61 protein-coding genes, 3 tRNA genes and 10 pseudogenes (2 of these 74 running past the window's edge) are annotated in these 57,075 nt (G+C 34.7%); 63 read left to right on the forward strand and 11 right to left on the reverse strand.

All coding sequences use genetic code 11. The features are described 5' to 3' along the window. The 4 genes in view from HF197_RS00565 to HF197_RS00580 are tightly spaced (at most 54 nt apart) and all read left to right on the forward strand, a layout consistent with a single transcriptional unit that may run on beyond the window. Positions 1 to 228: the final stretch of a F0F1 ATP synthase subunit A gene (locus HF197_RS00565; protein WP_168463860.1), read on the forward strand. 498 nt of this gene lie to the left of the window's left edge; the window shows 228 of its 726 coding nt (coding positions 499–726); its start codon lies off the left edge, out of view; the stop codon is at positions 226 to 228. Positions 229 to 282: 54 nt separating this feature from the next. Further along, the gene (locus HF197_RS00570; protein WP_168463861.1) at positions 283 to 501 is read left to right on the forward strand and encodes a F0F1 ATP synthase subunit C; all 219 of its coding nucleotides are present in this window, start codon (positions 283 to 285) and stop codon (positions 499 to 501) included. A gap of 3 nt (positions 502 to 504) precedes the next feature. Continuing rightward, a complete protein-coding gene (locus tag HF197_RS00575) occupies positions 505 to 984 on the forward strand; it encodes a F0F1 ATP synthase subunit B family protein (RefSeq protein WP_168463862.1) in 480 nt (159 codons plus the stop codon). Between the two features lie 11 nt (positions 985 to 995). After that, on the forward strand, positions 996 to 1,475 hold the full coding sequence (locus tag HF197_RS00580; protein ID WP_168463863.1) for an ATP synthase F0 subunit B: 480 nt from the start codon (positions 996 to 998) through the stop codon (positions 1,473 to 1,475). A 324-nt stretch (positions 1,476 to 1,799) separates the two neighbouring features. Here the strand turns inward: HF197_RS00580 and HF197_RS00585 are convergent. Continuing rightward, positions 1,800 to 2,569: pseudogene (locus HF197_RS00585) on the reverse strand (IS5 family transposase). Positions 2,570 to 2,649: 80 nt separating this feature from the next. Between HF197_RS00585 and HF197_RS00590 the strand changes: the two are divergent. After that, on the forward strand, positions 2,650 to 3,588 hold the full coding sequence (locus HF197_RS00590; protein WP_246168503.1) for a glycosyltransferase family 2 protein: 939 nt from the start codon (positions 2,650 to 2,652) through the stop codon (positions 3,586 to 3,588). A 19-nt stretch (positions 3,589 to 3,607) separates the two neighbouring features. Here the strand turns inward: HF197_RS00590 and HF197_RS00595 are convergent. Then, positions 3,608 to 4,438 (reverse strand): annotated as a pseudogene (locus HF197_RS00595) (IS5 family transposase); the annotation flags it as partial. Positions 4,439 to 4,963: 525 nt separating this feature from the next. Here HF197_RS00595 and ltrA point away from each other — a divergent pair. Then, positions 4,964 to 6,340, forward strand: a complete 1,377-nt coding sequence (gene ltrA / locus HF197_RS00600) for a group II intron reverse transcriptase/maturase (RefSeq protein ID WP_168463858.1) — start codon at positions 4,964 to 4,966, stop codon at positions 6,338 to 6,340. On the opposite strand, the pseudogene HF197_RS07705 reads toward ltrA, so the two are convergent. After that, a pseudogene (locus tag HF197_RS07705) lies at positions 6,292 to 6,414 on the reverse strand (IS5 family transposase); the annotation flags it as partial. The gene ltrA and the pseudogene HF197_RS07705 overlap by 49 nt on opposite strands. Positions 6,415 to 6,662: 248 nt before the next feature. Between HF197_RS07705 and HF197_RS00605 the strand changes: the two are divergent. The 3 genes and pseudogenes from HF197_RS00605 to HF197_RS00615 form a co-directional block, all read left to right on the forward strand. Then, entirely contained in the window at positions 6,663 to 7,616 is a 954-nt protein-coding gene (locus HF197_RS00605) for a COX15/CtaA family protein (RefSeq protein ID WP_369800038.1), read from the forward strand. Positions 7,617 to 7,708: 92 nt separating this feature from the next. Further along, a complete protein-coding gene (locus tag HF197_RS00610; protein WP_168463865.1) occupies positions 7,709 to 7,927 on the forward strand; it encodes a hypothetical protein in 219 nt (72 codons plus the stop codon). 209 nt (positions 7,928 to 8,136) lie between these two features. Next, positions 8,137 to 8,703, forward strand: a pseudogene (locus HF197_RS00615) (DUF6444 domain-containing protein); the annotation flags it as partial. A gap of 50 nt (positions 8,704 to 8,753) precedes the next feature. Here the strand turns inward: HF197_RS00615 and HF197_RS00620 are convergent. The 3 genes and pseudogenes from HF197_RS00620 to HF197_RS00630 form a co-directional block, all read right to left on the reverse strand. Further along, complete coding sequence (locus tag HF197_RS00620) at positions 8,754 to 9,710, reverse strand: IS5 family transposase (protein ID WP_168463866.1); 957 nt, start codon at positions 9,708 to 9,710, stop codon at positions 8,754 to 8,756. 88 nt (positions 9,711 to 9,798) lie between these two features. Further along, positions 9,799 to 10,367 (reverse strand): annotated as a pseudogene (locus HF197_RS00625) (DUF6444 domain-containing protein); the annotation flags it as partial. A gap of 271 nt (positions 10,368 to 10,638) precedes the next feature. After that, positions 10,639 to 11,133, reverse strand: a complete 495-nt coding sequence (locus HF197_RS00630; RefSeq protein ID WP_168463867.1) for a hypothetical protein — start codon at positions 11,131 to 11,133, stop codon at positions 10,639 to 10,641. Positions 11,134 to 11,332: 199 nt separating this feature from the next. On the opposite strand from HF197_RS00630, the gene carA reads away from it, so the two are divergent. The 36 genes from carA to HF197_RS00810 all read left to right on the forward strand — a co-directional run bounded on the left by carA (position 11,333) and on the right by HF197_RS00810 (position 32,124). Beyond that, positions 11,333 to 12,424 carry a glutamine-hydrolyzing carbamoyl-phosphate synthase small subunit gene (gene carA, locus HF197_RS00635; protein WP_168463868.1) on the forward strand — a complete coding sequence of 364 codons (1,092 nt, stop codon included), beginning with the start codon at positions 11,333 to 11,335 and terminating at the stop codon, positions 12,422 to 12,424. A gap of 107 nt (positions 12,425 to 12,531) precedes the next feature. Then, positions 12,532 to 12,614, forward strand: a tRNA-Tyr gene (locus HF197_RS00640). A 4-nt stretch (positions 12,615 to 12,618) separates the two neighbouring features. Continuing rightward, positions 12,619 to 12,689 (forward strand) — tRNA-Gly (locus HF197_RS00645). 78 nt (positions 12,690 to 12,767) lie between these two features. Then, entirely contained in the window at positions 12,768 to 13,940 is a 1,173-nt protein-coding gene (gene tuf, locus HF197_RS00650) for an elongation factor Tu (RefSeq protein ID WP_168463869.1), read from the forward strand. Positions 13,941 to 13,954: 14 nt separating this feature from the next. Beyond that, a complete protein-coding gene (rpsJ, locus tag HF197_RS00655; protein WP_168463870.1) occupies positions 13,955 to 14,314 on the forward strand; it encodes a 30S ribosomal protein S10 in 360 nt (119 codons plus the stop codon). Further along, positions 14,311 to 15,039 carry a 50S ribosomal protein L3 gene (rplC, locus tag HF197_RS00660; RefSeq protein WP_168463871.1) on the forward strand — a complete coding sequence of 243 codons (729 nt, stop codon included), beginning with the start codon at positions 14,311 to 14,313 and terminating at the stop codon, positions 15,037 to 15,039. Before rpsJ ends, rplC begins: the two co-directional genes overlap by 4 nt. 2 nt (positions 15,040 to 15,041) lie before the next feature. Then, the gene (rplD, locus tag HF197_RS00665) at positions 15,042 to 15,656 is read left to right on the forward strand and encodes a 50S ribosomal protein L4 (protein ID WP_168463872.1); all 615 of its coding nucleotides are present in this window, start codon (positions 15,042 to 15,044) and stop codon (positions 15,654 to 15,656) included. Next, positions 15,653 to 15,940: a 50S ribosomal protein L23 gene (locus HF197_RS00670; protein WP_168463873.1), complete on the forward strand. Its 288-nt coding sequence runs from the start codon at positions 15,653 to 15,655 to the stop codon at positions 15,938 to 15,940. Before rplD ends, HF197_RS00670 begins: the two co-directional genes overlap by 4 nt. 1 nt (position 15,941) lies before the next feature. Beyond that, positions 15,942 to 16,766: a 50S ribosomal protein L2 gene (rplB, locus tag HF197_RS00675; RefSeq protein WP_168463874.1), complete on the forward strand. Its 825-nt coding sequence runs from the start codon at positions 15,942 to 15,944 to the stop codon at positions 16,764 to 16,766. 3 nt (positions 16,767 to 16,769) lie between these two features. Beyond that, entirely contained in the window at positions 16,770 to 17,054 is a 285-nt protein-coding gene (rpsS, locus tag HF197_RS00680; RefSeq protein WP_168463875.1) for a 30S ribosomal protein S19, read from the forward strand. A 5-nt stretch (positions 17,055 to 17,059) separates the two neighbouring features. After that, complete coding sequence (gene rplV / locus HF197_RS00685; protein ID WP_168463876.1) at positions 17,060 to 17,407, forward strand: 50S ribosomal protein L22; 348 nt, start codon at positions 17,060 to 17,062, stop codon at positions 17,405 to 17,407. 38 nt (positions 17,408 to 17,445) lie between these two features. Continuing rightward, positions 17,446 to 18,066 carry a 30S ribosomal protein S3 gene (rpsC, locus tag HF197_RS00690; protein WP_168463877.1) on the forward strand — a complete coding sequence of 207 codons (621 nt, stop codon included), beginning with the start codon at positions 17,446 to 17,448 and terminating at the stop codon, positions 18,064 to 18,066. 11 nt (positions 18,067 to 18,077) lie between these two features. Then, positions 18,078 to 18,485, forward strand: a complete 408-nt coding sequence (rplP, locus tag HF197_RS00695) for a 50S ribosomal protein L16 (RefSeq protein WP_168463878.1) — start codon at positions 18,078 to 18,080, stop codon at positions 18,483 to 18,485. 11 nt (positions 18,486 to 18,496) lie between these two features. Then, positions 18,497 to 18,700: a 50S ribosomal protein L29 gene (gene rpmC, locus HF197_RS00700; protein WP_168463879.1), complete on the forward strand. Its 204-nt coding sequence runs from the start codon at positions 18,497 to 18,499 to the stop codon at positions 18,698 to 18,700. Further along, complete coding sequence (gene rpsQ, locus HF197_RS00705; RefSeq protein WP_174855526.1) at positions 18,669 to 18,929, forward strand: 30S ribosomal protein S17; 261 nt, start codon at positions 18,669 to 18,671, stop codon at positions 18,927 to 18,929. The genes rpmC and rpsQ overlap by 32 nt, the downstream gene beginning before the upstream one ends. Then, positions 18,926 to 19,285, forward strand: a complete 360-nt coding sequence (rplN, locus tag HF197_RS00710) for a 50S ribosomal protein L14 (RefSeq protein WP_168463880.1) — start codon at positions 18,926 to 18,928, stop codon at positions 19,283 to 19,285. Before rpsQ ends, rplN begins: the two co-directional genes overlap by 4 nt. Continuing rightward, a complete protein-coding gene (gene rplX / locus HF197_RS00715) occupies positions 19,282 to 19,602 on the forward strand; it encodes a 50S ribosomal protein L24 (protein WP_218938900.1) in 321 nt (106 codons plus the stop codon). Before rplN ends, rplX begins: the two co-directional genes overlap by 4 nt. Further along, entirely contained in the window at positions 19,602 to 20,135 is a 534-nt protein-coding gene (gene rplE / locus HF197_RS00720; protein ID WP_168463882.1) for a 50S ribosomal protein L5, read from the forward strand. Before rplX ends, rplE begins: the two co-directional genes overlap by 1 nt. A 12-nt stretch (positions 20,136 to 20,147) precedes the next feature. Then, positions 20,148 to 20,456: a 30S ribosomal protein S14 gene (gene rpsN / locus HF197_RS00725; protein ID WP_168463883.1), complete on the forward strand. Its 309-nt coding sequence runs from the start codon at positions 20,148 to 20,150 to the stop codon at positions 20,454 to 20,456. 21 nt (positions 20,457 to 20,477) lie between these two features. Beyond that, the gene (gene rpsH, locus HF197_RS00730) at positions 20,478 to 20,873 is read left to right on the forward strand and encodes a 30S ribosomal protein S8 (RefSeq protein ID WP_168463884.1); all 396 of its coding nucleotides are present in this window, start codon (positions 20,478 to 20,480) and stop codon (positions 20,871 to 20,873) included. Positions 20,874 to 20,889: 16 nt separating this feature from the next. After that, positions 20,890 to 21,426, forward strand: a complete 537-nt coding sequence (gene rplF / locus HF197_RS00735; RefSeq protein ID WP_168463885.1) for a 50S ribosomal protein L6 — start codon at positions 20,890 to 20,892, stop codon at positions 21,424 to 21,426. Between the two features lie 5 nt (positions 21,427 to 21,431). After that, complete coding sequence (gene rplR, locus HF197_RS00740) at positions 21,432 to 21,803, forward strand: 50S ribosomal protein L18 (RefSeq protein WP_168463886.1); 372 nt, start codon at positions 21,432 to 21,434, stop codon at positions 21,801 to 21,803. A 14-nt stretch (positions 21,804 to 21,817) separates the two neighbouring features. After that, positions 21,818 to 22,330, forward strand: a complete 513-nt coding sequence (gene rpsE, locus HF197_RS00745) for a 30S ribosomal protein S5 (RefSeq protein WP_168463887.1) — start codon at positions 21,818 to 21,820, stop codon at positions 22,328 to 22,330. A 6-nt stretch (positions 22,331 to 22,336) separates the two neighbouring features. Then, positions 22,337 to 22,798 carry a 50S ribosomal protein L15 gene (gene rplO / locus HF197_RS00750; RefSeq protein ID WP_168463888.1) on the forward strand — a complete coding sequence of 154 codons (462 nt, stop codon included), beginning with the start codon at positions 22,337 to 22,339 and terminating at the stop codon, positions 22,796 to 22,798. A 3-nt stretch (positions 22,799 to 22,801) separates the two neighbouring features. Beyond that, entirely contained in the window at positions 22,802 to 24,133 is a 1,332-nt protein-coding gene (secY, locus tag HF197_RS00755) for a preprotein translocase subunit SecY (protein ID WP_168463889.1), read from the forward strand. Then, the gene (locus tag HF197_RS00760) at positions 24,130 to 24,771 is read left to right on the forward strand and encodes an adenylate kinase family protein (protein ID WP_168463890.1); all 642 of its coding nucleotides are present in this window, start codon (positions 24,130 to 24,132) and stop codon (positions 24,769 to 24,771) included. The genes secY and HF197_RS00760 overlap by 4 nt, the downstream gene beginning before the upstream one ends. Positions 24,772 to 24,830: 59 nt before the next feature. Continuing rightward, the gene (rpsM, locus tag HF197_RS00765) at positions 24,831 to 25,199 is read left to right on the forward strand and encodes a 30S ribosomal protein S13 (RefSeq protein WP_168463891.1); all 369 of its coding nucleotides are present in this window, start codon (positions 24,831 to 24,833) and stop codon (positions 25,197 to 25,199) included. Between the two features lie 23 nt (positions 25,200 to 25,222). After that, complete coding sequence (gene rpsK, locus HF197_RS00770; RefSeq protein ID WP_168463892.1) at positions 25,223 to 25,609, forward strand: 30S ribosomal protein S11; 387 nt, start codon at positions 25,223 to 25,225, stop codon at positions 25,607 to 25,609. Positions 25,610 to 25,616: 7 nt separating this feature from the next. After that, positions 25,617 to 26,681 (forward strand): DNA-directed RNA polymerase subunit alpha, encoded by a 1,065-nt coding sequence (locus tag HF197_RS00775; RefSeq protein ID WP_168463893.1) that lies wholly within the window; start codon positions 25,617 to 25,619, stop codon positions 26,679 to 26,681. A 7-nt stretch (positions 26,682 to 26,688) separates the two neighbouring features. Then, positions 26,689 to 27,099: a 50S ribosomal protein L17 gene (gene rplQ / locus HF197_RS00780; protein WP_168463894.1), complete on the forward strand. Its 411-nt coding sequence runs from the start codon at positions 26,689 to 26,691 to the stop codon at positions 27,097 to 27,099. 14 nt (positions 27,100 to 27,113) lie between these two features. Further along, positions 27,114 to 27,464: a YraN family protein gene (locus tag HF197_RS00785; RefSeq protein ID WP_168463895.1), complete on the forward strand. Its 351-nt coding sequence runs from the start codon at positions 27,114 to 27,116 to the stop codon at positions 27,462 to 27,464. Positions 27,465 to 27,470: 6 nt separating this feature from the next. Next, a complete protein-coding gene (atpH, locus tag HF197_RS00790) occupies positions 27,471 to 28,031 on the forward strand; it encodes an ATP synthase F1 subunit delta (RefSeq protein WP_168463896.1) in 561 nt (186 codons plus the stop codon). Continuing rightward, a complete protein-coding gene (atpA, locus tag HF197_RS00795) occupies positions 28,028 to 29,569 on the forward strand; it encodes a F0F1 ATP synthase subunit alpha (protein ID WP_168463897.1) in 1,542 nt (513 codons plus the stop codon). The genes atpH and atpA overlap by 4 nt, the downstream gene beginning before the upstream one ends. Positions 29,570 to 29,578: 9 nt before the next feature. Then, a complete protein-coding gene (gene greA, locus HF197_RS00800) occupies positions 29,579 to 30,073 on the forward strand; it encodes a transcription elongation factor GreA (protein ID WP_168463898.1) in 495 nt (164 codons plus the stop codon). A gap of 13 nt (positions 30,074 to 30,086) precedes the next feature. Continuing rightward, a complete protein-coding gene (ribB, locus tag HF197_RS00805) occupies positions 30,087 to 30,728 on the forward strand; it encodes a 3,4-dihydroxy-2-butanone-4-phosphate synthase (RefSeq protein WP_168464852.1) in 642 nt (213 codons plus the stop codon). A 76-nt stretch (positions 30,729 to 30,804) separates the two neighbouring features. After that, positions 30,805 to 32,124 carry a M48 family metalloprotease gene (locus HF197_RS00810; RefSeq protein ID WP_168463899.1) on the forward strand — a complete coding sequence of 440 codons (1,320 nt, stop codon included), beginning with the start codon at positions 30,805 to 30,807 and terminating at the stop codon, positions 32,122 to 32,124. 58 nt (positions 32,125 to 32,182) lie between these two features. Here HF197_RS00810 and HF197_RS00815 read toward each other — a convergent pair whose 3' ends face one another. Next, positions 32,183 to 33,676: an actin-bundling T4SS effector WalE1 family protein gene (locus HF197_RS00815; RefSeq protein WP_168463900.1), complete on the reverse strand. Its 1,494-nt coding sequence runs from the start codon at positions 33,674 to 33,676 to the stop codon at positions 32,183 to 32,185. 424 nt (positions 33,677 to 34,100) lie between these two features. Between HF197_RS00815 and hflK the strand changes: the two genes are divergently transcribed. The 3 genes from hflK to HF197_RS00830 are packed head-to-tail and all read left to right on the forward strand — an operon-like array spanning position 34,101 to position 37,501. After that, positions 34,101 to 35,114: an FtsH protease activity modulator HflK gene (gene hflK, locus HF197_RS00820; protein ID WP_168463901.1), complete on the forward strand. Its 1,014-nt coding sequence runs from the start codon at positions 34,101 to 34,103 to the stop codon at positions 35,112 to 35,114. A 2-nt stretch (positions 35,115 to 35,116) separates the two neighbouring features. Beyond that, the gene (gene hflC, locus HF197_RS00825) at positions 35,117 to 35,989 is read left to right on the forward strand and encodes a protease modulator HflC (RefSeq protein WP_168463902.1); all 873 of its coding nucleotides are present in this window, start codon (positions 35,117 to 35,119) and stop codon (positions 35,987 to 35,989) included. Positions 35,990 to 35,992: 3 nt separating this feature from the next. Next, positions 35,993 to 37,501 (forward strand): DegQ family serine endoprotease, encoded by a 1,509-nt coding sequence (locus tag HF197_RS00830; protein WP_168463903.1) that lies wholly within the window; start codon positions 35,993 to 35,995, stop codon positions 37,499 to 37,501. A gap of 22 nt (positions 37,502 to 37,523) precedes the next feature. On the opposite strand, the gene HF197_RS00835 is transcribed toward HF197_RS00830, so the two are convergent. Beyond that, positions 37,524 to 38,501, reverse strand: a complete 978-nt coding sequence (locus HF197_RS00835) for a quinone oxidoreductase family protein (RefSeq protein ID WP_168463904.1) — start codon at positions 38,499 to 38,501, stop codon at positions 37,524 to 37,526. A gap of 136 nt (positions 38,502 to 38,637) precedes the next feature. Between HF197_RS00835 and HF197_RS00840 the strand changes: the two genes are divergently transcribed. The 7 genes and pseudogenes from HF197_RS00840 to HF197_RS00865 form a co-directional block, all read left to right on the forward strand. After that, positions 38,638 to 38,715: transfer RNA gene (locus HF197_RS00840), tRNA-Arg, on the forward strand. Between the two features lie 276 nt (positions 38,716 to 38,991). Then, positions 38,992 to 40,341, forward strand: coding sequence for an IS110 family RNA-guided transposase (locus HF197_RS00845; RefSeq protein ID WP_168464853.1), 1,350 nt, complete (start codon positions 38,992 to 38,994; stop codon positions 40,339 to 40,341). A 251-nt stretch (positions 40,342 to 40,592) separates the two neighbouring features. Beyond that, the gene (locus HF197_RS00850) at positions 40,593 to 41,693 is read left to right on the forward strand and encodes a Fic family protein (protein ID WP_168463905.1); all 1,101 of its coding nucleotides are present in this window, start codon (positions 40,593 to 40,595) and stop codon (positions 41,691 to 41,693) included. Positions 41,694 to 41,790: 97 nt separating this feature from the next. Further along, positions 41,791 to 42,072, forward strand: a complete 282-nt coding sequence (locus tag HF197_RS00855) for a U-box domain-containing protein (protein ID WP_218938897.1) — start codon at positions 41,791 to 41,793, stop codon at positions 42,070 to 42,072. Positions 42,073 to 42,136: 64 nt separating this feature from the next. Beyond that, positions 42,137 to 42,268 carry a hypothetical protein gene (locus HF197_RS07535; protein ID WP_256359339.1) on the forward strand — a complete coding sequence of 44 codons (132 nt, stop codon included), beginning with the start codon at positions 42,137 to 42,139 and terminating at the stop codon, positions 42,266 to 42,268. A 217-nt stretch (positions 42,269 to 42,485) separates the two neighbouring features. Beyond that, positions 42,486 to 43,846, forward strand: a pseudogene (tnpC, locus tag HF197_RS00860) (IS66 family transposase). Positions 43,847 to 43,890: 44 nt separating this feature from the next. Next, positions 43,891 to 44,691 (forward strand): annotated as a pseudogene (locus tag HF197_RS00865) (IS5 family transposase); the annotation flags it as partial. An 18-nt stretch (positions 44,692 to 44,709) separates the two neighbouring features. Here the strand turns inward: HF197_RS00865 and HF197_RS00870 are convergent. Continuing rightward, positions 44,710 to 45,479, reverse strand: a pseudogene (locus HF197_RS00870) (IS5 family transposase). A gap of 67 nt (positions 45,480 to 45,546) precedes the next feature. Between HF197_RS00870 and HF197_RS00875 the strand changes: the two are divergent. From HF197_RS00875 to tnpC (HF197_RS00885), 3 genes and pseudogenes are all read left to right on the forward strand, one after another. After that, positions 45,547 to 45,705: pseudogene (locus tag HF197_RS00875) on the forward strand (IS5 family transposase); the annotation flags it as partial. 256 nt (positions 45,706 to 45,961) lie between these two features. Continuing rightward, complete coding sequence (locus HF197_RS00880; RefSeq protein ID WP_168463908.1) at positions 45,962 to 46,558, forward strand: hypothetical protein; 597 nt, start codon at positions 45,962 to 45,964, stop codon at positions 46,556 to 46,558. Positions 46,559 to 46,754: 196 nt separating this feature from the next. After that, positions 46,755 to 48,115: pseudogene (gene tnpC / locus HF197_RS00885) on the forward strand (IS66 family transposase). Between the two features lie 30 nt (positions 48,116 to 48,145). On the opposite strand, the gene secA reads toward tnpC (HF197_RS00885), so the two are convergent. Continuing rightward, positions 48,146 to 50,782 carry a preprotein translocase subunit SecA gene (gene secA, locus HF197_RS00890; RefSeq protein ID WP_168463909.1) on the reverse strand — a complete coding sequence of 879 codons (2,637 nt, stop codon included), beginning with the start codon at positions 50,780 to 50,782 and terminating at the stop codon, positions 48,146 to 48,148. 13 nt (positions 50,783 to 50,795) lie between these two features. On the opposite strand from secA, the gene murJ reads away from it, so the two are divergent. Together murJ and HF197_RS00900 are read left to right on the forward strand one after the other, a co-directional pair. Further along, entirely contained in the window at positions 50,796 to 52,403 is a 1,608-nt protein-coding gene (gene murJ, locus HF197_RS00895) for a murein biosynthesis integral membrane protein MurJ (protein WP_246168506.1), read from the forward strand. Positions 52,404 to 52,406: 3 nt separating this feature from the next. Next, positions 52,407 to 54,926, forward strand: a complete 2,520-nt coding sequence (locus HF197_RS00900; protein WP_168463910.1) for an AsmA-like C-terminal region-containing protein — start codon at positions 52,407 to 52,409, stop codon at positions 54,924 to 54,926. Here HF197_RS00900 and virB9 read toward each other — a convergent pair. Then, positions 54,923 to 55,705 (reverse strand): P-type conjugative transfer protein VirB9, encoded by a 783-nt coding sequence (gene virB9 / locus HF197_RS00905; RefSeq protein WP_168463911.1) that lies wholly within the window; start codon positions 55,703 to 55,705, stop codon positions 54,923 to 54,925. The genes HF197_RS00900 and virB9 overlap by 4 nt on opposite strands. A 212-nt stretch (positions 55,706 to 55,917) precedes the next feature. Between virB9 and HF197_RS07325 the strand changes: the two genes are divergently transcribed. From HF197_RS07325 to lepB, 3 genes are all read left to right on the forward strand, one after another. Beyond that, positions 55,918 to 56,367, forward strand: coding sequence for a hypothetical protein (locus HF197_RS07325; RefSeq protein ID WP_174855527.1), 450 nt, complete (start codon positions 55,918 to 55,920; stop codon positions 56,365 to 56,367). A 44-nt stretch (positions 56,368 to 56,411) separates the two neighbouring features. Beyond that, on the forward strand, positions 56,412 to 56,879 hold the full coding sequence (locus HF197_RS07330; RefSeq protein ID WP_174855528.1) for a hypothetical protein: 468 nt from the start codon (positions 56,412 to 56,414) through the stop codon (positions 56,877 to 56,879). Between the two features lie 86 nt (positions 56,880 to 56,965). Then, on the forward strand, positions 56,966 to 57,075 hold the beginning of the coding sequence (lepB, locus tag HF197_RS00915) for a signal peptidase I (RefSeq protein ID WP_369800012.1). 643 nt of this gene lie beyond the right edge of the window; the window shows 110 of its 753 coding nt (coding positions 1–110); its start codon is at positions 56,966 to 56,968; its stop codon lies off the right edge, out of view.

Raw genomic sequence — 57,075 nt, forward strand, 5'->3', positions numbered from 1 at the left:
TTAGTTAGGCCAATTAGCTTGTCGATAAGGCTGGCTGCGAACATGATGGCAGGTCATATAATAATCAAGGTAATTGCTGGATTTATCGTCAATATGAACATAATTCTCACTCCTGCACCGTTTGTGTTCATTATTGCAATGATAGGGTTTGAAGTGTTTGTTGCAGCTTTGCAAGCTTATATATTTACCATATTGACATGCGTATATTTGTCAGATGCAGTAAAGTAATTGACTTACGTGCGAAATATCTTAAAATTATATTATAATAGTTAAAGGTGATATATGGATTTTAAGTTTATAGCAATTGGTTTAAGTGTATTTGGCATGCTTGGTGCTAGTTTTGGTTTGTCTAATATATTCTCTACTATGCTAAGTGGGATTGCAAGAAACCCTGAGTCAGAAGGTAAAATGAAGATTTACGTTTATATTGGTGCTGCCATGATTGAAATGATGGGGTTACTTGCATTTGTACTTGCAATGATATTAATATTGGCTAACTAGCACATGCCGCAACTTGACGTTTCAACTTTCTTCTCACAAGTTTTTTGGTTTTTAATTTTTTTCTCTGCACTTTTTTTTGCAGTACGTTGTTTATTTTTGCCAAAGTTGGAAAGAATAATAAATTATAGAAACAAAGAGGTGCTAGATTCTTTCAATATCTCTTATCGTATTTTAAAGGTTGCAGAAAGGCAGATTGCTGAGTATAACGCAGCTTTAAGTAGTATTAAAATGAAAGCAAAAAAAGTAATAGATAACGCATTGATTGAAGTAGAAGAAATGGAAGCTAGTGTTAAAAAAGTATTAGAAGAGGAAGACAAAAAAATGGTTAAACTCATTGAAGAGAGGGTAGAGCAGTTTAAATCTGAGTATAATGACGAGCTGAAACAAGCAGCTATTAGTATTGCTTTAATTTATTACACTAAGCTAACTAACTCCGAAATTGATAAGGAGCTTGTTGCTAACTTAGTATCGGAAAAGTTTTAGAGAGGTGTTTTATGTCTACAGCGTTGATTGTAAGTCTTGCATTCTTAGTAGGCTTTATTTTTGCATATAAACCACTGAAGAGAGTAATAAGAAAGGCTCTTAATAGTAAGCGTAACAAGAGCAAGTTTACGAGCGAGGAGACTAAGAAATTTAGGCAAGAGATGTTAGAATATTATAGAAAATCTTCTGAAAGGTACGCAAAACTTGATGAAGAGGCAAATGCAATTATGAAAGAAATGCTTGCTAAGGCTAATAATATTATTGAGTACAATCGACAACGGTTGGATAAAACGCTAGATGATAATGCTCAAGCTAACTTGAAGAAAGTTACTGATCAATTCGAAAAAACTATTGAAAATATAAAAGCTGGCACAGCCAGTATAGCTGCTGATGCTGTAGAAAAAATATTGCGTGAACATCATAAAGATAGTGAGCAAAATAGTGAGATTATATCTTCGCTTTCACGAGACTTAAATAAAAAGCTGCATTAGATTAATGCAAAAATTTGATCTTTACTGTAATAATCCTTGCTTTTCAGCTAAAGAAATAAAGCTTAGTTCGATTTTTTATGCTACTTTTTTTATCGTAGTTTCAATTTTTGCGCTGACAGAAAAATATTCATACTTAGCTCTGATATTAATATTTATCATTGGGTGTTCTAGTTCTTTGTTCAAGTTCGTAGCTAGAATTTTTGGTTTATGCAGTAGCTCTAGTCAAAAAGTAGATTATAGCAAGATAAACAAGAAAGATTTGCCCATATATACTATTTTGTTGCCTGCTTTTAAAGAAAGTGCAGTAAGAAGGTGTCTGCAAACTCAAGAATTAGCTAATTTAGTAAGCATAATAGTAGTCATATTAAAGAAAATATTGGTTTCCGAAGTTTGAGGAGAATGCTCATAATCCTTACTCATACGCCTAAAATTGGAAAGCCAAGCAAAAGTTCTTTCAACAATCCAACGCTTCGGTATAACCTCAAATCCCGCAATATTAGGAGCTTTTTTTGCTATTGTAAATAAACATCCTGTTTTTATTAAGCATCTGTTTTTAAGGTTACCTGTGTATCCTTGATCAGCAAAAAACCTCTGTAATGTTGGTATTTTTTGTTTTGCTTTTACCAGAAGATCTAAAGCTCCCTCGCGGTCTTGGATGCTTGCACTGTGTACATCTGCCGTAATCACGAGTCCTAGCGTGTCTACAATAATATGCCGTTTTCGACCTTTTATTTTCTTGCCAGCATCGTAACCTCTGGCCCCCCTTTTTGAGTCGTTTTTACTGATTGGCTGTCAATTATTCCAACTGATGGTGTGGCTCTTTTACCAACTACCTCCCTTACTTTTTTTACTAAAATATCGTGTATTTCTTGCCATTTTCCAGTGTTTTTTAGTCGTGTGTTCCAACTGTAAATTGTCTTCCATGGTGGGAAATCCTTAGGTAATTGTCTCCATTGGCAGCCTGTTCTCATTACGTACCTTATTGCATTAATAATTGTTCTAATATCGTGTTTTCTTGGTCTACCTGTCTTTTTTGGCTCAAAATATGGCTTTAAAATTTCCCATTCACTGTCTTTTATGTCACTTGGATACATGTTAAAGTTATCCTTGTATCACATAATTGTCCTTTTTTCTACTTTTCTACATACTTTGCAGACACCTTCTAATAGGACAATTGATTGAAAATATCGAGAATTTGGATTATCCGAAATCAAAATTGGATGTAAAGCTTATTATAGAAAGTGATGACCAAGAAATGCTTGCAGTTATAGAAGAGTATGTTTTGCCACAATATTTTGAAGTGATAAAAGTACCTCATTCTTTGCCTAAAACGAAAGCTAAGTCGTGCAATTACGCTATGAATTTTGCCAGAGGAGAATATGTAGTAATATATGATGCTGACGACAAACCTGATCCATTACAGTTAAAGAAAGCGCTGGTTGAATTTAGTAAGAATGATGATAGTCTGGCTTGCGTGCAAGCAAGACTAAATTATTACAATTATAATTATAATTTTCTGACAAAATTCTTTTCCCTTGAGTATATGAGTTGGTTTCAATATTTACTACCTGGATTTCAGAAAATGAATATGCCAATACCATTGGGCGGCAGCAGTAATCATTTTTCAGTTGAGATTTTAAAGAAGGTATTTCTCTGGGATGCTTATAACGTCACTGAAGATGCAGACCTTGGTTTAAGGTTAGCACATATGGGCTATAAAACTAGAATGATTGACTCAGAAACTTTGGAGGAGTCACCAATTACTGTATTTACTTGGATCAAACAAAGGGCATGTTGGATTAAGGGCTATATGCAGACTTATATTGTCCATTTGAAAAATATAAAATCACTCTACAAGCACACAGGGCTCAGAGGAGTTTTACTGCTTAACCTTTTTGTTGGTGCTACGGCTTTTATATTTTTCGTTACCCCGTTTTTGCTGCTAGCATTAATCTTAACCAAAGTCTTAAGCGAATTATTTTTATATTACTTTATTGCAATATATTTCGTTAATTTGATCTTTTTGATGATTGCAGTCAAGCAGCAGAAGATGCCCTTTTATTTTTATATAATCTCGATATTTTTTGGCTTTGTTGCATCGCTCTTTGGATAGGAGGCAATGCATAATAAATTCATGAAGCTATCTCAAATTTAGCCATGCCTATTTCAGTAAATTTGTTCAGCAAATAACACTTGAGTAGCATTTCTTTCTCACGATTAATCTCAGATTTGTTCCTAAAACTAAACCCAAATGTTTGCTTCAGTCGCGAGAAAAAACTTTCTATATAAGATCTCTTCCCATAATTTATCTCTTTTTTCCACTTCTTCATACCATCTTCACCATATGACTTTATGAGCTTGATTGTAGAATTTCTCTCAGCCATATAATCCAGCTTTGGATGCTCCACTGCATTGTTTTGCAGAGGAATTTTTGTCTTTATGCCAAGCTCATTGCACAATTTGTATAACTTCTTTCGATTATATGCTCTGTCTGCATATAGTGTGCTTATATTGTATTTAGCATTAGCCCTTGCAATAAGATCACAGGCTCCATAGTGGTCAGAATAAACTCCACTACTGTATTTTGCAGCTATGACTTTTTTGCTACCTATCTCCAGCATTACATGCAATTTTCTTGTTTGCTTATAGCCACGGTACTTTCTATCTGTACCGTTTGCCTTACTATGGCCTGGAATATTATTGTAGATGCTTATTCCAGTGCTATCTATGGCGATCTCAATATTTTCCATACTGTTTTTATCATGTCTTCGATCATTAATTTTTAAGTTAAGCTTTTTGAATCTTCTGGAAGCCTGGGAATAGCTGATAACTTGCAAATTTTTTCCTATTTGCTCAAGGTATCCCGCTATAAACCCCACCGTTTGTCTTAGGCCTATTCTAAACAAATAAGTTATTATGTGAATTAGAATTACGACTTTATCACTATAAATATTGTTGCTACCGGGTGCGCCGTAGAGACACGGAAAGTGTTGAAGCTGCATGACAGATGAGGGTGGGCCCCTCAAAGCCGGTTTGCAAGAGCAGGCTTTAAACAACCATAAGCTGCTTTGGTAAAGAGCCAAGGTAGTGAGCATTATGGAAAAGGCGCAATTATGCGTCATGTGTGGAGTAGAGAGATGAACGAAAGTGAACCACTGACGAAGTGTCGAAAACGATTTAGGTGGCGTCAAAACCAGGGGGTCTGTAGTAACCTGGGATAAGTCTATCAGGAGCTTGTTTACTGGGTAGATGGCGTCCGGCATAGAGGTGGCATGAATCTATTTCAGGCTGTTGTACGGAACTACGGGAACCTGTCGTTTCGATGATAAGGGAGAAATCCAAGGAGCTAAACTCTAAGGATGAGAGTACCGATGCGAAGAACAGGGGCGGATCAGCTCGTAGTAGTGAAGAAGTTTCTGTAATAGAAATGGAGCGAAGGGGCTGAGTTATTTAGTTTTAATTATTTATCAACCGCAAGGGAGGAGTTAATGAATAAAACAAAGTCTTTTGATATACCGAAGCAACTTATTTGGAGAGCTTATAAACAAGTATCGAAAAATAAGGGTGCTGCTGGTGTAGATGAGGTCTCGATAACAAAGTTTGAGGAAAATCTAAAAGATAATCTATACAAACTATGGAATCGGATGTCATCTGGAAGTTATTTTCCGGAAGCTGTAAAGGCTGTTGCAATACCGAAAGGTACAGGAGGAGGACAAAGAATTTTAGGTGTTCCTTCAGTATTCGATAGGATAGGGCAAACAGCCGCTGCTATGTATCTGGAACCGCTAGTAGAGCCAAAATTTCACGAAGACTCATATGGTTATAGACCAAATAAATCTGCACTGGACGCGGTAGACACAGCGCGTAAAAGATGCTGGAGGTACGATTGGACGATAGATCTTGACATATCGGGATTTTTCGACAATTTGGACCACGAGCTAGCATTGCAAGCTATCAAAAGACACACAGACTGCAAATGGGTCATACTGTATGCTGAAAGATGGATGAAAGCTCCAATTCAACTAGCAGATGGCAGTAAGGTAGTTAGGGAAAAAGGAGTTCCGCAAGGAGGTTCAATAAGCCCTATGATCTCAAACATATTTATGCATCATGTATTTGATGAATGGATGAGACAAAAGTACCCAACAATACCATTTGAAAGATATGTGGATGATGCGGTAGTACATTGTAAGACTCGTAAGCAGGCAGAATTTATGAAAGTAATGATCGAAGAAAGATTGGCTGAATATAAGCTAAAGTTACATCCTGAAAAGACACAAATTGTGTACTGTAAAGATGATAATAGGAAAAGTGAATTTCCTAAGCAAAGTTTTGACTTTCTGGGTTACACATTTAGACCCAGATTAGCAAGAAATAAAATAGGAAAGAATTTTGTTTCATTTCTCCCTGCAATTAGCAACAAGGCCAAGAAAGATATTACTACAACCATAAGATCATGGAAAATACTACAAAGTACACATAAAACGTTAGAGGAAATATCAAAGATAGTAAATCCAATAGTCAGAGGCTGGTATCAGTACTATGGCAGATTCTGCAAAACCGAGATATACAAACCTCTAAAGAACGTAGAGCGGCATCTAGAAAAGTGGGTCAGAAGAAAATACAAGAAACTTCGAAATCATGGAAGACTAGCAAGGCAACTTCTAGGAAAAATGAGGAAAAAGGGACCTGATATTTTCTATCACTGGACATTAGGCTTAGGTCAAAAGGTGAATAATGGAAGCTGTGTGAGTCGAGAGGTTCATGCACAGTTTTGCGAGGGGCTGGTGGGGAAGTTCCACCGGTCTACTCTCCCCATTTTGGGACTTTTTTCGTACCAATTTTCTATGGCATCGTTGACGTAATAAAAAATATTTCCTCTTTCTTGGAGAAATTTGTTATATTCGTAGCAGTTACTGACTTTCATTTTGACTGGCATATTTTTCCTTTGTCGGTTAAATGCCTGTTTATAATGAATTTCGTCAGTAACTGCCAGTTCTTTTTACTTTAGCTATGCAACAAAGCCATATTTTTTCCGGTCTATAGTTTATTGCATAGTATTGCAGCTTTTCTTGCATTATGGGAATTTACTATTTACCCTCAACAATGGAATAAAACTAAACACGGTTTATGGAAGAAAAGTGCGTAGCTGCTTGGCTTTTGCTCTGCTCAGTGATGGTGATTCTCATGGTAGGAATTGGTGGATTTACCAGGCTAACAAAAGCAGGGCTATCAATCACAGAATGGAAACCAATCACTGGAACATTGCCTCCGCTAAATGAGCAAGATTGGCTAAAAGAAAAGTCAAAATATGAATCCACCCCAGAATATAAGGCATTTAATTATGGCATGAGCATGGGGGAGTTTCGGGTTATATACCTAACAGAGTACATACATAGATTAGTTGCAAGGCTCACTGGGTTGGTTTTTATTCTGCCATTTATATATTTTACACTAAAGAAAAAAATAACGAAGAAAGTAATAATAAGATTATCAGTAGTGTTGCTGCTTGGAGCTCTGCAAGCTGTTGTTGGTTGGTATATGGTTAAAAGCGGGTTAGTAGCCGAACCTCATGTGAGTCATTATCGGCTAGCACTCCACTTATTGCTAGCATTGGTAATTTTTGGGCTGCTGCTATATCAATTTTTTGAATATCAGCTAGCGTTGAACACACAGCTACATGATATAAGAAGAAAAGATGTTATTCCAATGCGTGGTGCTGGAATGACAATTGCCATTCTAATTCTAGTTGCAATACAAATCATCTTTGGTGCATTTGTTGCCGGATTAAATGCTGGTTTAATTTACAACACTTTTCCACTGATGGACGGACACATTATCCCAGAGGGTTTGTTTTTTTTGCAACCGAAGTGGTTAAATATTTTTGAAAACAGAACAACATTGCAATTTATACACCGTGCGTTAGCATTACTAATATTGGTGCTGACAGTAATACTGACAATAAAGAATTCTAATGTAAAACCGGTATATATCATGCTGCTTTCTGTCGTTATTCAGATAATTTTAGGTGTGACAACTCTGTTACTGCATCTACCAGTAGCTGTTGCCATAGCACATCAAGTTTTTTCGTTTATATTGCTTGGGGCTGGCGTGTACGTGTTATGTTATTTAAGAAGCTAATTGCACATTGCTTCGGAATGGCGTGTATGTGTTGTGTTTCTTAAGGGGAGATAGATTCTTTCATACTCATTTGAGAGTTTGGCGGTTCCCCCATGTTTGCTTTATATAATGAATATAATCCGAATATAGCAAAAGCAACAGCAACTACTGCGAGCGGAGCGCATATTGCTGGATTTTGTGCAAAAGCATACGCTAAAACTGCAGATACACCTGATAATACAAAGCAAGTAGAGGCAATATTACTTTGTTTCCTAGAGTATGCTAGCCTTTTGTCTGGTTGTTGCGCATCTAACTTACGTTCTAAGCCTTGAATAGATTGTTGTTTATTCCAAAGTTCAGTTTTTTTTGCTTCCAGTTCTCGTAAATTGTGGGCATTTTTTTGCTTTTGTGTATCTAAATCTTGTTTTAAAGTTGATAGCTTTTCCTTTGTGTCTTGATACTGTATCCATTCAGCCGGGCGGTAAAATAAAGAGTAGACAAGGAATGCTAAAAAGGTAAACTAGAGTGGCTGTGAGGTAATATGGTTGATCTTTTAGAATTTTGCGAAAGTTTAAAGCAGACTATAGAAAAGTTAGAAACAAAAATAGAAGAGCTTAAAGCAGAAAATAAAGCGCTAAGGATCGAAAACGCTGAGTTAAAAGAAAGGCTTGGCTTAAATTCAAAAAATTCATCTATACCAAGCTCCAAAGAATTATATAAGATGAGGGAAAATAAGCCAAAAAGTGACAGGAAAGTAGGAGCACAGGTTGGACATAAAGGCAGTTACCGCCCTAAAATGGAGGCAGATGAGATGGTAAAAATAGAACTGCCCAATACGTGTGAGTGCGGAGGAGAAATTGCGGTATCAAAAGATCCGTATACTCATCAAAAGGTCGATTTGCCGGAAATCAAGCCGTATGTAGTTGAATATCAACTAGAGCATGGACGTTGCAAAAGATGTGGAAAAAGAAAAAGTAGCAAGCTACAAGAAGGAGTAACTGCGGACACATTTGGTCCAAGAGTTAAGTCAGTAATTGCAGCATTAAGTGGATTTTACAAGAATTCGAAAAAAGAAGTGGCAAATATTATAAAGGACATTTTCAACCTGGAATGGCTTTGTTGCATCGCTCTTTGGATAGGAGGCAATGCATAATAAATTCATGAAGCTATCTCAAATTTAGCCATGCCTATTTCAGTAAATTTGTTCAGCAAATAACACTTGAGTAGCATTTCTTTCTCACGGTTAATCTCAGATTTGTTCCTAAAACTAAACCCAAATGTTTGCTTCAGTCGCGAGAAAAAACTTTCTATATAAGATCTCTTCCCATAATTTATCTCTTTTTTCCACTTCTTCATACCATCTTCACCATATGACTTTATGAGCTTGATTGTAGAATTTCTCTCAGCCATATAATCCAGCTTTGGATGCTCCACTGCATTGTTTTGCAGAGGAATTTTTGTCTTTATGCCAAGCTCATTGCACAATTTGTATAACTTCTTTCGATTATATGCTCTGTCTGCATATAGTGTGCTTATATTGTATTTAGCATTAGCCCTTGCAATAAGATCACAGGCTCCATAGTGGTCAGAATAAACTCCACTACTGTATTTTGCAGCTATGACTTTTTTGCTACCTATCTCCAGCATTACATGCAATTTTCTTGTTTGCTTATAGCCACGGTACTTTCTATCTGTACCGTTTGCCTTACTATGGCCTGGAATATTATTGTAGATGCTTATTCCAGTGCTATCTATGGCGATCTCAATATTTTCCATACTGTTTTTATCATGTCTTCGATCATTAATTTTTAAGTTAAGCTTTTTGAATCTTCTGGAAGCCTGGGAATAGCTGATAACTTGCAAATTTTTTCCTATTTGCTCAAGGTATCCCGCTATAAACCCCACCGTTTGTCTTAGGCCTATTCTAAACAAATAAGTTATTATGTGAATTAGAATTACGACTTTATCACTATAAATATTGTTGCTACCGGCCATTTTGGGACTTTTTTCGTACCAATTTTCTATGGCATCGTTGACGTAATAAAAAATATTTCCTCTTTCTTGGAGAAATTTGTTATATTCGTAGCAGTTACTGACTTTCATTTTGACTGGCATATTTTTCCTTTGTCGGTTAAATGCCTGTTTATAATGAATTTCGTCAGTAACTGCCAGTTCTTTTTACTTTAGCTATGCAACAAAGCCTATCCAGGTTGAAAATGTCCTTTATAATATTTGCCACTTCTTTTTTCGAATTCTTGTAAAATCCACTTAATGCTGTAATTACTGACTTAACTCTTGGACCAAATGTGTCCGCAGTTACTCCTTCTTGTAGCTTGCTACTTTTTCTTTTTCCACATCTTTTGCAACGTCCATGCTCTAGTTAATATTCAACTACATACGGCTTGATTTCCGGCAAATCGACCTTTTGATGAGTATACGGATCTTTTGATACCGCAATTTCTCCTCCGCACTCACACGTATTGGGCAGTTCTATTTTTACCATCTCATCTGCCTCCATTTTAGGGCGGTAACTGCCTTTATGTCCAACCTGTGCTCCTACTTTCCTGTCACTTTTTGGCTTATTTTCCCTCATCTTATATAATTCTTTGGAGCTTGGTATAGATGAATTTTTTGAATTTAAGCCAAGCCTTTCTTTTAACTCAGCGTTTTCGATCCTTAGCGCTTTATTTTCTGCTTTAAGCTCTTCTATTTTTGTTTCTAACTTTTCTATAGTCTGCTTAAACTTTCGCAAAATTCTAAAAGATCAACCATATTACCTCACAGCCACTCTAGTTTACCTTTTTAGCATTCCTTGTCTACTCTTTATTTTACCGCCCGGCTGAATGGATACTTCTTGAGAGGATAATTTTATTGTACTTGACTTGGAGGCAAAAGAAGTTAAATCCTTTTCAAAACCTACTGGCTATTGCTTCTTAAGCCATACCCCTGAATGGATACGAATGGATACTTAATTATTCACTAAACAGAGAAAACATTAACTATAACTTTGCAATTTGAAGTAAAAATCCTTAAATAAAACTTACTATGTCTCGCGACTTTGCACTTGCGGTGAAAGGAATTTTTCAATGCTGCTAACAATAAGCTGAGTTGAATTTTCAGCTATTTTATCAAACTTTGTACTTATATTTTTTCCTATTTCTTCATCTTTTAAATATTCATGTAAAGCTAAAGCAGTGACGGCTGCGCATGCTGCAATCAATCCTGTTTTTGCTATGATCAATAATGATATTCCGCCTACAAATATAGATGCTAATCCAACAGCAAGGTTTATAAATTTGTTTTGTGTTGTTTGTTGTTCTGCGTTATTGTTCTCAAGAGAGCTTGATATGGTTTTTGAAGAAATCTTTATTGCTATTGTAGCGATTGAAATCATCGTTGATCCGATGGCTATTTTTGCCAGAAGAAAAATTGATGGCAGCATCATTGCAAATAGTAGCATGCCAGTTCCTATAACCAGCCACTTTTCGTTTATTTTTTTAGATTGAGCCTCATTTTGTTGAACTCCATTTGCATGCATAATAAACCCTCCACATATTAAAAAACTAGTATATACTTAGTATAGTATGCAGGTTTAGTCAAGCTGTATTTTATTTGGATGAGTATATTATGGATAGATGCGTTAAGAATTTTTTCATAATATTTTTATCACTTAAGAAATGGGTTACCTATTTTTTGAAATTTTTGTACAATATTTAAAATGACTTAGAGAAAATAAAGTGCTAAATGCAGTTTTAGTTTTACAAGATGGTAGACGCTTTTTAGGAAAATCAGTTGGAAAGAAGGGTAAATGTATGGGTGAAGTATGTTTTACTACTGGCATGACAGGCTATCAGCATACCATAACTGATCCTTCTTTTGCTGATCAAATTATAACGTTCACTTTTCCTCATATTGGTAATATTGGAGTAAATCATGAGGATAATGAAGGAAAGAAAATTTTTGCAAGCGGTGTAGTTGTACGTGGGATTTCCTCTGCATCTCATTGTTCTTCATATGTCAGTTTAAATGACTGGTTGGAAGAAAATAATGTAATTGGGATATCGGGAATTGATACCAGGGCTTTAACAAGGTACTTAAGAAAGCATGGATCTCAAAACGGAATGATATGCTCGTTAAATGAAGTGCACACATTGGAAGAGCTGCAAAGCTATCAATCTATTAATGGAATGGGTATAACAAATAAAGTCAGTTTAAGTAATAGTTTGAAGAATGATGCAAGTGCGAAATATAAAGTTGTAATTGTTGATTTTGGTGTAAAGATCAGCATAATTTCGCGTTTAATAGAATTAGGTTGTACAATTGAGTTGATTAAACCAGATGAAGGCTTTGCTAAAAAAATATTAAATATTAATCCAGATGGAATAGTACTTTCAAATGGTCCTGGTGATCCGCAAGAAATAGGGGATAATATAATTTCGGAGTTAGATATGATTGTAAGATCTAAAATACCGATTTTTGGTATATGCATGGGACATCAATTACTTGCGATTACTCTAGGAGCAAAGACTATTAAGATGGATGTTGGTCATAGAGGTAGTAATCATCCGGTTTATAATATAAATAGTGGTAGGGTTGAGATCACAAGTCAAAACCATGGTTTTGTCGTTGATTCAGCTTCTTTGCCAAATAGTATTGAGGTTACGCATGTATCTCTATTTGATAATAGTATAGAAGGGATAATGATGAAGAATCATCCGATCTTTTCTGTGCAATATCATCCAGAGGAAGCTCCAGGTACGCATGATTCGCATTATTTGTTTGAAAATTTTGTTGATAATGTTAAACTATATAAAATGAAATCTGCATAATCTTGAGTTGGATAGAATAATTGCTTGATTTTTTAATTTTAGACATTTAGTATTAAAAAGTTCAAGTTAAGATGATAAAGCAGTGCTCTCTTAACAATTTTTTTTGTGGAAGAGTGACCGAGTGGTTAAAGGTAACAGACTGTAAATCTGTCCGTGAAAGCGTACGTAGGTTCGAATCCTACCTCTTCCATTGTGCGGGTATAGCTCAATGGTAGAGCTTTAGCCTTCCAAGCTAGTGACGTGGGTTCGATTCCCACTATCCGCTCTTTTTTTTGTTGCATTTTTATAAAATCAACATATTATTTATTGATGTATTTGTATTTTGAGTAGAAAAGTTTAGATTATGGCAACAGTAGTAGAAGCATTTGGGAAGCCGCATTTAAATGTGGGTACGATAGGGCATGTAGATCATGGGAAGACGACGTTGACAGCGGCGATAACGAAGCATTATGGAAATTTTGTAGCATATGATCAGATAGATAAAGCGCCAGAAGAAAGAAAGAGGGGGATAACGATAGCAACTGCACATGTTGAGTATCAAACAGAGAGCAGGCATTATGCGCATGTTGACTGTCCAGGTCATGCTGATTATGTAAAAAATATGATTGTGGGTGCGGCGCAGATGGATGCTGCAATATTGGTAGTATCTGGGGTTGATGGACCGATGCCGCAAACGAGAGAGCATATACTGCTAGCAAAGCAAGTTGGGGTTGGATATATCGTAGTATATATAAATAAAGCTGATGTTGCTGATCCTGATATGCTAGATCTAGTGGAGATGGAAGTGAGAGAATTGCTGAGTAAGTATGGATTTCCAGGCGATGATGTACCGGTGGTGGTTGGATCTGCATTAAAAGCGCTGGAAGATGAAGATAGTGAGCATGGTAAAAAATCTATAGATAAATTGATGGAGAAATTGGATGAATATGTACAAGTTCCACCAAGACCTATTGATTTACCGTTTTTAATGCCAATTGAGGATGTATTTTCGATATCTGGTCGTGGTACGGTAGTGACTGGAAGGATTGAGAGGGGAGAAGTAAAGACTGGTGATGAGATAGAGATAATAGGGTTAAAGGCGACGCAGAAGACGACATGTACTGGTGTTGAGATGTTTAAGAAGTTGCTTGATAAAGGAAGTGCTGGGCTCAATGTGGGGATATTGCTGAGAGGTACAAAAAGAGAGGAAGTGGAGCGAGGTCAGGTATTAGGGAAGCCAGGAAGTATTACGCCGCATAAGAAGTTCAAGGCGGAGGTATATATATTAAAGAAAGAAGAGGGAGGCAGACATACGCCATTTTTTGCGAATTATCAGCCGCAATTTTACTTAAGGACGACGGATGTAACAGGAAGTATAAAGTTATTGGATGGAAAAGAGATGGTAATGCCTGGTGATAATGTTAGTATAGAAGTGGAGTTGCAAGTTCCAATTGCAATGGATAAGGGATTACGTTTTGCGATCAGAGAGGGTGGTAGGACTGTTGGTTCTGGCGTGGTTTCAGAGATTTTGGGGTAGATATAGTAGCGAAGATGAATCAAGATATACATGTTAAAATTAGATCTTTTGACTGTTCTGTATTAGAGAAGTGTGTTAGAAAGTTTGTTGATGAATTGAAGCAATTTGGTGCAAAGCTGGTTGGTCCATCTCCACTTCCAAGGAAAGGTTCTAAGTTTATCGTTAATAGATCTCCTCATGTTGATAAAAAGTCCCGAGAGCAGTTTGAAAAAAGAGTTTCTATGCGCTTAATTGTTGTACGTGATGCAACTCCTACTATCATGCAGATGCTTACAGGCTTCTTTTTTCCTTTTGGCGTTGGAGTTGATTTAAAAGTTAAGGAAGGTAAGAAGGGTAAAAAAGGTAAAGAAGGTAAGGGTGGGAAAGTAGGATGAAAAGGATAAATGCATTAAGAAGAATTGGCTTGTTGATGACTAATGTTGGTCATACAACTATGTATTCTGAAAGTGGTCTCGTAGCTGTAACTTTGCTGCATCTTAATGAAACTTATATTGTTGACATAAAGGAGCAAGATAAGTGTGGTTATAATGCGGTTATTCTGGGTACGGGAGATTTCAAAAATGTTGCAAAACCTCAATTAGAGTATTTAAAGAAAAAGAATATAGGTAGTAGATGCAAACTATATGAAAGCAGGTTGAATGATCTATCGGGAATAGAATGTGGTAAAAAAATAGGTATTAATCATTTTGTCGTTGGTCAATATCTTGATATTACTGGTGATTCTGTAGGTAAGGGGTTTGCTGGTGTTATGAAGAGGCATAATTTTAGCGGGCTTAGAGCATCTCATGGTGTTTCTATTGCTCATAGGTCGCAAGGTTCTACAGGTCAATGTCAAGATCCTGGTAGGGTGTTTAAGGGAAAGAAGATGGCTGGTCATTTGGGTAGTAGTAGAGTGACTGTACAAAATATGAAGATATTATCTATTGATCATGAGAATGGTATAATTGCTGTTAAGGGTAATAATGTTCCTGGATTTAAAAATTCTTATGTTTTTGTAAGGGATTCGGTTAAGAAATCTTTACATAAAGATGCTCCCTTTCCAGTAGGTCTGATGCCTGATAATATAAGTGACGATAATACTGGTGGTTTAGTGAGTTAGTTATGGAGTGTAAGTTAGTTAATCTATCTAATAGTGATGTAGGTACTGTTCAACTTAATCCATTAATATTTTCTGTTAAGCAAAAGTTGAGTATTTTACACGATGTGGTAAGGTGGCAGTTAGCAAAAAAGAGAGCTGGTACTCATAAAACGAAAGGTATTAGTGATGTTTCTGGTACAACAGCTAAACCTTATGGTCAAAAACGTACTGGTAGAGCAAGGCAGGGAAGTTTGCGCTCTCCTCAATTTAGAGGTGGTGGAATTATTTATGGCCCTGTTGTTAGGAGTCATGCTTACTCTCTTAACAAGAAAGTGCGCAAGCTTGGCTTAAAAGTTGCTTTGTCTTTTAAATGTGCTAATAATCAATTAATTATTCTTGATAATTTAAATATTGATGTAAAAAAGACATCTGAGATATATAAGTATATTAAAAATTTTGGATTCTCTTCTTTTTTAATAGTTGGTGATTATGGAGATGATTTGCTACGTACTACCAAAAATTTGCATTATGTGGATTTAATCAAGCCTATAGGGTTAAATGTTTTTGATATACTAAATCATGAATGTGTAATGTTAACAAGTGATACTTTGAAGTATCTGGAAGGTAGATTACTATGATTAAATATAATAATATAATAAAATCTCCTATAATTACAGAAAAAGCCTCTTTTTTAAGAGAAAAGTTTAATAAATATTCTTTGTATGTTTTTGTGAATGTAAGTAAGCGTCAAATAAAACTAGCAATAGAATCTCTCTTTAATGTAAAAGTTTCTTCTATAAATGTTGTTAGGGTTAAGTCTAAGGCTAGGCGTTTTAAAGATGTGATTGGTTATGAAAAACAAAAAAAGAAAGTTTATTTTTCTTTAATAGCTGGTCAAAAATTAGATATAATGAGTGTTTAATATGGGTATAAAGTTTCTTAATCCTGTTACTCCATCTTCTCGTGGGACTGTTTTAGTAAGCAGAGTGGGTTTGTCAAAAGATAAGCCAGAAAAGTCCCTCACATGCGGTAAAAAGTCTCGTGGTGGAAGAAATAATTATGGTAGAATTACAACTCGTCATCAGGGCGGTGGTCACAAGAAGACATATAGAATTATAGATTTTAAGCGTAATAGGGGAGGTCAAGCTATTGTAGAAAAGATAGAGTATGATCCAAATAGAAGTGGATTTTTAGCATTAATATCGTATAAAGAAGATAATACCAAGTCTTATATATTAGCTCCTCAGGGTATGAAGCTTGGTGATGTAATTATGTCGGGTGAGGATGCTGATATTCTACCGGGGAATTGTTTATTGTTAAAGAATATACCTGTGGGCTCTTTTGTTCATAATATTGAATTGAAGCCAGGTAATGGTGCTGCAATTGCGAGATCTGCCGGTTGTTATGCGCAAATTGTTGGTCGTGATGGTCAATATGTTTTGTTGCGTCTTAGATCTGGTCAAGTTAGATTGATTTTATCTTCTTGTAAAGCTACTATTGGTGTAGTATCTAATCCTGATCATAAAAATAGAAAATTAGGTAAGGCTGGAAGAAGTAGATGGCTTGGAATTAGACCTACTGTCCGTGGAGTTGCAATGAATCCAGTTGATCATCCTCATGGAGGAGGGGAGGGAAAAACTTCTGGTGGTCGTCATCCTGTTACTCCTTGGGGTGTTTCAACTAAAGGAAAGAAAACTAGAAAGAGAAATAAATCAAGTAATAAATATATAAAGCAATTAAAAGGTTAATTTATGAGTAGATCTGCGTGGAAGCCTCCTTTTTGTCATCCTTCTGTATTAAAGAAAGTAAAAAGTGCTTTAAGTAAGGGGCTTATTCATATGGCTATCAAGACTCATTCTAGGGCATCTGTTATTCTTCCTAATTTTTTAGGTTTGAAATTTGCTGTTTATAATGGAAAGGATTATATTCCAGTTAATGTTAATGATCAAAATATGATAGGTCATAGGTTTGGTGAATTTTCACCAACTCGTAAATTTACTGGACATAGTGGTGATAAAAAGGTGACGAGAAGGTAATTGATATGAGAAATGATTTAATGGTTGAAGCTAGTTCTAGAGTTTTAAAATCTACTCCCCGTAAATTAAATTTAGTTGCTGGGTTGGTACGTGGTAAGAATGTTTCTTTTGCTACAACACAGTTGAAATTTTGTGAAAAGAAAGCTGCTAATCTTATAAATAAAGTATTGAATTCTGCGATTGCTAATGCTCAATATAATTATGGCTTAGATATTGATAATTTATATGTAAAAGAAATCTTAATAGGTAAGTCTTTTACCTTGCGTAGGGTATATCCAAAAGCTATGGGTAGGGCGAATAGGGTTAGTAAGCGTTATAGTAATATAACTATAAAATTAGGAGAAGTGATATGATTTATGAAAGTAAAAATTTGACAAGGAAAGTATAAAATATGGGACAAAAAGTTAATCCTATAGGATTTAGATTAAAGATAGGCGCTAATACCTGGGATTCTATTTGGTATGCTGATAAAGATTACAAGCAGAAATTGCATCAAGATTTATCTATTCGTAGTTATATCAATAAATCTTTCAAGCATGCTGGTATTTCTAAAGTAATTATTGAACGTAAAGTTGATTTGGTATCTATAACGATACATTCATCTAGACCTGGGGTTGTGATAGGTAAAAAAGGTTCTGATATTGAGAAAATAAAGCAGAGAATAGCTGAAGAAGTGAAAAGTAATGTAGAGGTGAATGTGATAGAGGTTAAAAGAGCTGAAATAAATGCAGCTTTAATCTCAAGTAGTATTGCGCAGCAGTTGGAAAAAAGAGTTTCTTTCAGAAGAGCTATGAAGAAGGCTATTCAGAGTTGTTTGAGGATGGGTGGTAGAGGTATTAAGGTTAGTTGTTCTGGGCGTCTTGGTGGGGCTGAAATAGCTCGTACTGAGTGGTATAAAGAAGGTCGTTTACCCTTACACACTTTACGTGCTAATATAGATTATGCTTTGTGTGAAGCGAAGACTATATATGGCATTATAGGGGTTAAGGTTTGGGTTTATATTGGTAGTTAAGGTATATTGAAGTGTTTGTTCCTAAGAAGAGTAGATATAGAAAGGCATTTAAAGGGCGAATAAAGGGTAATACAAAAGGTGGTAGCACATTATCTTTTGGCGATTATGGTTTAAAAGCTATGGAAGCGGGTAGGATTCAGTCTAAGCATATTGAAACTGCTAGACGTGTGATATCTAGAACTTTAAAACGTTCTGGTAAAGTATGGATAAGAATCTTTCCTGATACTCCTGTTAGCAAAAAACCAGCAGATGTGCGTATGGGTAAAGGAAAGGGTAGTGTTGAGTTTTGGGTATTTAAAGCCAAACCAGGTAGGATTTTGTTTGAAATTAGTAATGATGTTCCTATGCATTTGGCAAAGTTGGCACTTGAGAAGGCAATTGCTAAACTTCCTATAAAGTGTAAATTTGTATGTAATTAAATGGAGCAATAATGGATATAGCTGATATTAGATCTAAATCTTTACAAGAATTAGATGAGACTCTTGTAAAATTAAGGAAAGAGTTTGTTAATTTAGCTTTTCAAAGAAAATTGGGACAATGTAGTAATGTTTCGCGTTTTGGTCTGATAAGGAAGAACATAGCTCGTATTTTAACTGTATTAAATGAAAGAAGAAGGAAAAAAAAGGATGTCTAAAAGAGTTTTTTGTGGTATTGTAACTAAAGCTGGATGTAATAAAACTGTAAAAGTTTCAGTATTGAAGGTATATAAAGATAAACTATATAAGAAAATCATCAAAAAGCATAAGCAATATACAGCGCATGATGAGAGTAATAGTTATAAAGAAGGAGATAAGGTTTTAATACAAGAAAATAAGCCTATTTCTGTTACGAAAAGGTGGATTGTTGTTAATAAAGTAATATGATTCAGAAAAATACATTGTTGGAAGTAGCTGATAATTCTGGTGCTCGTGAAGTGCTTTGTATTGGTTTATTGGGTGGTAGAAAATCTGCATCTATAGGTGATACAATTATTGTGTCAACTAAATCTATTAATCCAAAAGGGAAGGTTGAAAAAGGAAAAGTATATAGGGCAGTTGTAGTGAGAGTAAAAAATCGTATTAAGAAGTCTGATGGCTCTTCAATTCGCTTTTCTAGTAATGCTGTAGTTTTGATTAATAATCAAGGTGAACCACTTGGTACAAGGGTATTTGGTCCTATTAAGAAGTTACCATCTGGTTCTTTTATGAAGATAATGTCATTAGCTGTTGAGGTTTTATAATGAGTGCTAAAGTAAGAAGTGGTGATGACGTTATAGTTATAACTGGACAAGATAAAGGAAAGATTGGTAAGGTAATTAAAGTAATTACGCGTGATAATAAACGGAAAGTGATTGTTTCTGGAGTTAATATGTGTAAAAAACATACCAAGCCAAGAGCTGGTAGTAATGGTAGTATATTGAGCAAGGAGTTAGCTATTGATGTATCGAATATTGCTACATTAGATCCTAAGTATAAAACTCCAACTAAAGTGGGGTTGAAAGTTATAGATGGTAAAAAAGTGCGTTTTGCGAAAGTTTCTGGAGAAGTGATAGATTAATGTTTAAAGAATTATATAAAAATAGTATAATAAAATCTTTGAAAGATGAATTCAATTATGGCAATATAATGCAGGTGCCTAAGCTTGTCAAAGTATGCGTCAATATGGGAGTTGGAGATGCTGCTGCAGATAGTAAGGCAATCAATGAGTCATTTGATAGTCTGTATTTAATTTCTGGGCAAAAGCCTGTGTCAACTTCTGCAAAGAAGTCTATTTCTGGCTTTAAAATTAGAAAAGGCGCTACGGTGGGTTGTAAGGTTACTTTGCGTAGAGATAAAATGTATGAATTTTTAGAGAGGTTGGTATACATTGCTTTACCAAGGGAAAAAGATTTTAGAGGATTTAGCATAAAGCAGTTTGATGGTAATGGTAATTTTTCTTTTGGTATAAAAGAACATATTTCATTTTTAGAGATAGATTATGATAAAATAAGCAAAATTAGAGGTATGGATATTAATATTATAACAAGTGCAGCTAGCGATCGGGAAGCAAAGGCGTTATTGTTGGCTTTCAAGTTTCCTTTTTTTGATTGAGAGAAGAAATATATGGCAAAAAAATCTATGATACAAAGAAATCTTCGTAGAATCGAGTTGTGTGGTCGATATAAGGAGAAAAGGAAGGAGTTAAAAGCTATAATAAATAATAAAAATTTATCTATTAGTGAAAGGTTTGCAGCTCAAAATAAATTAATTAAGGAATTGCCTAGAGATTCTTCTAAGGTTAGAATTAGAAATAGGTGTGCTTTGACTGGAAGGCCAAGAGGAGTGTATAGAGAATTTGGTTTAAGCAGGATTGTTTTGCGTGATTTATGTGCTTTTGGGCAAATTCCAGGAGTAATGAAGTCGAGTTGGTAAATGTAGTATGAGGAATATATAGTGGCGTTATCTGATAGTATTGGTGATTTTTTGACAAGAATACGTAATGCTCAATTAGCAATGCATAGGACAACAAAAGTTCTATTTTCTAAGGTGAATTCTTCTATGTTGGAAATTTTGAAAGAAGAGGGGTATATTGCTGATTATCAAAAGGAGATTATAGACAATATATCTTATTTTATTGTAAAATTAAAGTATTTTGAGAAAGCTCCTGTGATTAAGTATATAGTTAGGGTGTCAAAGCCAGGTTGTCGTCGTTATTCTAGATGTAAAGATATTGCAAAGGCCTATAATGGGCTTGGCATTTATATTATATCAACGTCTCAAGGAGTTATGACTGACTCTAATGCTCGTAAATTAAAAGTTGGTGGAGAAATTTTGTGTCGTATATTTTAAATTATAGGAGCAATTCATGTCTCGTGTAGGTGCTGCGCCTATCAATATTCCTACTGGTGTTTCAGTTGAGTATAGTGATGGTAAAATGTTAATAAAAAGTGCTAAAGCAGAAAAAGAGCTTAGTATTTGTAGTGGTGTTATATGCAAAGTTATTGATAATCAATTGTTGCTTTCTATTGATGAAGATCAAGATGAAGTAAAGCCTATGTGGGGCACTGATAGAAGTAATATTAATAATATCATCAATGGTATGGTTAATGGCTTTTCTGTTGATCTTGAAATTAATGGTGTTGGGTATAAAGCAGAGTGTGATGGCAAATATTTGACTTTGTATCTTGGTTATAGTCATAATGTTAAGTATAAAGTGCCTAAGGATGTTGAGATTAAGTGTTTAAAGCCAACTCATATAGTAGTGAGTGGTATGGATAAGCAAAAAGTCTATATGGTGGCATCTGATATATGTAAAATTAGAAAATATGATCCTTATAAGGGTAAAGGTATTGTAATAAAAGGCAAATTTATGTTGCGCAAAGTTGTAAGTAAAAAGAAGTAATTGAGATGAGAAGATTATATAATTTTTTAAGTAATGCTGAAAAAAGAAGGTTACGTAATAGGGGGAGAATTAACAGAGATGGTGAGCGATTGCGTATATCTGTATTTAAATCTAACAAGCATTTTTATGCTCAGTTGATTAATGATGAAAAAGGGGTAACTCTTACCTCAGCTTCAACTTTAGATGGGAAGATTAGAGGTGCATGCAAAGGAAAAGTAAACGCTGAAGCTGTAAAGCAAGTTGCTTCTTTAATGATTGAACGTCTTGCTGATATTAAATTAGAGCAAGAATTGGTGTTTGATCGTGGATCATATAAGTATACAGGGCTGGTTTCTCAGTTTGCTGAAGCTTTGAGAGCTTCTGGGTTTAAGTTTTAGAAGGTTTTGGAGATATGGCTGTAAAAAATTTACAAAATAATAACGATTTATCGGAGCTTTTAGTTTCAGTGCGAAGGGTAACTACAGTTACCAAAGGTGGTAGAAGGTTCTCATTTTCAATATTGGTTGTTGTTGGAGATGAAAAGGGAAGAGTAGGCTGTGGAATAGGTAAACATGCAGAAGTTGCTGAAGCGAGAATAAAAGCTGTAAATGCTGCAAAAAAATCGATGATAAGGGTTTATTTACGTGAAGGTAGGACTTTGCATCATGATATTAAAGCTAAGTTTTGTTCTGGTGAAATCACTTTAAGGGCAGCAAGAGCTGGAACAGGTATTATTGCTGGTGGAGCGATGAGGTCTGTTTTTGAAGTTCTTGGCATAAAAGATGTAGTTGCTAAGTCTACTAGATCAAATAATCCTCATAATGTGATATGTGCGGTATTTGAAGCTTTTAATAGTATGCTATCTCCTCGTCAGGTAGCAGGTAAGAGAGGCAAAAAGATTAGCGAGATAGTTGGAAATAGGTAGTAGGATATGACTAAATTAAATTCTATATTTACTGATTTGCCTAAGAAAAAAAAACCTAAGTTGCTAGGCAGGGGCATTGGTTGTGGTAAAGGAAAAACATCTGGTAGAGGTCATAAGGGACAAAAAGCTAGAAGTGGAGTTTCCATAAATGGATTTGAGGGTGGGCAGCAATCTATATATACTCGCTTACCTAAAAGAGGTTTTAGATCTATACGTAAAAATGTATATTCTATCATCAATCTTGTTGATGTGCAGCGTTTAATAGAAGCTAAGAAAATAGCTGAAGGTTCTGTTATAGATAAAGAAACGTTGCATAAGTTAGGTTTTATAAAATCTGTTAAAAATAAGATTAAGCTTCTTGGCAAGGGGAGTTTAAGTGAAAAATTTGTATTTCATGTTGACTTTGTGTCAGAAGCCGCGAAAGAAGCTGTCGTTTCAGTTGGTGGTAGTGTAGAAATACTATCATAAATCATGAGTAATAAATCAGCATTTAATAGCCTAGATCCTGCGTTATTATATAAAAGTGATTTGTTAAAGCATATATTTTTTACATTAATAGCTTTAATTTGTTATCGTTTGGGTACTTATGTTCCTATTCCTGGAATTAATCTTGATGTAATTAACGATATATTTCCTAAAGAAGGTTCTGGTGTTTTTGGAGTATTCAATTTATTTTCTGGTGGTGCATTAGCTAGAATGACGATTTTAGCGTTAAATGTTATGCCATATATAGTTGCATCTATAGTTATGCAATTGCTGTCTTCTGCTGTTAAAGGAATCAATGAAGTAAAGAATGATGGAGAGTTAGGTCGTCGCAAGATGAATTCTTATATACGCTACATGACCATAGTGTTTTGTATATTTCAATCAATTCCAATTCTAGTTGGATTAGAGGGAATGAATAGGGAAGGGGTATTAGTTGTAATCGAGCCTGGTATTATGTTTCGTACGGTTGGTGTTTTTAGCCTTTTGGGTGGAACTATGTTCCTTATATGGCTTGGTGAGAGAATTAGTGCTAGTGGTGTGGGTAATGGTATCTCATTAATTATTTTTACGGGCATAATTTCAGAACTGCATGGAGCTTTATCATCTCTCTTGGCTTTGAATAAAAACGGCAGCATATCATTGTTTGTTGTTTTATCTATTTTAGCGTTATTTTTTTTTCTATTACTTTTAGTCATTTTTGTAGAATCGTCTTACAGAAAAGTAGTTGTGCAATACCCTAAAAAGCAATTTAAACAACAACATAATGATGATTTTACTTATATTCCACTGAAGATTAATCTCTCTGGTGTAATACCGACTATTTTTGCTAATGCACTTTTATTAACCCCTATTTCAATTGCAAATTTCTATAAAGGGCATGTTGTTGCTGATTTTATTTTAAATTACTTTATGGCGAATAAAGTGGTATATATAATAGCTTACTTGACGCTCATAGTATTTTTTAACTTTTTTTATACTAATTTTATATTTAATCCAGAAGAAAATGCAGGTTTTCTTAAAAAGAACAACGGTTTTATTCCTGGTATAAGGCCTGGAAAACATACTGCTGATTATCTCCAGAATATAGTTTTTAAATTGACGTTTATTGGGTCTGCATATTTAGTAGTAATATGTACTGTGCCTGAAGTGATGAGGTATCATTATGACATACCATTTATTTTTGGTGGAACTAGTTTGTTAATTATAGTGAGTGTAATTACTGATACTATTATTCAAATACAATCTTATATTTTTTCAAGTAGATATGATAATTGGATAAAAAAATATGAATCTAAAAAGGGAAAATTGGTAAAATGATCATTACAATTTTTGGCCCTCCCGGTTCTGGTAAAGGTACTCAGTCAAATTTACTAATAGCGAAATATGATTTAAAGCTAATTTCAGTAGGAGATTTGTTGAGGAACATTATATCCAGCGGCAGTGAATTGGGCAACAAAATTAAGGGTATTGTCGAATCTGGTAATTTAATTCAAGATGAAATTATATGTAAGTTGCTAAAGGATCAGCTTGAATTAATAGGTGATAGGCTTTTATTGGATGGCTTTCCAAGAAATCTTAATCAGGCACGTTTTTTAACGCAAGTTTTGCAAGAAAAATATAATAGGGATGTTGATGTTGTAATCGAGTTGCAGCTTGATGATGATATTGCGATCAATAGATTAAAAAATCGTATTGTTTGTTTGGATTGTAAGAGTATATATAGTATATCTTCTTTTAATGGTGATATTTGTGTTAAATGTAAAAGTACAAGATTGGAGAAGAGGGTTGATGATGCTGATATGTCAGCGATCAATAAGAGAATAAGTGAATATCATCTTCAAATGAAGGGTTTGCGTGATTATTATAAAGAAAAATTGTTAAAAATTAATGCTAATTTGGGTGTTGATGAAGTAACACAAGAGATTGAAAGTAAAATTTCTTATAATTTAGTTTGACTCTAAGTTATTTTATGGTATAAATTAAGAGTTATTATTAATAAAGTATCGGGGTACAAGTGGCACGTGTTGCAGGTGTAAATGTTCCAGTGAAGAAATGCGTTCCTTTCGCATTAACTTATATATATGGCATAGGTATTGCTACCGCAAATACAATTTGCTATGCTTGCGGGATTGATAAGAATAAACGTATTTCAGAGTTGCATTCTGAGGATATAGAGAAGATTAGTGGCTTTATTAGGCAAAATTATACTATAGAAGGTGAGTTAAGAAAAGAAGTTGCCATGAATATAAAGTCTCTGGTTGAAATAGGGTGTTATAGAGGAGTGAGGCATAGGAAAGGTTTGCCTGTAAGGGGTCAAAGAACTCATACTAATGCTAAAACTCGTAAGGGTAGATCTCGTTTGCCTGTTGCTGGAAAAAAATAAATTTGTTGTTGTTGTAAATTTTAATGAAAAGAGTCAAGACGATTGGTAGAAGTGCAAAAAAGTTTATTACTGGAGTTGTTTATATTCGTGCAACTTTTAATAATACTTTTATAAATGTGACTGATGTTCAAGGTAATACATTATATCAAACTTCTGTAGGTGCATATGGTTTTTCAGGTGCAAGAAAATCTACGCCTTATGCTGCAGGTAAGGCTGCAGAATCTGCTGGAAAGAATGCAGTAGACAGGTTTGATATGAAGGTTGTTTCTGTAGTAATTCGTGGTCCTGGTTTTGGTGCTGAAGCTGCGGTTAAGGCGCTTCAAAGCTGTGGATTAACGGTTACCTCAATTGCAGATAAAACTGCTATTCCTCATAATGGATGCAGATTAAGAAAAAAAAGAAGAGTATAGGTTGTTTATGTCTTATAGTGATAATGTTTCTTTCTATGCAGATAAGCTGATTAAGCCTAATGCAGTTAAGGTGATATTGGGAGATTCAAGTGAAAAAGGTGATATAGTTTTAGAGCCATTAGAGAGTGGTTTTGCTTTAACATTGGGTAATGCATTGAGGCGTATCATGCTATCTTCTCTGAGGGGTAGTGCTGTTTATGGAATAAAGATTCAGGGAATAACGCATGAATTCACTTCCATTCAAGGAATTAGAGAAGATGTCACTGATATAGTATTAAATATGAGTATGTTAAGGTGCAAATTATTAGATGGAGTTTCTAATAAATGCTTGAATTTGAGTGTTAAGGGTCCTTGTGAAGTGTTGGCTGGCATGATAGAAGCTGATGATGAGTGTTCTATAATTAATAAAGATTTATTGATATGTACGCTAGGTCAGGGTGCAGAGCTTAATATGACCATATATGTTGGTGCTGGAACGGGTTATCTTCCTGTAACTAAATACAAGGAAAATGAGTTTTTAAAACTGATTAATGAAGAAGATTTAACAGGATTTATACCAGTTAATGCGTTATATAGTCCTGTAAGTAGGGTTTCGTATAAAGTAGAGAATAGTCGTGTTGGTCAGGTTACTGATAAAGATAAGTTAATATTGTCAGTTGAGACTGATGGTACAATCTCTTCTGGTGAAGCTGTTGATTCTGCTGCAAGGATATTACAGGAGCAACTTCAGCCTTTAATTAGTTCTGATGTCAGTTATAAAAAGCCAATTGCTTCTTCATCTAACGTATCTAAGGAACTGGGCTATAGTCCTAATTTATTACTTAAGGTAGAGGTGATGGATTTATCTGTTAGGTCACACAACTGTTTAAAGAATGAAAATATTGTTTATGTAGGTGATCTTGCGCGTAGGACAGAAAGTGATATGTTAAGAACTGCTAATTTTGGAAGGAAATCTTTAACTGAGATTAGAAAAGCTTTAGCGGATCTTGGCTTATCTTTAGGTATGGATGTGCCAAATTGGCCACCTAAAGATATAGATGAACTGGCTAAGCAGTATGTAGATCAAGATTAGGTGATATATGAAGCATGGAATAAAGAAACGTAAGCTATCTCGTTATACTGAGCATAGGTTGTCAATGTTGAAAAATTTATCTATCTCATTAATTAATCACGAGCAGATTGTAACTACTTTACCAAAGGCTAAGGAATTACGTCCATATGTGGAAAAATTTATTACGATTGCTAAAAATAGGAATACTTTGCATGGTAGAAGGCTTTTACTTGCACGTCTTCATAACGATAAGATGGCAGTGGATAAACTATTAAACGTTTTAGCTGGTCGCTATCAGAATCGTAATGGTGGGTATTCTAGAATAATGAAGTTTGGTACTCGAAAAGGTGATTGTGCTCCAATAGCAGTAATAGAATTAGTAGATAGGGACACTGCAGCAAAAGGTGCAGTCTATAATAAAAGTAAAACACAAAATTAATTTATCAGTTGTTAATGATGAATAATTTGCGCTACTTTATAGGCTACTTTGGTGAATTATTAGTTTTGACATATTTGAAGCTAAAGTGGTATAATATTGTAAAGCATCGCTATCGTTGTAAATTTGGTGAAGTAGATTTAATTGCATCTAAAAAAAAGGAGCTTATTTTTATAGAAGTTAAAACGAGTTTATTTTGGCAAGTAATACCAATATCTGACTATCAATGCCGATCTATTGTAAACTCCTCTAAGTATTTTTTAAGTAGGAATCTTAATTTTTTAGATTGTGCAATTAGATATGATTTGTGCTTTCTTTCTTTAAGGAAATGGCCTATTTATATAAAAAATGCTTGGGTTGAAGAGTAAAGATTTATGAGAAGGACTCATTACAATAATTTGGTTTCGTCTTATGCTAGGGTGTTATTTCATGTTGCAGAAGGTAAGCTGAGAGACATAAGAAAAGAAGTAGAATTTTTGTTGGCTTTTTTTGAAGATCATCAAGGTGTTTTAATGCATTTGTATAGTCCTATAACTTCTCTTGCATCCAAAAAGGAAATAATATTTTCTATGGAAGAGCACTTAAGCGGTAGTGTAATGAAGTTTATAATGGTTATGTTTGTAAATAAACGTTCTCGTTTGTTAATCCCTGTGTTAGAAAAATTCTTAGGTTTTGTAAGAGAAAGTGAAAATGAGCTTGAGATTACTATAAAATCAGCAGAGATTTTAACAGAATCAGATATAAAAATAATTACTGAATCTTTGAGTTTTCTCGGTAAAATAGTAAAGGTAAGCTCTGTCATAGACCCTTCTATTCTTGGTGGTTTTGAGATTAGGTATGGCTTTAATTTGATTGATGCTTCGCTAAAAAGCTACTTAGATAGGTTAGTCAATTTGAGTAAAACAGAAATATTGAAAGTAAGGAATTTTGTATGAAAAACGATGTGAATGCTTCTGAAATAGTAAATAAACTTAAGGAGAAGGTTGAGGCATTTGATAACCCTATAAAGCGAGAAAATATAGGTGAAGTTATTTCGGTAGCCGATGGTATTGCTTTAGTTTATGAGTTGAAAGAAGCGAAGTTCGGTGAAAAGGTATTTTTTGCAAGTGGTAGAGAAGGAATAGTTCTGGATTTAGATCATGATACAGCCGGAATAGTAATTCTTGGTAATGAGCGTGATGTAAAAGAAGGAGATATTGTAAAATGTAGTGGCGACGTTGTGCAAGTGCCTGTAGGACATGAATTTCTAGGAAGAGTTGTTAATGCATTGGGTGAGCCTATAGATGGTGGTGAGGAAATTAGCGCTAAAAGCAGAATGGATATAGAATCAAAAGCACCTGGAATTATTGATCGTAAATCTGTACATGAACCGTTGCAAACGGGAATTAAAATTATAGATTTACTTATTCCAATAGGAAGAGGGCAGCGTGAGTTAATTATTGGTGATAGGCAAATTGGAAAAACAACTATCGCGCTTGACACTATTATCAATCAAAAAAAGATTAATGATGAAGTGGATGAAAAGCAGAAGGTTTACTGTGTTTATGTTGCTATTGGACAAAAAATTTCAACAGTAGCAAAAGTGGTGAATAAGCTAAAAGAAAGTGGAGCATTGGAATATACTACTGTAGTTGTGGCTAGTGCCTCTGACTGCGCGTCTATGCAATTTTTAGCACCATATACTGGTTGTACTATCGGGGAATTTTTCCGTGATAATGGAATGCATTGTTTAGTGGTATATGATGATTTATCGAAGCATGCTGTAGCATATAGACAGATGTCTTTATTGTTAAGACGTCCTCCTGGTCGTGAAGCTTATCCTGGAGATATATTCTATGTGCATTCCCGCTTGCTTGAAAGAGCTGCTAAAATGTCTGATGAGAAAGGGCAAGGGTCTTTAACCGCTTTACCGATTATTGAAACTCAAGCTGGTGATGTGTCTGCATATGTACCGACTAACGTTATCTCAATTACTGATGGACAAATTTTCCTTGAGTCTGAATTATTTCATAAAGGGTTCCGCCCTGCGGTGAATATAGGTTTGTCAGTTTCGCGTGTTGGCTCTGCTGCGCAGTTAAAAGCTGTGAAGAAGGTTGCTGGTTCTATAAAGCTAAGTTTAGCTCAATATAGGGAGTTAGAAGATTTTGCAAAATTTGGTTCTGATCTTGATGCAAGTGTTCAATTAGCTCTGAATAAAGGAAAGTACCTTGTGGAATTATTAAAACAGAAGCAGCATTCTCCTATACCAGTAGAGGAGCAAGTGTTACTGATGTATATTTTCTCTAGTTTATATGAGCAATTAAGTAAGGTGCAGTTAAATGATATCAATAAGTTTGAACATGATCTGATAGGTTACTTTCATGCTGCATGTCCTGACGTTTTAAAAAAGTTGTCAAATGACATGAGTGATGATATAAAAAATGAGATTTTTAATATTGTGAGTAATTTTGTTACTCAGTTTAATGATGTTTAGGTGGTGATTATGGCTTCGTCCATTATTAGTAAATTTCCTATAACAAAGGAAGGTTTTGAGCAAATGCAGGCAAAGCTTGAAAAATTAAAGGAAGAAAAGCCTTCAGTGATTCAGGCAATTTCCGATGCGCGTGATCAAGGTGATTTATCTGAGAATGCAGAATATCATGCTGCACGTGAGAGGTTAGGCTTTATTGAGGGTCGTATAATGGAAGTGGAGAATAAGATTTCACATGCAGAAGTAATAGAAGCAAAAGATTTATCTGGTGATTCAGTGATGTTTGGTGCAACTGTTACGCTAAGTATGCTGAATGATGATGATACTGAAGTAGAATATGTTTATAAAATTGTTGGTGAATATGAAGCTGATGTTTCAAAACAATTAATATCTACTAGTTCACCACTGGGCAGTGCTTTAATTGGCAAAAAAGTTGGAGAATATGTGGAGGTTATTGTGCCAAGTGGAGAGAAGTTATATAAAATAGTTAAAATTGAGTTTAAATAAATATATGGCACAAATGGATAGTGATATACTGATCGATGTGCAAGGAATTTCTTCTGTAGAGGAAGTGTTGGAAGATGCAAGAGCTGGTAAGTTATTTATACTAGTTGATGATGAAAATAGAGAAAATGAAGGGGATCTAATTGTTTTAGCTGAAAAAGTAAAGCCAGAGCATATTGCTTTTATGGTAAGATATGGTACTGGTATTGTATTTCTAGCCATGACAGAGCTTCATATGAAAAGATTAGACCTTGATTTTATGAAGAGAAGTAATGTTGATGAAAAGCTTATACCCCATACTGCATTTACTACGTCAATCGATGCACGTTATGGTATTACAACAGGTGTGTCTGCTAGTGAAAGAGCACATACAATACTTACTGCTGTTGATGAAAAAAGCACCAAAGACGATATTATTACTCCTGGTCATGTTTTTCCTATTATTGCAAATGATGGTGGAGTATTAGTACGCAATGGTCATACTGAAGCTAGCGTTGAAGTAGCAAAATTAGTTGGCTTAAGTCATGCAGCTGTTGGATGCGAGTTGGTAAATGATGATGGTTCTATGATGCGCTTACCTGAGCTGCTTAAATTTGCTGAACAACATAAAATTAAGTTAACTACAATTGACAAACTTGTTAGCTACGTTAAAAATTAAACTAGTATTTATAAATTTGTATAGTTTTAGTGCTAGAATGTAGAGTCTTCACAGATTATACAAATACAAAATTTTCATGCTTAAAATTGCTAAATTTTTAATGTTATTGTTCTTTTTTGTTTATTGTAGCAATGCTTATTCTGCTGGTATTATTAGAGATAGTGAAGTAGAAGCAATGGTGAAAGAGCTAGCGCAACCTTTATTTACTGCTGCAGATATTGATGGCGATCGAATAAAAGTTTTCATAATTAATGATAATTCAATTAATGCTTTTGTAGTGAATAATAATAGCATTTTTATTCACTTAGGGCTCTTACGATATTCGACTAAACCTAACGTTCTGCTGGGTATATTAGCACATGAAATTGCCCATATATCTGCTGGTCATGTATTGCAGATGAGAGGAGCTATGGGTTATTTTCAATCAATAGCAATGATTAGTTATATGGTGGGGTTAGTGTCGACCGTTATGATTAATCCCCAAATTGCTAGTGCAATTTTGCTAAGTGGCATATCACTGAGCTCTAGACTATTTTTTAATTATTCCCAGGAACAAGAAAATGTGGCAGATAGCTATGCTTTAAGATACCTCGATGAATCTGGCTATGATAATTCGGGTATGAAGGAAGTTTTTGATTATTTTAAAAGTCTTGAGCATGAGAATACCGATGCATACTTTCGTACTCATCCGCTTAGTGATAAACGCGTATTTGCCGTACAGCATTATAAAGTTAAAAATAATATAAAACCAATTTCTGTGGATAAGTTACTTAAATTTGAGCGCATGCTTGCAAAGCTTGATTCCTTTTTTTCTCCTATTCATGTTCTATCTAGTAAGTATGAGGATAATGAAAGAGTTTCTGAATACGTAAACGCTATAGTTTGTTATAGAAAGGGTAGAATAGAAGAGGCTATTAGCAGAGTAAATTCATTGATTCAGAAGTCAAGCAATGATCCTTATCTATATGAGTTAAAAGCGGAAATGCTATACAAAGTAGGAAGGTTAAATGAGGCGGTAGAAGCATATGAAGAATCACTTAAATATTTATCTGATGGTAATAGTTATTTAGTCAAACTTGCGTTGTCTCACACTTTGCTGTTAAGTGGTAATGCGAAAAAGGCTATTTTTTACCTCGAGAAGATTTTAAGTGCAGAGCCAAATAATGCTTTTATTTGGAAGTATTTAAGTATTGCATATAAGCGTGATGCTAATACGGCAATGCATTATTTTGCTTTGACAAAAAAGGCTTGTATTGAAGGTAACTTAAAGCAATTTGCAAAATATGCTGAATTAGCTGTTCAGACTTTACCAAAGGATAGCCCGTATTTATTGCAAATTGAAGATATGAGGCAATTTTATAATGTACATTCAGCTTTATGGCAAAAAAATAAATAGATAAGAGAGAAGAGAGTGTTACTCGTTGAGTAACACTCTTTTAGAGAAAGTTGGTAGTTTATTTAGATACAACTTGTGGTTGATGAACTTCGGCTGCAACGCTAATGTGCGTGGAAGGCGACACATCATCTGCACGAAGACCTGTTTTATTCAAACTATTTAGACGATCTCGTATAACATGTTCAGAAGGAGAGTTTATGTATACGAAAGAGTTTGATTTTTCCTCTGGAGAAGAACCACGTCCACTATCTAACTCAAATTCAACACGAGATGCGTTATCCCGACTTGATTGCCTACTATGTCCAGCGCTTCTATATCCAGCGCTATTTATTGTTGCAGATGATTTGCTACCTGAACTAGTTAATGATATACTATCCGAATCAGATACACGTTGATATTCTATGCTAGTATCTTTTGCTGCTTTCTTTGGTGTTTTTGTGCCTACAAGCAATGATTTTAGTTTGTTTTTGAAGGAAGAAGATGTTGTTACTTCCGTAGGCTTCTCAGGACTCACTAACCCAGCTTCACTGTTAACAGTACTATCAGCGCTTATAGAACTTACACCTGATAAACTGCTTCCAGACGAGGTGCTAGCAGATCTTTTTTTCAGTGAAGAGAATGATGACGATATAGATCCAGATATCTTCCTAGAAAATGTTGGTTCTTTTGGATATTTGTCTGGATTCTTGCTATAGTCATCCAACACATTTCTTATTTCATCCTTATATTGAGAGAAAATTTCAGTAACTAACGAAAGTTGTTTTGTATCAAGAATGCTACTTGTAAGTGTTTCTTCTAAGCGATCTACCATCCTACTTTGCTTTTTTTGATCACCTTTCACTTCTAAGCTACGATCTTTTCCTGTATCGTCAGGAACATATTTACCTTGTAACTCTTCTGTTTTTGTCTTTATTGCAGACTGTATTGCAGATTTTATTTTGGAAGGTACAGAAGAATTATTCGCTTTAATAATTTTGATTGTATCATTAACTACTTCTTTTATCCCGTGCTTTTCAAGCGAATCTTGTACAAATGCAGACTCCATAGAGTATTCATTACTGTGAGCAATTTCTTTCAGGAAACTGCCAGAGCGATCTAGTGCTCTGCTTGTACCTTCTTTTACCTTATTTACACCATGTCCAACGGCCTCTTTTGCTTTTTGCCCAATTTTCTTTGCACCTTGATATGTTTTTTCTGCTGACCATATTACCATCTTGAATGCATATTCAATTGCTTTTGCAGTAAAAAACAAAGTAAGTGCAGCTACTGCAATAGGTGTAGCAATCGTTAAAGCGGCAACTGAAAGTAAAAGTGCTGCATCAAATATTATAACTGCTGCACTCACTGCGAATACTTTCTTTTGAAGTGGCCATTGAGAAAAACCTTTGATTGATTCTCCGAATAACTTAGTGAATGCATTATTCCTGTCACTTGGATTGTTTGAGCTTTTTGTATCGTTTGAACCTTTAGATGACTCAGTCAATGTATTTTCCTGAGCCTGTTCAGCTTGTTGAATTGTATCAGAATCTATTTGTTTACTACCGTTTATCATTTTAACCTCACTATTAATAAACATATTATAATTGTATATTTTCAATTCTTAACTTAGTATTAAATTGACTGCTAATGCTGTTTATCTATGGAAATTTTTGCTTGACGTGTTAGCTTAGGTAAAGAAGACTTTAAAGTGCATGAGGTACAAAATATTGATTCTAATAATTACTGTAGCATTAGTGGTTTTATCGTTAAAAAATTACGGTAATTTTCATGAAGATGTAGTGCACTTAAAGAATAGCAATGGAGAATTTAAAAAAAAGCCAGAGCACTCAATAGAATCAACCGTGTTACATAGAGAAAAGGAAGTGTATGATCATGTCTTCCATTTTGGCAGTTGATTTGAAAATGGAGAACAATTTGTGTTTGCCTTTTCTTATTAAATAAGTAATATTAAAGTATTAATTATAGAGCGAACAATTATGTTTGATCCTTGGAATCTTGATAAAAAGTCAGCAGCAAACAGTGAAGATGTGCTGAATAAGACTGTATCTGATGTAAAATGGTTCTTTAGTGGATTAACTAAGAATATGGGTAAAAAGCCTTATTTGATCGTGCTTGTTGTTTTACTGCTCTATGCTTGCATGGGTTTTTATATTGTTCATCCTAGTGAAGAGGGTATAGAGCTTACTTTCGGAAAATATTCTAACACGGAAACATCTGGTTTGCGCTATCACTTTCCTGCTCCAATAGGCAAGGTCTATAAAGTAAATGTGAAGGAAGTGAACCGTGAAGAGATTGGAATAAGCGGCTCTTACGGTCGAGATGTAGATCGTGGCGAGGGTGTGATGTTGACTGGAGATGAGAACATAGTCAATGTTAATTTTGAGGTCCAATGGCGCGTTAGTAATGCTAAAGATTATTTGTTCAAAGTCCGTGATTACAGACCTGGTTTCAGTGTTAAAAATGCTGCTGAAAGTGCTATGAGGGAGATAATAGGTAAAAATACAATCTCTTTTGCCCTTGGCCAGGGTAGGCCGGAAATTTCCAGAGATACAAGAGTTTTATTGCAGCAGATTCTTGATGGATACCAGATGGGTATAGAAGTTTTATCTGTGCAAATGAAAAAAATTGATCCGCCAGAAAAAGTAATTAGCTCATTCAGGGATGTTCAAAGTGCTCGTGCAGACAAAGAACGCACTATAAACGAAGCATATGCTTATAGCAATGACATCGTACCTCGAGCAAGAGGTGAAGCGATAAGAATAAAATTAGATGCTGAGGCGTATGAAAGTGAAATAGTCAATGAAGCAAAAGGTAACGCAAATCGCTTTTTATCTCTTTATGAAGAATATAAAGAAAATCCTTCTCTTGTGAAGAATCGCATTTACCTTGAAACTATGGAAAACATTTTTAATAAAGTCGATAAAGTTGTCATCACTGATGACTTGAAGGGCATGTTTTCTTATTTACCTCTCACAAATTTAGGGAAATAATCATGAGTCGTAGTGTAAAAATTATTTTTGCTTCCGTATTTGTTGCATTGTTGGTTGTTTTGTCTGGTTCAATGTTTGTTGTACAAGAGTCAAAACAAGCAATAGTAATTCAGCTTGGTAAAGTTGTAAGAGATGTAAGGGAAAGCGGTTTATATTTTAAATTGCCGTTTATCAATAGTGTGGAGTTTCTCGATAAAAGGGTTTTAGATTTAAGTCCTGATAAAATTCCAAGAGAAGTAATCACTGCAGATCAGAAGCGTATTATAGTGGACGCATATGCGAAATATAGAATTACAAATCCAGTCGTCTTTTATCAGTCTGTACGGAATGAATCAGGTTTAATTAGAAGATTATATCCAATTATGGAAGCTCATATAAGAGAAAATATAGGTAAATTCTCTCTTATTAGTTTACTCAATGAAAAAAGATCTGAAGTTATGCAGTTAATCCAACGTGGAGTTTACTCTGAGGCTGAAAAGTTTGGTATAGAAATAATAGACGTAAGAATTAAGAGAGCAGATTTGCCAGATGAGAATAGCTCTGCAATATTCCGCCGTATGCAAACTGAAAGGGAAAAAGAAGCGAAAGAAATTAGGGCAGAAGGTGAGCAAGCTGGACAAGAAATTAAATCAAAAGCTGATAAATTAAAAAGAGAAATTATTGCAAGTGCAGAAAAAGAAGCTCTTGAAATAAGAGGGCGTGGTTATGCTGAAGCAACTAGAATTTATAATGAAGCATTTAGGGTTGATAAAGAGTTTTATAACTTCTATCGCTCTATGAATGCCTATAGCAAATCATTTTCTGAAAAAAATACTAAGTTTGTGCTTTCACCAAATAATAGTTTTTTGGATATTTTAAATAAGGGATGGAAATAGTTTATGAAAAGTAAGAAGTTTATTTTATCTATTTTTGCATGTTTGTTAATTTCGTTTTCTTCGTATGCTGATATGTTCAATTGGGGTGCGAAAAAGATTGAAGCTCCCTTGGGGGAAGACAAAGTTACAGCGTCATGTAATTGCAATCATGGATTTGCTGATTTAGTGGAAAATCTTATTCCTGCGGTTGTAAACATTTCAAGTGAACAAATTGTTAAACAAGAAAATAATAGCAGAACTAGAATTCCGTCTACACCAAGAAACAATTTTTTCGATGATTTTAGAGAATTTTTTGAACACTTTGATCAGTTTTTTATGGATAAGGGTCCAAGTGTTAATAGAGAAGTAGTATTGCTTGGATCAGGGTTCATTATAGATAAAAGTGGAACTATCGTAACCAATTATCATGTAATTAAAAATGCCAAAGACATCACTGTAACTATGAGTGATAACTCTTATTTCAAAGCAGAAGTTTTGGGTTATGATGCAAGAACTGACCTTGCTGTGCTTAAGATAAAGTCTGACAAAGATCTTTCCTTTGTTGCATTTGGTGATTCTGATAAAGCAAGAGTAGGTGATACTGTTGTAGCAATAGGTAATCCATTTGGTTTGGGTGGTTCTGTTAGCACAGGAATTGTATCTGCAAGATCAAGAGATATTAGCATTGGTGATATGAGTGAGTTTATCCAAACCGATGCTGCAATCAACAGAGGCAACTCAGGTGGGCCATTGTTTGATTTAAATGGAGAAGTTATAGGGATTAACACTGCTATTTACTCACCATCTGAATCCGGTGGTAATGTTGGTATAGGTTTTGCAATACCATCTAATTCAGCTATGACAATTATCGATACACTGAAAAATGGCAAGAAGATAAAACATGGTTGGCTTGGTGTGCAAGTTCAGCCTATAACAAAGGAGTTTGCTGAATCCCTTGGTCTCAAAGAGACAAGAGGTGCATTGGTTGCAAGTATAGTAAAGGATAGCCCTGCGGAAAAAGGTGGGATTAAGGTTGGTGATATACTGTTGGAGTTTGATAACAAAAGAATTGATAGAATGACGCAATTACCTCAAATGGTTTCAAGAGCTGGACCTGAGAAAAATGTGCAAGTTAGACTACTTAGAAAAGGAAAAGAAGTTAGCATCAAAGTCACGGTTGGAGAGTTTACGGGCGGCAGCCAAGAGGTTAATCAGGAAGAGAGCAAATCAACATCTGATTGTATAACCGGCTTAACTGTTTCAAATCTGCCGAATGACCTAAAAGAGAGTAAAGGTGATGTACCTGCAAAAGGTGTGATAGTTACTAACGTGGATAATAACAGTAATGCAACATTACGTGGTGTTAAAAAAGGAGATATAATAATTCAATTAGACGGTGCTGATATAGAAAATACTGGTGATTTTCAAAATCAAGTGGATTTAGCGGCAAAGAAAAATGGTAAAGACTCAATAATGTTGCTTATTTATCGCAGTGGAAATCAGTTTTTTACATCAATTAAACTAAAGAAGTAACTTTATTTGTGCAAATTGGACTTTAAGCAATTTTTATAATATTTAATCCACTTACTTTTCTATTTTCCATATCGTGGTGAGCCTGAATTATCTCATTAAATTTATACTTTTTGTTTATTCGTACAGTTAAAAGTTTTTTTCTCAGCATCTCAAAGATTTCCATTGCAGTAAGCAATAATATGAATCTGTCGTGCTTGTAATGATATATTGAAGTGCCGGCTGCGAATAATGACCGTGAACTAAGTAATGAAAAATTAATCGGGGCAGCTCCAGATATTTGGCCATAGGAAACATAAATACCAAACTTACCTAAGGATTCAAAGGAAATTTTGCTTGTAGCGTAGCCTATGGGGTCATACACGGCACCTAATCCTTGATTTTTTGTAATCTCCATGATTTTAGAAGTGAAGTTTTTATCGTTGTAGTTTATTGCATGCGTACAACCATTCTGTAAAGCTACCTTAATTTTTTCATCATGGCCTACAGAGCCTATCACTACGCCTTTTTTCTCTTTTGCCCACTGGCATATCATTTGTCCTAATCCACCGTTTGCGCCATGAACTAACACAAAAGCGCCAGGTTTGATTTTGTAAGAATGATTGACCAGATAGTGAGCTGTCATTCCTTTTAGCAACACTGCGGCTGCGACTTCGTCTGATATATCATCTGGGATTTTTATTAGGTATTTCAGGTGTATAATTCTTTTCTCGCAATATGCTCCAGGTGGTGCTGTGCAATATCCAACTCTATCTCCAACTTTTAAATCACCTGTTATGTTTTTGCCAAGCTTTTCAACAACTCCCACTGCTTCCATTCCAAGTACTGATGGTAGGTCTTTAATTGTACGTGTACCTTTTCTATGCTCTGAATCATAACGATTTAAACCAATAACCGTATGACGTATTAAAACCTCTTCACCTTTTGGTTCGCTTATATCCTTACTTACAAATTCCAATACTTCCGGTCCTCCGGTTTTTTTGATTTGTACAGCTTTAGTCATAAAGAATATAAAATGAAAACATTGATCATATTATCTAAATAATTGATATCTTGCAAAGTTATTGTCTTTACCATCAATATATTAACCAAACCAATTGAATCAATCTTTAGAATCTGCTAGAGTTAACTGCATGTAAGCACCCTTAGCTCAGTTGGATTAGAGCATCTGACTACGGATCAGAAGGTCGGGCGTTCAAGTCGCTCAGGGTGCACCATATAGCACCGAACAGAAAAATCTGTCAAATCAGGAAAAAACTCCCAATTTAAGTTTTTAGTAGTTTTTAAGTATAATTATAGGAAGCGCTTCTGCAGTTATAACCGTAATCTTCACTGGTGCCATAAGTGCCCGTCGTTTAGCGTGGTTTTGGAGGAACGGTCAGATCATTGATGGAGTCTTTTAGACTACCTCGGTTAGGAGATTGTATTATCAACCGCCCCAAGCTGAAGCGCTTTACTTATTATAAATTATAGGAGCTATCATGAAAAAAGCCATGAAAAAAGCAAAAAAAAGTAAATTAGAAGTAATGAACCCTAACGCAGCAGGAATAGACATTGGTTCAGCTGTACATTATGTATGTGTGCCAGAGGGAAGAGATGAGCAACGTATACAAAAATTTAGCTGCTTTACAGAAGACCTTCATAATATAGCAAAGTGGTTAAAGAAGTGCAAAGTTACTACAATAGCTATGGAATCAACAGGAGTGTACTGGATTCCTTTGTTCCAAGTACTTGAAACATATGGACTTGAGGTAAAGCTGGCAAATGCAAGACATGTAAAAAATGTGCCAGGAAGAAAGTCAGATGTCCAGGATTGCCAATGGCTTCAACAGCTACATAGTTATGGATTGATTCAAGGATCATTTAGGCCAGATGATCAAATGTGTGTATTACGTGGTTATGTTCGGCAACGTAAAAACCTAATTGAAAATGCATCTACACATATCAATCGTATGCAAAAGGCATTAATACAAATGAATATCCAATTACATAAAGTTATAAGCGATATTACTGGTGTTACAGGAATGCAAATTATTAAAGCAATAGTAGAAGGTGAAAGGAATCCTGAAAAATTAGCTGAATTTAGAAGTGTGAATATGAAGAATGATAAGGCTACTATAGCAAAAGCATTAACAGGCGATTATAGAGAAGAACATTTGTTTGTATTAAAGCAAGAATATGAAACATATAATTTTTTTCAAGAGAAAATAATTGAATGTGATAAAAGTATAGAAAATTATTATAAAACATTGGAAACGAAGTCTGATGAAAGTAAAGAGTTAGGTAGGGAAAAAAATAAGTCTAGAAGAGGCAGACCAAACTTCACTTTGCGTGAAGAATTGTATCGGGTAACTGGTACAGATTTTACCAAAATTCCTGGATTTGATGTGTTAACTGTGCAAACTATTATTTCAGAGGTTGGTATTGATCATAGTAAATGGCGATCAGAAAAGCATTTTACCTCATGGTTGGGACTCAGCCCTGGTAATAAGATTACAGGGGAAAAAGTATTAGGAACAAAAACTCGTAAAGTTATTAACCGCGCTACAAATGCTTTTAGAATGGCTGCTTATTCTGTGGGAGGTAGTAAGAGTGCATTAGGTGCGTATTGTAGGAAATTAAAAAAACGACTAGGACCAATAAAAGCAATTACTGCGACGGCAAGAAAATTAGCATGTATCTTTTATCAAATGTTGAAATACGGGCAGGAGTATGTGGAAAAAGGGATGGAATATTATGAAACATGTTATAAAGAGAGAGTTGTAAAAAACTTGGTCAAGAAGGCACGGGAACTTGGTTATATCTTGATTCAACAAGAAGAACTAATTGAGGGAGTTTCTTAGGAGAAGTTAGAACTTCATCTCTCTCCTATTTCTTAAAAAAATATTTAACTCAAAAAAATGCTACTTTAAGTTAAATTTTTTCGCTCTATGCTTATGTGATTATGCATTCATATTTCATTAATGCTATTTATCTTGAAATATAAAATAAAATTTTGTATAATTATTTCAATTGAGATCTATGTATTGAAATAGTGCGCGAATCTGTATATTACCAATATATAGGTAAACTAGCACACTTTGTTCCATATCCATTGCCACCAAAAGATCCTCCCCTTAGTTTTAGTAATAACATTGCTATTCTTCATGGAGAAGCTATGATAAAACTTGGCCAGTTAAATGAGATGGCTGAGCGTTTACCAAATGTAGAAAGGTTTGTCAAAGCTTACATAATAAAAGAAGCACTACTTTCTTCAGCTATTGAAGGTATACACACAACACTACTTGATGTTTTTACTCAAGAAATATCGTTGACAAGACCGAGCAAGCAAACACAATTAGTGATAAGTTATACCAAAGCTCTTAATATAGCGTTAAATTCGATAAAAAATTCAACTATATCACAAACCATTTTAGCTGCTAACAAAGAACTAATGCGTCTTGATGAAAGTAGTGGTGAATACCGTGTAGATTCTGTGCGTGTTGGCGATCTAATTGCTGCCCCTGCATCAGAAGTGATCAATCTAATGAGTAACTTAGAAGACTACATTAAAACTCACAACGAATTGCCTTCACTTATAAAGGCAGGACTAGTGCACGTACAATTTGAAATTATTCACCCGTTTATAGATGGTAATGGAAGGATAGGAAGGCTTCTGATTGTTATACTGTTAATTCATTACGGTTTATTGTCAACTCCAATACTTTATCCATCTTATTATTTTAAAAAGAATCACTTTGATTACTACAGATATTTAGATAGGGTAAGAACTCATGGTGATTTTGAAGGATGGATCGAATATTACTTAAATGCAATAAAAGATAGCTGCTTTGACGCCTACTGTAGAGCTAAAAATATTGAAAAATTAGAAAGGGATTTAATTAATACGATACAAGTAAGCCAACATTTCTCCAACATCCGTGAAACAGCTCTGCAGGCATTAAACATACTTTTTCAACTTCCAATCATAAATATTAAGGAGTTAAGCAAAAAACTAAATAAAGCATATAATACAGTAAATAATCTTATTCTACAATTTATTGAAGCTAGAATATTGGTGGAAGATGACGATAATAAAAAACGTAATAAGCTTTATAGATTTGAGCCTTATTTGGAACTTCTTGAACAAGATATAAAACCAAATAGCTGTCCTTTGCATACTGTCCATTTTCTACTTAAATATTATATATTGTAATTAATATAACATGCAAAATACTTGCAAATTCAACGATTAGTACGTATACTTGTTAATATATTTACTAATTTATAGAGATAAAATTATGCCAGGAAATTTGCGAGGTGATGTTTTACACGGCATTCTTAAAGACTACCATGATGATGAAAATCGATTGACGGATGATGAACGTCTAATATGTGAACATGTCGAAAAGATATGTGACGAAAACTATGAATTTTTCTTACAAAATAATTTTATCTGTCCGATAACAAGGTCTCTTTTGCTAGACCCTGTCAATTTGGAGGATGTGGATGGATCAAAATCATCACAACAGGCATTTGAGAAGTCTGACATTGAAGAACACTTGAAAAGAGACCAGATAAAATCCACTTACTAAAAAGCCTGTAAAAAGAGACGTTGTACCAAACGAGCGTTTAAAACAAGAAATAGGAGAGGTATTATTGGGGCTTTTTAATAAGCGTTTTGGGACATTAGAGGAAGAGGAAAAAGGAAGAATTAACAAAGCAATAAACAATATCTTGCTAGAAAAAGCAAACAGAAGGTTATTTGCTACAATAGGTGGGGGAATTTAGATGATGTAAAGCAGGCACTAGATGATGGTGCTGATATTAATGCTACAAATAAGGATGGCTGGACAGGCTTTGTTGCATAGCTAAAGTAAAAAGAACTGGCAGTTACTGACAAAATTCATTATAAACAGGCATTTAACCGTATCCATTCAGCCGGGCGGTAAAATAAAGAGTAGACAAGGAATGCTAAAAAGGTAAACTAGAGTGGCTGTGAGGTAATATGGTTGATCTTTTAGAATTTTGCGAAAGTTTAAGCAGACTATAGAAAAGTTAGAAACAAAAATAGAAGAGCTTAAAGCAGAAAATAAAGCGCTAAGGATCGAAAACGCTGAGTTAAAAGAAAGGCTTGGCTTAAGTTCAAAAAATTCATCTATACCAAGCTCCAAAGAATTATATAAGATGAGGGAAAATAAGCCAAAAAGTGACAGGAAAGTAGGAGCACAGGTTGGACATAAAGGCAGTTACCGCCCTAAAATGGAGGCAGATGAGATGGTAAAAATAGAACTGCCCAATACGTGTGAGTGCGGAGGAGAAATTGCGGTATCAAAAGATCCGTATACTCATCAAAAGGTCGATTTGCCGGAAATCAAGCCGTATGTAGTTGAATATCAACTAGAGCATGGACGTTGCAAAAGATGTGGAAAAAGAAAAAGTAGCAAGCTACAAGAAGGAGTAACTGCGGACACATTTGGTCCAAGAGTTAAGTCAGTAATTGCAGCATTAAGTGGATTTTACAAGAATTCGAAAAAAGAAGTGGCAAATATTATAAAGGACATTTTCAACCTGGATATCAGCGTCGGTAGTGTATCAAATAGCGAGGCTAGAGTGGCAGAAAAATGCCAAGAAGCATATGAGCAAATTGAGGAAGAGGTAAGCAAGAGCAAAATTTTACATATCGATGAAACTAGCCATTACAACAAAGGTAAACAGGGCTGGTGCTGGATGTTTGCGAGCAAAATAGGAAGTGTGATCAAATTGACAGAGTCAAGAGGGATGAAAGTCCTGGAAAATAGTAAATTTGGAAAGAATAACAACCTAGTAGTGACCGACAGATATGCAGCTTACAACTACTTTTCCAGCAAGAAAAGGCAGGTCTGTTGGGCACATTTAGCAAGAGATTTTGAAAGGTTGTCTCATAGTTGGAATAGCGAAGTGAAAGTTTTGGGGTATTATTTAAGGAATGTTGCTACTGAATTATTTGCATTGAAAAAAGCTCTGTTAAAGGATGAAATAGACACATTAAGGTTCATAAGAAGAGCAAGAAAATTACGCAAGCGAACGAGATATTACTTAAAGAATATATCAAATTTACCCGAGGCAATTGGAGCGTCTCGAGTAGCAAAAAATATCATGAAATCGGATCTGATGATGTGGAAATTTTTGGACGATCCAGAAAATATTCCACTGACAAACAACTATGCTGAGCAACAGATTCGGCATTACGTTGTTTACCGAAAAGTTTCATATTTTACACAATCGAAACGGGGAAATATGTTTCTTGAGAGGATAATTTCATTGTACTTGACTTGGAGGCAAAAGAAGTTAAATCCTTTTCAAAACCTACTGGCTATTGCTTCTTAAGCCATACACCTGAATGGATACCATTTAACCGACAAAGGAAAAATATGCCAGTCAAAATGAAAGTCAGTAACTGCTACGAATATAACAAATTTCTCCAAGAAAGAGGAAATATTTTTTATTACGTCAACGATGCCATAGAAAATTGGTACGAAAAAAGTCCCAAAATGGCCGGTAGCAACAATATTTATAGTGATAAAGTCGTAATTCTAATTCACATAATAACTTATTTGTTTAGAATAGGCCTAAGACAAACGGTGGGGTTTATAGCGGGATACCTTGAGCAAATAGGAAAAAATTTGCAAGTTATCAGCTATTCCCAGGCTTCCAGAAGATTCAAAAAGCTTAACTTAAAAATTAATGATCGAAGACATGATAAAAACAGTATGGAAAATATTGAGATCGCCATAGATAGCACTGGAATAAGCATCTACAATAATATTCCAGGCCATAGTAAGGCAAACGGTACAGATAGAAAGTACCGTGGCTATAAGCAAACAAGAAAATTGCATGTAATGCTGGAGATAGGTAGCAAAAAAGTCATAGCTGCAAAATACAGTAGTGGAGTTTATTCTGACCACTATGGAGCCTGTGATCTTATTGCAAGGGCTAATGCTAAATACAATATAAGCACACTATATGCAGACAGAGCATATAATCGAAAGAAGTTATACAAATTGTGCAATGAGCTTGGCATAAAGACAAAAATTCCTCTGCAAAACAATGCAGTGGAGCATCCAAAGCTGGATTATATGGCTGAGAGAAATTCTACAATCAAGCTCATAAAGTCATATGGTGAAGATGGTATGAAGAAGTGGAAAAAAGAGATAAATTATGGGAAGAGATCTTAGAAGGTGTCTGCAAACTCAAGAATTAGCTAATTTAGTAAGCATAATAGTAGTCATATTAAAGAAAATATTGGTTTCCGAAGTTTGAGGAGAATGCTCATAATCCTTACTCATACGCCTAAAATTGGAAAGCCAAGCAAAAGTTCTTTCAACAATCCAACGCTTCGGTATAACCTCAAATCCCGCAATATTAGGAGCTTTTTTTGCTATTGTAAATAAACATCCTGTTTTTATTAAGCATCTGTTTTTAAGGTTACCTGTGTATCCTTGATCAGCAAAAAACCTCTGTAATGTTGGTATTTTTTGTTTTGCTTTTACCAGAAGATCTAAAGCTCCCTCGCGGTCTTGGATGCTTGCACTGTGTACATCTGCCGTAATCACGAGTCCTAGCGTGTCTACAATAATATGCCGTTTTCGACCTTTTATTTTCTTGCCAGCATCGTAACCTCTGGCCCCCCTTTTTGAGTCGTTTTTACTGATTGGCTGTCAATTATTCCAACTGATGGTGTGGCTCTTTTACCAACTACCTCCCTTACTTTTTTTACTAAAATATCGTGTATTTCTTGCCATTTTCCAGTGTTTTTTAGTCGTGTGTTCCAACTGTAAATTGTCTTCCATGGTGGGAAATCCTTAGGTAATTGTCTCCATTGGCAGCCTGTTCTCATTACGTACCTTATTGCATTAATAATTGTTCTAATATCGTGTTTTCTTGGTCTACCTGTCTTTTTTGGCTCAAAATATGGCTTTAAAATTTCCCATTCACTGTCTTTTATGTCACTTGGATACATGTTAAAGTTATCCTTGTATCACATAATTGTCCTTTTTTCTACTTTTCTACATACTTTGCAGACACCTTCTTATATAGAAAGTTTTTTCTCGCGACTGAAGCAAACATTTGGGTTTAGTTTTAGGAACAAATCTGAGATTAACCGTGAGAAAGAAATGCTACTCAAGTGTTATTTGCTGAACAAATTTACTGAAATAGGCATGGCTAAATTTGAGATAGCTTCATGAATTTATTATGCATTGCCTCCTATCCAAAGAGCGATGCAACAAAGCCATTCTAGCATCACGCGCTGAAATGACACCTACGTAGTCCTTTTATCATACTATGACTTGATTATATGATCAAGTTAAAAGGAAAAGATTTATCTATTTTTATATTCCATAATATATTAATTATAAAAATAATTTTCTATATAATATTTCAGATGTTTTAAAGCTTAAGTTTTATGTTATTATAAATGTAAATTTTAATAGTGAAAATAATATGTTACATATTAATACAAATAAAAAGCTAACAGGATTTTTCATATACATAATAGGTTTTTCAGGAAGTGGTAAACTTTCCACAGCAATTGAGTTATCAAACGCAATAGATGGATTAATTGTAAGTAGCGACCTATCCAGTAATGTTAGAACTTGTTCTATATACGATGAGGCTTTTGAGCATTCTAAGGAAACTCAAGATAGGTTATATAATATTGTGCAGGTTATGCTTCAAGTAATAGAAGCCTACCCAATTGATTCAAAAAATTACATCTTTACTAATGAGTTAATAAAAAATAATGACTATAGTACAGGTATATACAACTCAATAGTAAGGCTTGGTGAAAAAATGAACGCCAAGCTTCTTCCTGTGATACTTAAGTGCAATTTACCTACACTACAAAAGCGTATTGAATTGAAAATGCAAAAGGAAAATAGAAAGATAAAAAACGTTGTAGAAAAATTTAGAAATAAGGACTTATTTATACCACCTGGTGCTATTGAAATAGAAAATTCAAATATGGGTGTGAAAGATGTAGCTGAAAAGATAGTAAGTCATATGCATAAACTTAGGTATCCATTCAGGGGTATGGCTTAAGAAGCAATAGCCAGTAGGTTTTGAAAAGGATTTAACTTCTTTTACCTCCAAGTCAAGTACAATGAAATTATCCTCTCAAGAAACATATTTCCCCGTTTCGATTGTGTAAAATATGAAGTATCCATTCAGCCGGGCGGTAAAATAAAGAGTAGACAAGGAATGCTAAAAAGGTAAACTAGAGTGGCTGTGAGGTAATATGGTTGATCTTTTAGAATTTTGCAAAAGTTTAAGCAGACTATAGAAAAGTTAGAAACAAAAATAGAAGAGCTTAAAGCAGAAAATAAAGCGCTAAGGATCGAAAACGCTGAGTTAAAAGAAAGGCTTGGCTTAAGTTCAAAAAATTCATCTATACCAAGCTCCAAAGAATTATATAAGATGAGGGAAAATAAGCCAAAAAGTGACAGGAAAGTAGGAGCACAGGTTGGACATAAAGGCAGTTACCGCCCTAAAATGGAGGCAGATGAGATGGTAAAAATAGAACTGCCCAATACGTGTGAGTGCAGAGGAGAAATTGCGGTATCAAAAGATCCGTATACTCATCAAAAGGTCGATTTGCCGGAAATCAAGCCGTATGTAGTTGAATATCAACTAGAGCATGGACGTTGCAAAAGATGTGGAAAAAGAAAAAGTAGCAAGCTACAAGAAGGAGTAACTGCGGACACATTTGGTCCAAGAGTTAAGTCAGTAATTACAGCATTAAGTGGATTTTACAAGAATTCGAAAAAAGAAGTGGCAAATATTATAAAGGACATTTTCAACCTGGATATCAGCGTCGGTAGTGTATCAAATAGCGAGGCTAGAGTGGCAGAAAAATGCCAAGAAGCATATGAGCAAATTGAGGAAGAGGTAAGCAAGAGCAAAATTTTACATATCGATGAAACTAGCCATTACAACAAAGGTAAACAGGGCTGGTGCTGGATGTTTGCGAGCAAAATAGGAAGTGTGATCAAATTGACAGAGTCAAGAGGGATGAAAGTCCTGGAAAATAGTAAATTTGGAAAGAATAACAACCTAGTAGTGACCGACAGATATGCAGCTTACAACTACTTTTCCAGCAAGAAAAGGCAGGTCTGTTGGGCACATTTAGCAAGAGATTTTGAAAGGTTGTCTCATAGTTGGAATAGCGAAGTGAAAGTTTTGGGGTATTATTTAAGGAATGTTGCTACTGAATTATTTGCATTGAAAAAAGCTCTGTTAAAGGATGAAATAGACACATTAAGGTTCATAAGAAGAGCAAGAAAATTACGCAAGCGAACGAGATATTACTTAAAGAATATATCAAATTTACCCGAGGCAATTGGAGCGTCTCGAGTAGCAAAAAATATCATGAAATCGGATCTGATGATGTGGAAATTTTTGGACGATCCAGAAAATATTCCACTGACAAACAACTATGCTGAGCGACAGATTCGGCATTACGTTGTTTACCGAAAAGTTTCATATTTTACACAATCGAAACGGGGAAATATGTTTCTTGAGAGGATAATTTCATTGTACTTGACTTGGAGGCAAAAGAAGTTAAATCCTTTTCAAAACCTACTGGCTATTGCTTCTTAAGCCATATACCTGAATGGATACTAAACTTAGCTAATTTACTGCAGTTACTGCACCGTGGCAATGTTTGTATTTTTTTCCTGAGTTACAAGGGCATTTATCGTTTCTTGATACCTTGGGAGAGCTGTTATGGTGTATTTGATCATCTGCTAATTTAAAATGCACCAGACGATGAATAGTAAGCTCCTTCCATTTTTCAAGCATTGACTCAAACATCAAGAAAGCTTCACGCTTAAATTCATTCAGTGGATCTTTCTGTCCCATAGCACGTAAGCTTATGCTCTGTCTTAGACTCTCTAAAACTGAAAGATGCTCTCGCCATAAATGATCAAGTGTCATAATCATCACTTGTCTTACTATCGTACTCCACAGGTCCGTAGTCTGCCCACTATTAAAATATTTTTCTTTTTCAACAAAAAATTCCTGTACCTTGTTGTTTATATACTCAAAAGCTTCTTGCTTATTTAAAAATTTCGTTAGTGTATCTTTATCAAGTGTTATTCCATACCTTGTATGAAATTCTTTTATTATATCCTCAATATAATCTTCATAATAATTACTTTGAACTATGTCCTCTAAAATTATTTCATTTATTTCGCTATATATTTCAGATAAGTCATTAATTTCATCACCTATAATATGATTTCTTTGTTCAAAAATTACCTGACGCTGATTATTAATTACATCATCAAATTTCAGCAAAGACTTACGCACATCATAGTTTCTCGCCTCAACTTTCTTTTGCGCTTTTTCAAGCGCCTTATTTATCCACGGATGGTGAATAGCCTCATTATTCTTCAGCCCGATTCTTTGCATAAAGCTTCTCATTCTGTCTGAACCAAATATTCTCATTAAATCATCTTCAAGCGATAAAAAGAACTTAGAAAGCCCAGGATCACCTTGACGCCCAGAACGCCCGCGCAGTTGATCATCTATTCGCCTACTTTCATGCCTTTCTGTCCCAACTACACATAAACCACCAGCTTCAATGGCTATTTCCTTGTCTTTTTTCACTCTTTCAACTATTTCTTGGTATTTTTTCTCTCTCTCGTCATCATTTCTTATCTTTTTCAGCTCTACCTTTGCAATCATCTCAGCATTTCCTCCAAGCTGAATATCAGTTCCACGACCTGCCATATTTGTTGCTATGGTAATGCCGCCTGGTACCCCAGCTTGCGCTATTATGTATGCTTCTTGCTCATGATAACGAGCGTTTAACACCGAGTGTTTTAGAGAGTGACTATGCAAAAGCGCAGAAAGCTTTTCTGAATTTTCAATGCTAACTGTGCCAACAAGCACTGGTTGCTGACGTTTATGACACTCTTCTATAAACTTTAATACAGCATGATATTTTTCTTTCTCCGTGCCATAAATTTCATCATCAATATCTATCCTTTTTACAGGCACATTGGTTGGAACTTTCACCACATTAAGTCTATATATATCACGAAACTCTTCTGCCTCTGTTGCTGCTGTTCCAGTCATTCCAGAAAGCTTGCTGTACATACGGAAATAATTTTGAAATGTCACAGAAGCTAAAGTTTGGTTTTCATGCTGAATTTCAAGATTCTCTTTAGCCTCAAGTGCTTGGTGAAGACCATCAGAATATCTTCTACCCTCCATCATACGGCCAGTAAACTCATCGATAATTATTACCTTACCACCTTTAACTATATAATCCTTATCGGCAGTAAACAGCTTATGCGCACGCAATGCCTGGTCTATATAGTGAGTCATTATCATGTTATTGGTATCATAAAGCGAAGAATTTTCCGTAATGAAATTATGTGCTTTCAATAACTCTTCCACATGTGAAATACCATCTTCAGTCAAAGAAACCGTTCTACCTTTTTCATCCACTTCATAGTCCAAGTCAGTTAACTTAACGACTATTCTATTTATACGCTTATATATCTGATTATTGTCTTCAACCTGACCGGAAATGATTAGTGGGGTACGCGCCTCATCAATTAATATGGAATCTACTTCATCTACTATGGCATAATTAAAACCTCGTTGTACCATGTCGCCTTTGGAGAATTTCATATTGTCTCGCAAATAATCGAAAGCCAGCTCATTGTTTGTAGAATAGACAATATCGGCACTATAGGCTTCTTTCCTCTGTTCATCTGTCAAGCTATTCGTAATAAATGCAACAGAAACTCCAAGAGAGTTGTACAATTTACTCATCCATTCCGTATCACGCTTTGCGAGATAATCATTTACAGTTACAACGTGAACTCCCTTGCCTTCCAGGGAGTTTAGGTATGCAGCTAAAGTTGCAACAAGCGTTTTTCCCTCCCCTGTTTTCATTTCTGGTATCATGCCATTATGAAGCACCATTCCACCGATTAGTTGAACATCAAAGTGCCTCATGTTTAAGAAACGCCTTGATGCTTCACGTACAACCGCAAATGCAGGCACAAGAAGATTATTTAATGTCTTTCCATTTTTTAATTCTTGTTTAAATTCTTCAGTTTTACTGGATAGCTCTTGATCAGATAAAGCCTGCATATCTGGCTCTAATACATTTATTTGTTCAACAATTTTCCTAAAAGACTTTATTATCTTCTTATTTGCTGAGCCAAACGCTTTTCTTATAAGAAGGAATGACAACGTCAAAATGGAAAATACTGAAATAGCTGCAAAAATTAGCGTAGAATCTAGCATAAGTTAGGTAGTATTGACTTATTATAATATTATATTAATAAATGTAAGCTACGGCAATGATATATTAGAAAAAGCCGCATATTTTATCTGTCTGTATTGCTTATTTTTTAGTAATATTAACAACAGTCCACATAATAGTAAAGTGTTTAAAAGTATCTTCACGTTTAGTTTTTTTACAGGCATTTCAAGAATTTTAGGGCTAATAAGGGATATGTTGATAGCTACGACAATTGGCGCAACTTCCCTTGCAGATGTATTTTTTTCCTCATTTCGTTTTGCCAATCTGTTTCGTGCATTTTTTGCTGAAGGGGCATTTACCACCTCCTTTATACCATTATATTCAGCAGAGTCGCATGATGAAAAAAGAGCATTTGATTTTGCAAGTAGTGTAATATCGTTTACATTTATTTTCCTCGTGATTTTCTGTTTTATTACACAATTTCTTTTTCCTTACGTAGTCAAAATCTTTGCTCCTGGCTTTGATCAGAGTAAGATCGTTCTGACAATTGTACTATCAAGGATTATGCTGCCTTATGTAATCTTAGTGTCAATTGCATCACTTATTGGGGGAATGCTTCAAGTAAAGGAGCATTTTGCTTCAACAGCTATTGCACCAATTGCTCTAAATTTATGTATAATCACCAGTCTATTTCTGCCTTACATAGAAACTCCAGCACACAATCTTTCTATAGGTGTTGTTATTGGAGGAGCTTTGCAGTTGTTGGTAATGCTCTTTGGTGCATATAAGCTCAAGGCAGCTTTTTCTTTTAGCCTGAAGCTAACTAATGAGGCAAAATTGTTTTTTAAACGTGTAATACCTGCAATTCTCAACAATTGTGTAACACAAATAAGCGTATGGATTGACACAATCATGGCAAGTTTCATACCAAGTGCAGTGTCTTATATATATTACGCCGATAGACTTAATCAACTACCACAGGGAGTTGTTGGTGTAGCAATTGGTACAGTGCTTCTTCCTTTAATTTCAAAGCAAGCAGACGATACTGAAAGCATAACGAAAATACAGAACAGAGCTCTTAATATAGGATTGATGCTAATTCTGCCAATAACTGCTGCATTTCTTATCATTCCAGATCTTATTTTGCGTACACTTTTTGCATATGGTGCATTTGATCAGCATGCAATACAGCAAACCACCCCTGCGTTGATGGCGTTTTCTCTTTCTTTACCTGCGTTTATCGTCAATAAAGTATTGCTACCTACGTTTTTCGCTAAAGGAAATTTAAAAATACCAACTATATTTTCGCTAATCTGTCTTGGAATTAATATTGTATTGAACCTATTGTTAATGAACAGATACCAACATACTGGAATTGCCATTGCAACCTCTATTTCAACCTGGATAAATTCTGCTTTATTGATTAATTATTTAACAACAAATAAAATGTACAGAGTAAGTAAAGCACTATTGCTTTACATCGTAAAAATCCTTATAGCTACGATAGTAATGTCTATAGTCCTTTATTTTCGACCAGAAGCACTGCTCTTTGACAAGGCAGTAATACGTTTAACAACTTTAATAGTTTTGAGTGTTATTATTTATTTTGGTACTCTTTATTTAATCTTTAGAGGGAATTTGGATAGCCTGAAACATGTGTAAACTATGAGACTTTCTATATATGCAACACTATCAATCTCTTTAGTATTAATTCTTCTGCAGATTATTGTATCTTTTAAGGATTGGAATAATTATAAGGAAAGAATCATACAGGAACTTGAAAAAACTTATGATGCTAAAGTACATATTGGAGGAAATATTGAAGTTTCATTGATTACTCCAAAGCTCACTGTACACAACGTTTACATACAATATAGCGAAGATAAAGAACAAAAGTTATCAGACTTGATAAGCGCTGACAGAATTGAAATCAGGCCTTCACTTCTATCGCTATTCTCATTTTCATTAAAGGCAAAATCGATCACCTTACTTGGCATGAAAAGCAATAAAGCAAATTTGCTTAATATTATGCGTGCAAAGGCTAACAGCGATATAGTTGACATAATAGTAAAAGACAGCCAACTGCAATATGATTCTGCGAATGTAGTTAATATAAAAGAGATTGTTATAAGGAGAAATAAGCACTTTTTTGGCGAAATTAACAGCTATGATTTTGATGGAAAAGTCTATATCTCAAAAAGCACTGTGCGTGTTGAATCTGATTTTATAAACCTGCTCTTTACAGGCTATGGAGATCAAGAAGGACTACAGGGCAATCTGACAATTGCAATTGAAAATGATTCAAATGTCATTAGTGATATGGCAAAAATCTTCAATCTCAACTTCCTTTCATATATTACTCCAAGCGGGAATATTAGAATATCATCTAACGTAAGTATAAATGAAAATGAATTTACCTTAGCTGATTTAATGATCAGTTCTGATAGCATGCAGGCAAGTGGTGAAATACAGAATGATCGAAAAAATAATAATACTAATGTAAATATTAACTTTAGCAGAGTTGACTTAGGCTCTATGCAAAATAGTTCACAAAGTGGTGCGGATATAAAAGAACTTCTTGAGTGCTTTAGAGAAGCTATACCAAAAGATCTAAGTTTAAACTTTGATATAAAGGCTTCCGACATTCAATATCAGTATAAAACGCTGGATGATTTTCATGCTAAGCTAAAATTCACTGATGGTGAAGTGAAAGTTGATACTCGTCTCAAATTTCTTGGAGTCAATAATGTATCTTACTTGTCAGGAAATGTATCAAATAACAACTCATTATCCGAGTTTAATGGTCACTTATCAGTAGAAGGGAATGATTTTGGATCGTTTATCTCGTGCTTCTTTCCCTCTATCAATATAAAAGAGAATAAAAAAAGTCAATTCACACTACACTCTAAAATACACCTCGCACCAAGAATCTTCACTATTTCAGGGATTAGATTAATAAATGGTACAGAGTTTTTGGAGGGAGCACTGAAGATAAATCACACAAAAAAACGTAATATAATTGATGGTGAATTTAATATAAACAATCTCAATATAGATAAATACGAGTATTCACTATTGAGCAGCTTATCTAAAGTGGAGTGGCTTAAAAATTTTATATATGATGTAAACATAAAAACTAATATTGATAACTTTACGTTAAATGATACTAAAATAGAAAATTTAGGCTTTTTATTCACAGTAGAAAAAGGAAAGCTAGCTACAGATAAAGTCAAATTATCAGGAAAAGATTTTGATATTACCGGTAATGCACAAGTATTAGTCGATCAAAAATATGCAAAACCTCTACTGGATGTGAATCTTGCAGGCAACAAATTCAATGGAAAAATCTTTAGATTGCCAAATTTAGTAAACGTAAAAAAAGACTCAAGAAATGAAATAAATCAAATGCAGTGGTCAGTAGAACAATTTAACTTATTGGATGATAAAGAAGATTTCGACGCAAATGTGCAAATAAGTGCAGAAAAATTTACCACTGAGCAGGATGTTTTAAAGGATTTCAATTTGGATGCAGTGATGAGAAATAACACTATTACTTTCAGACAGATAAATTATACGCTAGATCAAGGACAAGTATTTTTTCAGGGTTATCTAAAACCAGATTCAATTTATACAAAATTTTCTATTTTAAATTTAGATGCTAAAAGAATTAGTAAAGTTTTAAATATCAAAGATATAAATGGGCAGGTGAGTTTAAATGGTGAGATTAAAGCCCAAGGAAAGAGCTTTCGAGATTGGGCTAATAGTTCATCAGGAGAGATTAATTTGCAAGCACAAGGAGTGGTATTCACTAACGTGAACTTTAACTCATTTATCACTAATTTATTAAGCAGCAAAAATAAATCTGAAATTTCCACACTTGCTAATACTGACATATATAATGGCAGCACGCTTTTTAACAGTGCTAGCGGAAAAGCAAACATTAGCAATGGTATAGTCTCTACTAGTTTGCAATTTGGAATTGATCAAGCTTCAGGATCAGCCTCTTCTAACTTTACTCTATCTGACTTTTCTTTAATTTCTGTGTTTAGGTTCTTTTTTATCCCTATGGGCCATAGCAATCCGCTCTACATTGATATGCATCTAGATGGCCCTATTTGGCACCCTAAGATGAGTTTTGATATAGATCAGATATTTATCACTCTGATTGGTAAGAGGAACAGCTAATTTCTACCAAAAGGTATTTTCTCGTTAAATAAACATACCGTACTTGATCCGTTCCTTAAAGTAAACACTGAACCTACTCTTTCAATAATAAGATAATCATCTACTGTACGGAAATTTATTAAAGATTCATATCCTTTAGAATCAACCATAAAAACTGCTGGAAAATCAGAATTAATTCTATCAAACTGCAGATAGGTAAATTTTCCATCATCAAAAACCTTAATTGGCACTATTGACTGACTACCATGAACATGTGAAACAGAGTAGTTAAAATTTAATCCTTTTTTTATAACTTCAATGTCACTTATATCTGGAACTATGGTATGGCTCATCTGTTCAAGGATGTCACCATTATTAGTTGTATAAACCTCATCACTATTAAACAGTGGATAGAGAAATCTCACTTCATATGCTAACCTTGGATCATCCAATCCATTTGCTTCCTCAGCGTGAAATTCAAAATAATAAACTCTTTTATTAGTGATTATGGTTGCATTAGTATCGGCAATATCATCTATAGGCTTGATAAATAACCTATTGCCCTGAGGCGTAAGTTGCCAACCAGTTGAATCACCCATTGAAAGATTTTGTATCACTTCTCCGGGCTCGAACAATATGCTAGATTGATAACCATAAAAGCCTGTATACTTATGCACAGCCTGCGGATTGTAATTTATCACTTTTATATGATCATTTGCAGCTATTGAACGTGGCTCTTGTTTTGCAAGCACATCACCACCATAAAAAAATAATAGTACAGCAAGTAGCAGACCAGTCATAATATTCAATATATACTAACTTCTAATGTTTTATCATCGATAAGAATGAACTGCAACTGTTAAGGCATTTTCATTTCTATATCCCACAATTTAAAGCATTTCTCTCTCCTTATTAATTTATGTTGAGTAACGTTGAAAAATTGCTTGAAAGAAAATAATTTATCTATATTCTAGTTTGATAATATTCTCATTTAGCAATAATGGAGGCTTATATGCTAAAAAGCGCTGAAACTGTATCTTTAATTGGAACTTCTCCTGATCTAAGCTTAACATCTACAACTTCAAGCGTTACAGGTGAAATACCAAAACGCGAACCTGTGACTATTAATAGTGAAGAAGAGTGGCGTAAATTCTTCACGGAACAAAGCAATCCTAATACTAACACTACTAATAAAAAAGAAACAAAACGTGAAGTTAGTAAGGATGATAATGGAGCAAATATATTTACTGCCCGTGGTGAGCATAAATATAACGGCAATGATATTGTAGGCAAAGTTGCTGAGGAAGTTAAAACAGAGATATCTCAAAGTATAGGTGAAAATACTGTAAAATCTATAAGACTCAAAGAAGCAAAACTCCCCGGGAGAAATAACGTCGTTACACCATCAGTAAGAATCATGCTGGATGACAATAAAAAAGCATTCAATATGGCAACATGCTGAGTGGCGGTGCATGCAAAAAATACGATGTAAGGTCAGTCACATTTATGTTGTCTGATAAAGTAAGGGGGATACGTTGTGGAATTGATAAAGATGGAACAAAAATTTATGAAGTAGCTAATGGCTCATACCAAATGGCTCTCACATGGTATGTTGGTGGACAAGAATGTAAAATTAAAATTAATATTCATGATAATGGTTCTGTAGAGCGTATTGAGGGTCATGATATTACCGATGAGCAGTTAAAAGCAAACACTGTAAAAGTAGGAAAGCAATATGAAGCAAAGAATTTTTATGAAGCTTTAAAATCACAAGTGAAACAAGAAAAACCGCAACAAAGCTCTGAAATAGTAACACCATTAACAAATGTGACAAACGTTGATACACCCAGCAGCACCAGGCTCCTGCTCATACGGTGTCTTGATTTTAAAGAGCTTTTCTGGTGTCATTCAAGCACCCAATACTGTAATGACACCACTTTAACACAATGTAATATAGTAGTGTTGATCTTTTAAAGTATAGTTTAGCTCAAATACTTATAATGATTTACCATCTTTTAATTTATTTAGTATAATAGGCTTAAGTTTATAAGAGAATAAAGTTGAAAAAATTGGCAAAGCCAAACAAAAATTGGATCGTAAGAACAGGAAGATCTTTATCTTCACTGTTCTTTCTATTGCTCATTGCACTCTCAATACGCAGTTTCTTATT

It is taken from the genome of Wolbachia endosymbiont of Ctenocephalides felis wCfeT (assembly GCF_012277295.1).
Lineage (GTDB): Bacteria > Pseudomonadota > Alphaproteobacteria > Rickettsiales > Anaplasmataceae > Wolbachia.

Coding starts and splice junctions, on each gene's coding strand:
- HF197_RS00570 (WP_168463861.1), top strand. CDS start 283: ATGGATTTTAAGTTTATAGCAATTGGTTTAAGTGTATTTGGCATGCTT.
- HF197_RS00575 (WP_168463862.1), top strand. CDS start 505: ATGCCGCAACTTGACGTTTCAACTTTCTTCTCACAAGTTTTTTGGTTT.
- HF197_RS00580 (WP_168463863.1), top strand. CDS start 996: ATGTCTACAGCGTTGATTGTAAGTCTTGCATTCTTAGTAGGCTTTATT.
- ltrA (WP_168463858.1), top strand. CDS start 4,964: ATGAATAAAACAAAGTCTTTTGATATACCGAAGCAACTTATTTGGAGA.
- HF197_RS00605 (WP_369800038.1), top strand. CDS start 6,663: ATGGTAGGAATTGGTGGATTTACCAGGCTAACAAAAGCAGGGCTATCA.
- HF197_RS00610 (WP_168463865.1), top strand. CDS start 7,709: ATGTTTGCTTTATATAATGAATATAATCCGAATATAGCAAAAGCAACA.
- HF197_RS00620 (WP_168463866.1), bottom strand. CDS start 9,710: ATGCCAGTCAAAATGAAAGTCAGTAACTGCTACGAATATAACAAATTT.
- HF197_RS00630 (WP_168463867.1), bottom strand. CDS start 11,133: ATGCATGCAAATGGAGTTCAACAAAATGAGGCTCAATCTAAAAAAATA.
- tuf (WP_168463869.1), top strand. CDS start 12,768: ATGGCAACAGTAGTAGAAGCATTTGGGAAGCCGCATTTAAATGTGGGT.
- rpsJ (WP_168463870.1), top strand. CDS start 13,955: ATGAATCAAGATATACATGTTAAAATTAGATCTTTTGACTGTTCTGTA.
- rplC (WP_168463871.1), top strand. CDS start 14,311: ATGAAAAGGATAAATGCATTAAGAAGAATTGGCTTGTTGATGACTAAT.
- rplD (WP_168463872.1), top strand. CDS start 15,042: ATGGAGTGTAAGTTAGTTAATCTATCTAATAGTGATGTAGGTACTGTT.
- HF197_RS00670 (WP_168463873.1), top strand. CDS start 15,653: ATGATTAAATATAATAATATAATAAAATCTCCTATAATTACAGAAAAA.
- rplB (WP_168463874.1), top strand. CDS start 15,942: ATGGGTATAAAGTTTCTTAATCCTGTTACTCCATCTTCTCGTGGGACT.
- rpsS (WP_168463875.1), top strand. CDS start 16,770: ATGAGTAGATCTGCGTGGAAGCCTCCTTTTTGTCATCCTTCTGTATTA.
- rplV (WP_168463876.1), top strand. CDS start 17,060: ATGAGAAATGATTTAATGGTTGAAGCTAGTTCTAGAGTTTTAAAATCT.
- rpsC (WP_168463877.1), top strand. CDS start 17,446: ATGGGACAAAAAGTTAATCCTATAGGATTTAGATTAAAGATAGGCGCT.
- rpmC (WP_168463879.1), top strand. CDS start 18,497: ATGGATATAGCTGATATTAGATCTAAATCTTTACAAGAATTAGATGAG.
- rpsQ (WP_174855526.1), top strand. CDS start 18,669: ATGAAAGAAGAAGGAAAAAAAAGGATGTCTAAAAGAGTTTTTTGTGGT.
- rplN (WP_168463880.1), top strand. CDS start 18,926: ATGATTCAGAAAAATACATTGTTGGAAGTAGCTGATAATTCTGGTGCT.
- rplE (WP_168463882.1), top strand. CDS start 19,602: ATGTTTAAAGAATTATATAAAAATAGTATAATAAAATCTTTGAAAGAT.
- rpsN (WP_168463883.1), top strand. CDS start 20,148: ATGGCAAAAAAATCTATGATACAAAGAAATCTTCGTAGAATCGAGTTG.
- rplF (WP_168463885.1), top strand. CDS start 20,890: ATGTCTCGTGTAGGTGCTGCGCCTATCAATATTCCTACTGGTGTTTCA.
- rplR (WP_168463886.1), top strand. CDS start 21,432: ATGAGAAGATTATATAATTTTTTAAGTAATGCTGAAAAAAGAAGGTTA.
- rpsE (WP_168463887.1), top strand. CDS start 21,818: ATGGCTGTAAAAAATTTACAAAATAATAACGATTTATCGGAGCTTTTA.
- rplO (WP_168463888.1), top strand. CDS start 22,337: ATGACTAAATTAAATTCTATATTTACTGATTTGCCTAAGAAAAAAAAA.
- secY (WP_168463889.1), top strand. CDS start 22,802: ATGAGTAATAAATCAGCATTTAATAGCCTAGATCCTGCGTTATTATAT.
- HF197_RS00760 (WP_168463890.1), top strand. CDS start 24,130: ATGATCATTACAATTTTTGGCCCTCCCGGTTCTGGTAAAGGTACTCAG.
- rpsK (WP_168463892.1), top strand. CDS start 25,223: ATGAAAAGAGTCAAGACGATTGGTAGAAGTGCAAAAAAGTTTATTACT.
- HF197_RS00775 (WP_168463893.1), top strand. CDS start 25,617: ATGTCTTATAGTGATAATGTTTCTTTCTATGCAGATAAGCTGATTAAG.
- rplQ (WP_168463894.1), top strand. CDS start 26,689: ATGAAGCATGGAATAAAGAAACGTAAGCTATCTCGTTATACTGAGCAT.
- HF197_RS00785 (WP_168463895.1), top strand. CDS start 27,114: ATGATGAATAATTTGCGCTACTTTATAGGCTACTTTGGTGAATTATTA.
- atpH (WP_168463896.1), top strand. CDS start 27,471: ATGAGAAGGACTCATTACAATAATTTGGTTTCGTCTTATGCTAGGGTG.
- atpA (WP_168463897.1), top strand. CDS start 28,028: ATGAAAAACGATGTGAATGCTTCTGAAATAGTAAATAAACTTAAGGAG.
- greA (WP_168463898.1), top strand. CDS start 29,579: ATGGCTTCGTCCATTATTAGTAAATTTCCTATAACAAAGGAAGGTTTT.
- ribB (WP_168464852.1), top strand. CDS start 30,087: ATGGATAGTGATATACTGATCGATGTGCAAGGAATTTCTTCTGTAGAG.
- HF197_RS00810 (WP_168463899.1), top strand. CDS start 30,805: ATGCTTAAAATTGCTAAATTTTTAATGTTATTGTTCTTTTTTGTTTAT.
- HF197_RS00815 (WP_168463900.1), bottom strand. CDS start 33,676: ATGATAAACGGTAGTAAACAAATAGATTCTGATACAATTCAACAAGCT.
- hflK (WP_168463901.1), top strand. CDS start 34,101: ATGTTTGATCCTTGGAATCTTGATAAAAAGTCAGCAGCAAACAGTGAA.
- hflC (WP_168463902.1), top strand. CDS start 35,117: ATGAGTCGTAGTGTAAAAATTATTTTTGCTTCCGTATTTGTTGCATTG.
- HF197_RS00830 (WP_168463903.1), top strand. CDS start 35,993: ATGAAAAGTAAGAAGTTTATTTTATCTATTTTTGCATGTTTGTTAATT.
- HF197_RS00835 (WP_168463904.1), bottom strand. CDS start 38,501: ATGACTAAAGCTGTACAAATCAAAAAAACCGGAGGACCGGAAGTATTG.
- HF197_RS00845 (WP_168464853.1), top strand. CDS start 38,992: ATGAAAAAAGCAAAAAAAAGTAAATTAGAAGTAATGAACCCTAACGCA.
- HF197_RS00880 (WP_168463908.1), top strand. CDS start 45,962: ATGTTACATATTAATACAAATAAAAAGCTAACAGGATTTTTCATATAC.
- secA (WP_168463909.1), bottom strand. CDS start 50,782: ATGCTAGATTCTACGCTAATTTTTGCAGCTATTTCAGTATTTTCCATT.
- HF197_RS00900 (WP_168463910.1), top strand. CDS start 52,407: ATGAGACTTTCTATATATGCAACACTATCAATCTCTTTAGTATTAATT.
- virB9 (WP_168463911.1), bottom strand. CDS start 55,705: ATGACTGGTCTGCTACTTGCTGTACTATTATTTTTTTATGGTGGTGAT.
- HF197_RS07325 (WP_174855527.1), top strand. CDS start 55,918: ATGCTAAAAAGCGCTGAAACTGTATCTTTAATTGGAACTTCTCCTGAT.
- HF197_RS07330 (WP_174855528.1), top strand. CDS start 56,412: ATGTTGTCTGATAAAGTAAGGGGGATACGTTGTGGAATTGATAAAGAT.